Annotated in this window: 49 protein-coding genes (2 of these 49 only partly in view); 21 read left to right on the top strand and 28 right to left on the bottom strand. The window is 66.8% G+C overall.

Annotated features, from left to right (window positions below; genetic code table 11):
* A protein-coding gene (locus AC5P53_RS15295; RefSeq protein WP_014647069.1) for an ATP-binding protein crosses the window boundary here: on the top strand, positions 1–818 show its 3' portion. Its footprint begins 403 nt before the window's first position; 818 of the gene's 1,221 nt are visible here — the last part of the coding sequence; its start codon lies off the left edge, out of view; its stop codon occupies positions 816–818.
* Between the two features lie 326 nt (positions 819–1,144).
* Here the strand turns inward: AC5P53_RS15295 and AC5P53_RS15290 are convergent, their stop codons facing one another.
* Both AC5P53_RS15290 and AC5P53_RS15285 read right to left on the bottom strand, forming a co-directional pair.
* Positions 1,145–2,917: an EAL domain-containing protein gene (locus AC5P53_RS15290; protein ID WP_014647070.1), complete on the bottom strand. Its 1,773-nt coding sequence runs from the start codon at positions 2,915–2,917 to the stop codon at positions 1,145–1,147.
* A 4-nt stretch (positions 2,918–2,921) separates the two neighbouring features.
* Positions 2,922–5,024, bottom strand: coding sequence for a PAS domain-containing sensor histidine kinase (locus AC5P53_RS15285; RefSeq protein WP_495227455.1), 2,103 nt, complete (start codon positions 5,022–5,024; stop codon positions 2,922–2,924).
* A 130-nt stretch (positions 5,025–5,154) separates the two neighbouring features.
* Between AC5P53_RS15285 and AC5P53_RS15280 the strand changes: the two genes are divergently transcribed.
* On the top strand, positions 5,155–7,914 hold the full coding sequence (locus AC5P53_RS15280; protein WP_134808847.1) for a bifunctional diguanylate cyclase/phosphodiesterase: 2,760 nt from the start codon (positions 5,155–5,157) through the stop codon (positions 7,912–7,914).
* A gap of 124 nt (positions 7,915–8,038) precedes the next feature.
* On the opposite strand, the gene AC5P53_RS15275 is transcribed toward AC5P53_RS15280, so the two are convergent.
* The 7 genes from AC5P53_RS15275 to AC5P53_RS15245 form a co-directional block, all read right to left on the bottom strand.
* Positions 8,039–8,545: a hypothetical protein gene (locus AC5P53_RS15275; protein WP_241886788.1), complete on the bottom strand. Its 507-nt coding sequence runs from the start codon at positions 8,543–8,545 to the stop codon at positions 8,039–8,041.
* A 67-nt stretch (positions 8,546–8,612) separates the two neighbouring features.
* Complete coding sequence (locus AC5P53_RS15270; RefSeq protein WP_241886789.1) at positions 8,613–8,828, bottom strand: hypothetical protein; 216 nt, start codon at positions 8,826–8,828, stop codon at positions 8,613–8,615.
* Between the two features lie 98 nt (positions 8,829–8,926).
* Positions 8,927–10,117 carry a methyl-accepting chemotaxis protein gene (locus AC5P53_RS15265; protein ID WP_014647075.1) on the bottom strand — a complete coding sequence of 397 codons (1,191 nt, stop codon included), beginning with the start codon at positions 10,115–10,117 and terminating at the stop codon, positions 8,927–8,929.
* Positions 10,118–10,335: 218 nt separating this feature from the next.
* Positions 10,336–10,950, bottom strand: coding sequence for a high frequency lysogenization protein HflD (hflD, locus tag AC5P53_RS15260; RefSeq protein ID WP_049439883.1), 615 nt, complete (start codon positions 10,948–10,950; stop codon positions 10,336–10,338).
* A complete protein-coding gene (mnmA, locus tag AC5P53_RS15255; protein WP_049403980.1) occupies positions 10,947–12,089 on the bottom strand; it encodes a tRNA 2-thiouridine(34) synthase MnmA in 1,143 nt (380 codons plus the stop codon). The genes hflD and mnmA overlap by 4 nt, the downstream gene beginning before the upstream one ends.
* Entirely contained in the window at positions 12,086–12,547 is a 462-nt protein-coding gene (locus tag AC5P53_RS15250; RefSeq protein WP_014647078.1) for an NUDIX hydrolase, read from the bottom strand. Before AC5P53_RS15250 ends, mnmA begins: the two co-directional genes overlap by 4 nt.
* Before the next feature lies 1 nt (position 12,548).
* A complete protein-coding gene (locus AC5P53_RS15245; protein WP_014647079.1) occupies positions 12,549–13,022 on the bottom strand; it encodes a hypothetical protein in 474 nt (157 codons plus the stop codon).
* Between the two features lie 112 nt (positions 13,023–13,134).
* On the opposite strand from AC5P53_RS15245, the gene clpS reads away from it, so the two are divergent.
* Positions 13,135–13,461, top strand: a complete 327-nt coding sequence (gene clpS / locus AC5P53_RS15240) for an ATP-dependent Clp protease adapter ClpS (RefSeq protein WP_006444529.1) — start codon at positions 13,135–13,137, stop codon at positions 13,459–13,461.
* 161 nt (positions 13,462–13,622) lie between these two features.
* Here clpS and AC5P53_RS15235 read toward each other — a convergent pair whose 3' ends face one another.
* Positions 13,623–14,435: an APH(6) family putative aminoglycoside O-phosphotransferase gene (locus AC5P53_RS15235; RefSeq protein WP_241886790.1), complete on the bottom strand. Its 813-nt coding sequence runs from the start codon at positions 14,433–14,435 to the stop codon at positions 13,623–13,625.
* A 138-nt stretch (positions 14,436–14,573) separates the two neighbouring features.
* On the opposite strand from AC5P53_RS15235, the gene clpA reads away from it, so the two are divergent.
* A complete protein-coding gene (clpA, locus tag AC5P53_RS15230; protein ID WP_032961881.1) occupies positions 14,574–16,859 on the top strand; it encodes an ATP-dependent Clp protease ATP-binding subunit ClpA in 2,286 nt (761 codons plus the stop codon).
* 72 nt (positions 16,860–16,931) lie between these two features.
* On the opposite strand, the gene AC5P53_RS15225 is transcribed toward clpA, so the two are convergent.
* Positions 16,932–17,306 (bottom strand): hypothetical protein, encoded by a 375-nt coding sequence (locus AC5P53_RS15225; protein ID WP_229767389.1) that lies wholly within the window; start codon positions 17,304–17,306, stop codon positions 16,932–16,934.
* Here AC5P53_RS15225 and AC5P53_RS15220 point away from each other — a divergent pair.
* Entirely contained in the window at positions 17,299–17,460 is a 162-nt protein-coding gene (locus AC5P53_RS15220) for a hypothetical protein (protein ID WP_153643327.1), read from the top strand. The two genes, AC5P53_RS15225 and AC5P53_RS15220, sit on opposite strands and share 8 nt — an antisense overlap.
* Before the next feature lie 55 nt (positions 17,461–17,515).
* On the opposite strand, the gene infA is transcribed toward AC5P53_RS15220, so the two are convergent.
* Together infA and aat are read right to left on the bottom strand one after the other, a co-directional pair.
* Positions 17,516–17,734 (bottom strand): translation initiation factor IF-1, encoded by a 219-nt coding sequence (infA, locus tag AC5P53_RS15215; protein WP_005409596.1) that lies wholly within the window; start codon positions 17,732–17,734, stop codon positions 17,516–17,518.
* An 86-nt stretch (positions 17,735–17,820) separates the two neighbouring features.
* Entirely contained in the window at positions 17,821–18,561 is a 741-nt protein-coding gene (aat, locus tag AC5P53_RS15210) for a leucyl/phenylalanyl-tRNA--protein transferase (RefSeq protein ID WP_014647084.1), read from the bottom strand.
* A gap of 72 nt (positions 18,562–18,633) precedes the next feature.
* On the opposite strand from aat, the gene AC5P53_RS15205 reads away from it, so the two are divergent.
* Positions 18,634–19,902: a hypothetical protein gene (locus AC5P53_RS15205; RefSeq protein WP_049439875.1), complete on the top strand. Its 1,269-nt coding sequence runs from the start codon at positions 18,634–18,636 to the stop codon at positions 19,900–19,902.
* A 90-nt stretch (positions 19,903–19,992) separates the two neighbouring features.
* Here the strand turns inward: AC5P53_RS15205 and AC5P53_RS15200 are convergent, their stop codons facing one another.
* Complete coding sequence (locus AC5P53_RS15200; RefSeq protein WP_495227454.1) at positions 19,993–21,117, bottom strand: GNAT family N-acetyltransferase; 1,125 nt, start codon at positions 21,115–21,117, stop codon at positions 19,993–19,995.
* 193 nt (positions 21,118–21,310) lie between these two features.
* Between AC5P53_RS15200 and AC5P53_RS15195 the strand changes: the two genes are divergently transcribed.
* The gene (locus AC5P53_RS15195) at positions 21,311–22,843 is read left to right on the top strand and encodes an N-acetylmuramoyl-L-alanine amidase family protein (RefSeq protein WP_241886793.1); all 1,533 of its coding nucleotides are present in this window, start codon (positions 21,311–21,313) and stop codon (positions 22,841–22,843) included.
* A 78-nt stretch (positions 22,844–22,921) separates the two neighbouring features.
* On the opposite strand, the gene trxB is transcribed toward AC5P53_RS15195, so the two are convergent.
* Positions 22,922–23,893: a thioredoxin-disulfide reductase gene (gene trxB / locus AC5P53_RS15190; RefSeq protein ID WP_014647087.1), complete on the bottom strand. Its 972-nt coding sequence runs from the start codon at positions 23,891–23,893 to the stop codon at positions 22,922–22,924.
* A gap of 233 nt (positions 23,894–24,126) precedes the next feature.
* Here trxB and AC5P53_RS15185 point away from each other — a divergent pair, with 233 nt between their 5' ends.
* The 3 genes from AC5P53_RS15185 (at position 24,127) to lolA (ending at position 29,214) form a co-directional block, all read left to right on the top strand.
* Positions 24,127–26,487 carry a DNA translocase FtsK gene (locus AC5P53_RS15185; protein ID WP_014647088.1) on the top strand — a complete coding sequence of 787 codons (2,361 nt, stop codon included), beginning with the start codon at positions 24,127–24,129 and terminating at the stop codon, positions 26,485–26,487.
* A 39-nt stretch (positions 26,488–26,526) separates the two neighbouring features.
* The gene (locus AC5P53_RS15180) at positions 26,527–28,464 is read left to right on the top strand and encodes a DUF3857 domain-containing protein (protein ID WP_241886794.1); all 1,938 of its coding nucleotides are present in this window, start codon (positions 26,527–26,529) and stop codon (positions 28,462–28,464) included.
* Between the two features lie 111 nt (positions 28,465–28,575).
* Positions 28,576–29,214: an outer membrane lipoprotein periplasmic chaperone LolA gene (gene lolA / locus AC5P53_RS15175; protein WP_005413289.1), complete on the top strand. Its 639-nt coding sequence runs from the start codon at positions 28,576–28,578 to the stop codon at positions 29,212–29,214.
* A 311-nt stretch (positions 29,215–29,525) separates the two neighbouring features.
* Here lolA and AC5P53_RS15170 read toward each other — a convergent pair whose 3' ends face one another.
* Positions 29,526–30,698, bottom strand: coding sequence for a hypothetical protein (locus AC5P53_RS15170; protein WP_227864393.1), 1,173 nt, complete (start codon positions 30,696–30,698; stop codon positions 29,526–29,528).
* Between the two features lie 449 nt (positions 30,699–31,147).
* Here AC5P53_RS15170 and AC5P53_RS15165 point away from each other — a divergent pair, with 449 nt between their 5' ends.
* A complete protein-coding gene (locus AC5P53_RS15165; RefSeq protein ID WP_229653762.1) occupies positions 31,148–32,425 on the top strand; it encodes a replication-associated recombination protein A in 1,278 nt (425 codons plus the stop codon).
* A 225-nt stretch (positions 32,426–32,650) separates the two neighbouring features.
* Entirely contained in the window at positions 32,651–33,022 is a 372-nt protein-coding gene (locus AC5P53_RS15160) for a DUF805 domain-containing protein (protein WP_014647091.1), read from the top strand.
* A gap of 74 nt (positions 33,023–33,096) precedes the next feature.
* Here the strand turns inward: AC5P53_RS15160 and AC5P53_RS15155 are convergent, their stop codons facing one another.
* Complete coding sequence (locus AC5P53_RS15155; RefSeq protein WP_014647092.1) at positions 33,097–33,471, bottom strand: hypothetical protein; 375 nt, start codon at positions 33,469–33,471, stop codon at positions 33,097–33,099.
* Between the two features lie 281 nt (positions 33,472–33,752).
* On the opposite strand from AC5P53_RS15155, the gene AC5P53_RS15150 reads away from it, so the two are divergent.
* The 9 genes from AC5P53_RS15150 (at position 33,753) to AC5P53_RS15110 (ending at position 43,865) form a co-directional block, all read left to right on the top strand.
* Positions 33,753–34,781 carry an alpha/beta hydrolase gene (locus AC5P53_RS15150; RefSeq protein WP_032961047.1) on the top strand — a complete coding sequence of 343 codons (1,029 nt, stop codon included), beginning with the start codon at positions 33,753–33,755 and terminating at the stop codon, positions 34,779–34,781.
* A gap of 122 nt (positions 34,782–34,903) precedes the next feature.
* On the top strand, positions 34,904–36,280 hold the full coding sequence (locus AC5P53_RS15145) for a YncE family protein (protein WP_241886796.1): 1,377 nt from the start codon (positions 34,904–34,906) through the stop codon (positions 36,278–36,280).
* A 51-nt stretch (positions 36,281–36,331) separates the two neighbouring features.
* Positions 36,332–37,378: a heme/hemin ABC transporter substrate-binding protein gene (locus tag AC5P53_RS15140; RefSeq protein ID WP_032961051.1), complete on the top strand. Its 1,047-nt coding sequence runs from the start codon at positions 36,332–36,334 to the stop codon at positions 37,376–37,378.
* Positions 37,375–38,418, top strand: a complete 1,044-nt coding sequence (locus AC5P53_RS15135) for an iron ABC transporter permease (protein ID WP_241886797.1) — start codon at positions 37,375–37,377, stop codon at positions 38,416–38,418. Before AC5P53_RS15140 ends, AC5P53_RS15135 begins: the two co-directional genes overlap by 4 nt.
* A complete protein-coding gene (locus AC5P53_RS15130) occupies positions 38,415–39,176 on the top strand; it encodes a heme ABC transporter ATP-binding protein (protein WP_241886798.1) in 762 nt (253 codons plus the stop codon). The genes AC5P53_RS15135 and AC5P53_RS15130 overlap by 4 nt, the downstream gene beginning before the upstream one ends.
* Before the next feature lie 63 nt (positions 39,177–39,239).
* Positions 39,240–39,989: a hypothetical protein gene (locus AC5P53_RS15125; protein WP_495227453.1), complete on the top strand. Its 750-nt coding sequence runs from the start codon at positions 39,240–39,242 to the stop codon at positions 39,987–39,989.
* 448 nt (positions 39,990–40,437) lie between these two features.
* Positions 40,438–42,474 (top strand): elongation factor G, encoded by a 2,037-nt coding sequence (gene fusA, locus AC5P53_RS15120; protein ID WP_241886800.1) that lies wholly within the window; start codon positions 40,438–40,440, stop codon positions 42,472–42,474.
* Between the two features lie 252 nt (positions 42,475–42,726).
* Positions 42,727–42,999 (top strand): hypothetical protein, encoded by a 273-nt coding sequence (locus AC5P53_RS15115; RefSeq protein ID WP_005409616.1) that lies wholly within the window; start codon positions 42,727–42,729, stop codon positions 42,997–42,999.
* A 110-nt stretch (positions 43,000–43,109) separates the two neighbouring features.
* Positions 43,110–43,865, top strand: a complete 756-nt coding sequence (locus tag AC5P53_RS15110) for a SapC family protein (protein ID WP_032961063.1) — start codon at positions 43,110–43,112, stop codon at positions 43,863–43,865.
* Here the strand turns inward: AC5P53_RS15110 and AC5P53_RS15105 are convergent, their stop codons facing one another.
* From AC5P53_RS15105 to AC5P53_RS15055, 11 genes are all read right to left on the bottom strand, one after another.
* Positions 43,866–46,193 (bottom strand): ATP-binding protein, encoded by a 2,328-nt coding sequence (locus tag AC5P53_RS15105; RefSeq protein ID WP_241886801.1) that lies wholly within the window; start codon positions 46,191–46,193, stop codon positions 43,866–43,868.
* The gene (locus AC5P53_RS15100; protein ID WP_227864399.1) at positions 46,190–46,840 is read right to left on the bottom strand and encodes a response regulator transcription factor; all 651 of its coding nucleotides are present in this window, start codon (positions 46,838–46,840) and stop codon (positions 46,190–46,192) included. Before AC5P53_RS15100 ends, AC5P53_RS15105 begins: the two co-directional genes overlap by 4 nt.
* 242 nt (positions 46,841–47,082) lie before the next feature.
* Positions 47,083–50,562, bottom strand: coding sequence for a DEAD/DEAH box helicase (locus AC5P53_RS15095; RefSeq protein WP_495227452.1), 3,480 nt, complete (start codon positions 50,560–50,562; stop codon positions 47,083–47,085).
* Positions 50,563–50,868: 306 nt separating this feature from the next.
* Positions 50,869–51,402: a lipocalin family protein gene (locus tag AC5P53_RS15090; RefSeq protein ID WP_111206860.1), complete on the bottom strand. Its 534-nt coding sequence runs from the start codon at positions 51,400–51,402 to the stop codon at positions 50,869–50,871.
* Between the two features lie 8 nt (positions 51,403–51,410).
* Positions 51,411–52,484, bottom strand: a complete 1,074-nt coding sequence (locus AC5P53_RS15085) for an SAM-dependent methyltransferase (RefSeq protein ID WP_100450030.1) — start codon at positions 52,482–52,484, stop codon at positions 51,411–51,413.
* Positions 52,481–53,266, bottom strand: a complete 786-nt coding sequence (locus AC5P53_RS15080) for a DUF1295 domain-containing protein (protein ID WP_241886803.1) — start codon at positions 53,264–53,266, stop codon at positions 52,481–52,483. The genes AC5P53_RS15085 and AC5P53_RS15080 overlap by 4 nt, the downstream gene beginning before the upstream one ends.
* On the bottom strand, positions 53,263–53,808 hold the full coding sequence (locus AC5P53_RS15075) for a DUF2878 domain-containing protein (protein WP_014647125.1): 546 nt from the start codon (positions 53,806–53,808) through the stop codon (positions 53,263–53,265). The genes AC5P53_RS15080 and AC5P53_RS15075 overlap by 4 nt, the downstream gene beginning before the upstream one ends.
* 1 nt (position 53,809) lies before the next feature.
* Complete coding sequence (locus tag AC5P53_RS15070; protein WP_241886804.1) at positions 53,810–55,069, bottom strand: class I SAM-dependent methyltransferase; 1,260 nt, start codon at positions 55,067–55,069, stop codon at positions 53,810–53,812.
* Complete coding sequence (locus AC5P53_RS15065) at positions 55,066–55,833, bottom strand: DUF1365 domain-containing protein (protein ID WP_014647127.1); 768 nt, start codon at positions 55,831–55,833, stop codon at positions 55,066–55,068. The genes AC5P53_RS15070 and AC5P53_RS15065 overlap by 4 nt, the downstream gene beginning before the upstream one ends.
* Positions 55,830–57,107: an NAD(P)/FAD-dependent oxidoreductase gene (locus AC5P53_RS15060; RefSeq protein ID WP_049439856.1), complete on the bottom strand. Its 1,278-nt coding sequence runs from the start codon at positions 57,105–57,107 to the stop codon at positions 55,830–55,832. Before AC5P53_RS15060 ends, AC5P53_RS15065 begins: the two co-directional genes overlap by 4 nt.
* Position 57,108: 1 nt before the next feature.
* Positions 57,109–57,459 carry the end of an acyl-CoA desaturase gene (locus AC5P53_RS15055; RefSeq protein ID WP_049439853.1) on the bottom strand. It continues 600 nt past the right edge of the window, so 351 of the gene's 951 nt are visible here — the last part of the coding sequence; its start codon lies beyond the right edge, outside the window; its stop codon occupies positions 57,109–57,111.

The following is a 57,459-nucleotide window of genomic DNA, read 5'->3' as shown; positions in this document are numbered from 1 at the left end:
ACCTGCGCCTCAATGGCACCCAGGAAAAGCTGCTGCAGTCGGAGAAGATGGCCTCGATCGGCCAGCTCGCCGCCGGCGTCGCGCACGAGATCAACAACCCGATCGGTTACGTGCACTCCAACCTGGGCAGCCTGCAGGAGTACCTGCGCAGCCTGTTCACCGTGATCGAAGCCTACGAGCGCGCCCTGCGCGCGCCGGACCCGAAGGCACTGATTCCGGAAATCGATGACATCCGTGACCGCCTGGACATCGACTTCATCAGCCGCGACCTGCCGCAGCTGATGGCGGAATCGCGCGAAGGCATCGAGCGCGTTACCCGCATCGTGCGCGACCTGAAGGACTTCTCGTATTCCGGTCGCGACGAATCGTGGAAGCTGGTCGACCTGCACGCGGGCCTGGAATCGACCATCAACATCATCTGGAACGAACTCAAGTACAAGGTCACCCTGGTACGCGAATTCGGCCAGTTGCCGCTGGTGGAGTGCCTGCCGTCGGAGTTGAACCAGGTCTACATGAACCTGCTGCTCAACGCTGGTCATGCCATCGCCGAGCGCGGCACGATCACCGTGCGCACCGGCGTTGATGGCGATCACGTGTGGGTTGAATTCGAAGACACCGGCGGCGGCATCTCGCCGGAACTGCGCCAGCGCATTTTCGATCCGTTCTTCACCACCAAGCCGGTCGGCAGTGGCACCGGTCTGGGCCTGTCGATCTCCTACAGCATCATCAACAAGCATCACGGCCGCATCGACCTGGACAGCACCCCGGGCGTGGGCTCGCGCTTCCGCGTGGTGCTGCCGGTGAAGCAGCCGCGCTGACCGCTTCCGAAGTGGAACCGGACACCCAGAGCAGCCGGCCAGCGGCCGGCTCTACCGGGGCCCATCGATGGTAGTGCCGGCCGCTGGCCGGCAACCTCATTGAAACCGGACACCCAGGGCAGCCGGCCAGCGGCCGGCTCTACCGGGGCCTATCGATGGTAGTGCCGGCCGCTGGCCGGCAACCTCATTGAAACCGGACACCCAGGGCAGCCAGCCAGCGGCCGGCTCTACCGGGGCCTATCGATGGTAGTGCCGGCCGCTGGCCGGCAACCTCATTGAAGCCGGGCACCCAAGGCAGCCGGCCAGCGGCCGGCTCTACCCGATCATCACCGCAGCGGCCGATCCTCGCCACCATCCCCGGTTTCCACCGGTGCCGGGCCGGCATTGCTACGGCGCTGTTCTTCGTACGTGCGGAATGCCTGGTGGATGTGCTTGCGCAGCTCGTCGTCGTTCCACGGCTTGGTCAGGAAGCGATAGATCGCGCCGCGGTTGATCGCATCGGTCACCGTGTTCAGATCGGTGTAGCCCGACAGCACCAGGCGGATCGTATCCGGGTACAGCATCTTCACCCGGCCCAGGAACTCGGTGCCGCTCATATCACTCATGCGCTGGTCGGACAGGATCACCTGCACGTCGTTGATCGCCAGCAGATCAAAGGCGTCACGCACGTTGCCAGCGGCCAGGATGCGGTAGCCGTCGCGGCGGAACAGGCGCACCAGCGAGCGCAGCACGTTCTCCTCGTCATCCAGCAGCAGCAACGTGCGGTCCGGGCGCGTTTCGGCGAAGGCTTCCGGGCGCAGGTAGCGGCGGCGCAGGGTCATGCCGGCGGCATCGGCCGACATCGGCTCGCCGAACAGGTAGCCCTGGAACACATCGCAGTCGTTGCGGCGCAGGAAGCCCAGCTGGGCCTGCGATTCCACGCCGTTGGCAATCACGGTCATGCCCAGCTGGTGGCCCATGGCAATGATCGCGCGGGCAATGGCTGCTTCGCGATTGCCAGCCGGTGCGCTCTTGATGAAGCTGCGGTCGATCTTCAGCTTGTCCACCGGATAGCGCACCAGCGCGCTGAGGCTGGAATCGCCGGTGCCGAAGTTGTCCAGGCTCAGGCTGATGCCTTCGTTGCGCAGGTTGGCCAGCGTTTCATGGACGAAATTGACGTTGTTGGTCAGCGCGCTCTCGTTGATCTCCAGCGTCAGCATGTGCGCCGGCACGCCCGCGGCCTGCAGCAGGGACATCACCTCGGCGAAGAAGTTCGGCCGCAGCAGCTGCAGGGTGGACACGTTCACCGCGATGGTGAAGTCATCAAAGCCCTGGTCGCGCCACAACCGCGCCTGCTTCAATGCGCCTTCCAGCACCCAGGTGCCGATCTGCACGATGATGCCCAGGCGCTCGGCGGTGCGCATGAAGCGCTCCGGCACCAGCATGCCCAGGGTCGGCGACTGCCAGCGCAGCAGCGCTTCCATGCCGACCACGTGGCCGTCGCGGGCGCTCACCAGCGGCTGGTAACGCAGCTTCAGCTCGCCATTGGGAATGGCATCGACGATCTGGCGCGCGATGATGCTCTCGCTGTGCGCGCTCGGCGGGGTATCCACGGCATGGATGCGCACGGCATTGCCGCCTTCGCGGGCGGCCTGGTACAGCGCATCTTCGGCATGGTCGAGCAGGCGCGAGGCGCTGCTGGCATGTTCCGGGCACAGGCTCACGCCCAGCTTGCCGGTCATGAACAGCGTGTATGGAAGCACCGACAGCGGCAGTTCCATCTGCTGGCGGATCTCTTCAGCGAAGTCCTCCGGCAGCGGCAGGTCCGCGGTGCGGGGCACCGCGATCAGGAACTCGTCGCTGCCATGCCGCCACAGCTTGCCACGCCCGCGCAGGTAGGACTGCAGGCGCTGCGCCACCAGTACCAGCGCCTGATCGCCCACTTCGGCACTCATGTTCTCGTTGACCGATGCGAAGTGGTCGATGTCCACGTGCATCAGCATCAGCGCAATGCCGCCGGAGGCCGCCTCGGCAACCATCGCCTGCAGCTCGGGGTTGCCGGCGCCAAGGCGGTCGGGGGCATCATCGATGCTGACCGGGGGCAGGTTGGGATTCCACATAGGCTCAGTATTCCGGTGAATCGACGGCGGCCATGCTGGTCGCCTGGTAGGGGAGGTGGACGTCGATCAGGGTGCCCTCGCCATGCGCGGATTCGATCCGCACGTGGCCACCGACGCTCTGCGCGCGCTCGCGCATCACGATCAGGCCGAGGCCGCGCGGGCCGTCCGGATCGAAGCCTTCACCATCATCGCGGATCTGCAGGTGCAGGCCACGCTGGCTGACGTCGCGCAGCTGCAGCAGGACCTGGCTGGCGCGCGCATGGCGCAGCGCATTGGTCAGGCTTTCCTGTGCGATGCGGAAGCAGGCTTGTTCGATGCTGTTGTCGGGGCGGTGCGGCAGCGGCTCGATCTCGGCCAGCAGCTCCACCGGCGAAGAGCGGAACAGCACCCGCGCCTGCCAGCTCAGCGCCGCCTCCAGGCCCAGTGCATCCAGCTGCGGCGGGCGCAGCAGGGTGGAGATGTCGCGCAGCTTGGCCACGGTGGTGTCGGCCAGGCTGACGATCTGCGCCAGGTCCTCGCCACGACGCTTCGGATCGTCCTCATCCTGCGCCGCATGCGCCGACAGCTTGATCGCGGTAATGGCCTGGCCGATGTCATCGTGCAGGTCGCGCGAGATCGCGCGACGCTCGTCCTCCTGCAGCGAGAACAGCCGCCCGGCCATCGCCTGCAGCTCGCGATTGCTGGTTTCCAGCGCCCTGCGGGTGCGTTCGGAATCGCTCAGGTCGCGTACGATCAGCAGCTTGCAGTCACGACCGCCGTAGCGCACTTCGCCCACCGCCAGGCCGGCATGGAAGCTGCGGCCGTCCGCACGCTGCATGGCCACCACGCTGCTGTGGCCCGGCCCCAGGTGGGGCTGGCCGGCGCGCAGCTGGCTGCGCCCCCGTGGCAGGTCGGCGGCAGCGACCAGTGCCGACAGCGGCTCGCCCAGCAGGGTGTGGCTGCCGTAGCCGAACAGGCCGGCGGCCCAGGCGTTGGCGTACAGCACGTGCTCGTCGGAGAGGATCACCACGCCGTCGGGCAGTACCCGCACCAGCTCGCGGAACTGTTCCTCGCGCTCGCGCAGCAGGCGCCGCGACTGCTCGCGCTCGGTCACGTCCTGCAGCGTCCCCAGCACGCGGCTGCGGCCGGCTTCGTCGATACCGCTGGCCGCCCGCAGGTGCACCATCAATGCACGGCCGTCCATCGACAGCAGCGGCAGCAGCACGTCCACCTGTACCGGCTCGCCGGAGCACAGTTCGGCCAGCAGCTGTTCGGTCTGGGTGGCGGTGGCCGGGTCGGCCGGCACCAGCAGCTCATCGAAGCGGTGCCAGCGCCGGGCCTCGGGCGGGCGGCGGCCGAGCAGGCGATAGACCTGGTTGGAATAGCGGCCCAGCCCGGTGGACGGGTCCAGTTCCCAGGCGCCGATGCGGGCCAGCTCATGGGCTTCCTCCACCCGGGCCAACGCCTGGTCGCGGCGCAGCTGGGCCAGATCCTCGGCGGTGCGGTCGATGGCGATCAGCAGGCGGGCGTTGTGGCCGTCGTAGCTGATGGCGTTGGAGCGCAGCTCCATCTGCCGCAGCGCGCCATCGCGCAGCTGCAGCTGAGCGCGCAGGATGCACAGCTCCTCGGGCGCCTCGCGGATCGCCTCCAGCTTGGTCTGCAGGGCCTGATCCTGGCCCGGCGGCCACAAGGCGTCGATGGTCTGTTCCAGCAGCTCGTCGCGGTCCCAGCCGAAGGCGCTGCAGGCGGCGGGGTTGGCATCGAGGATCGCCAGCGTGTCCAGGTCGTAGACGAGGATCGGCCCGGGGTTGCCCTCGAACATCTGCCGCAGGCGCAGCTCGGAGGCCTGCTGGCGCGCATGGGTATGCAGCACGTGTTCGGCCAGCGGGCGCAGCAGCAGATAGAGCAGGCCCGCGCTGGCCAGCGCGAAGAACGAGCCCTTCAGGCCCTGCCACAGGGCCGCCTGCTGCGGATCGGGCACCAGCGCCTGCACCACGCTGTCGGTGGAGATCATCCAGGCCAGCGCCATCACCAGGTAGCTCAGCACCACCCGGCGCCGGTCACGGCTCAGCGCCTGCGCCATCCGCGGGTCGGGAACTGGGGCGTTGCCGGTCGGTTCTGCGGGCATGGACGGGGCGGGTGACAGGGGCGCCGGTCATCTTACCCCGCAGCGTGCCGTGACCACTCAATTATCCGCCGCAGGCGCCGTTAACCACTGCGTGCCCCGCTGACGGGCGTGTCATCCGGAGCAAGATCGCGTGGACCAAGGGATCATCGCCAGCCTGCTGCAGCACCCGCTTGCGTCGGCGCTGGTCATCGTCGACCGTGCCGGGCGCCCGCTGGCGGCCAATCCGGCCGCGCGCGAGCATGGCCTGCCGGCCACCGTGGCGGCCTATGCGCCGATGCTGGAAGATCTGCGCCTGATGGCCGCCGATGGTGGCATCGTTGCCTGCACGCTGCCGGGCGGCCCGCGGGGGCACTACGACGGTCACCTGCGTGCGGTGCACGACGGTGCCGGCAACCTGCTGGCGTTCACCCTGAGCATTCCCGAGCCGGTGCCGGTCGATGCGGGCGGGCGCTGGGAGCTGGCACTGGACAGCGCCGGCCACAGCCTGTGGGACTGGGACATCCCCAGTGACCGGGTGGCGCGCACGCCGGCGCTGGGCGACGAGACCGCCACTGAATTGCTGTCTCGCGTGCACGGCGAGGACATCGCCCAGGTGCGCGCCGCGCTCGACGAGCACCTGCGCGGGCACAGCGAGCAGTACAGCGCACAGTTCCGTTTCCGCCAGGCCGATGGCCAGTGGCGTTGGGTGCTCGATCGCGGCCGCGTGGTCGCTCGCACCGCCGATGGCCAGCCCCTGCGCATGGTCGGCACGCATACCGATATCGAGCAGCAGAAGCAGCTCGAATCGCTGCTGCAGGAACAGCAGCTGCACCTGAGCGAGGCCCAGCGCATCGCCAGCATGGGCAGCTGGTCGTTTGATCCCAACAGCGGGCATTTCTGGTGGTCGCCGGAACTGCGTTCGCTGCTGGCCCTGGAGCAGGGCGCCGTTCCGGGCCAGCGGCGTTGGCTGAAGCAGCTGCATCCACGCTCCCGCGGCGCGCTGCGCGCGGCATGGCGGCGGTTGTGGCGCGATGGCCGCGCTGCCAACCTCGAGCTGGAGCTGACCCGCGGCCATGAGCCTTCGCAGCACCTGCGGCTATGGATGCAGCCGCTGCTGGACATGGACGGGCAACCCAAGCGCCTGCTCGGCCAGGTACAGAACATCACCGAACAGCACCAGACCGATGCGTTGATCCGCTGGCGCACCGAACTGCTGAACCGGGTCTCCGCGCTGGGCCGCATCGGCGGCTGCGAGATCGAAGTGCAGACCCGCAGCATGCAATGGACCGAGGAGTGCTACCGCATCCATGGCCTGCGCAAGGAACCGATCACCCTCGACCAGGCGCTGGCGCTGTACACGGAGGACTCGCGCAACGCGTTCGAGGCGGCGCTCGCCCGTATCGCCAACGGCGGCCTGCCCGAGCAGCTGGACCTGTGCTTCTACCGCCAGTCCGGCCTGCGCGTCTGGGTGCAGGTGCTGATCGAACTGGACCGCCGTGACGGCCTGCCGCCGCGGTTCGTTGTCCTGTTCCGTGACATCACCCGCGAGCGCGAAGCCAACGAACGCATCGAACTGCTGGCCCACTACGACCTGCTGACCGGCCTGCCCAATCGCGTACTGCTCGGCGAACAGACCGCCGAAGCCATCGAGGAAGCACGCGACCGCGGTACCTCGCTGGCCATGCTGTTCATCGACCTGGACGGCTTCAAGACCATCAACGACAGCTTCGGCCACGCCACCGGCGATGCGCTGCTGAAGGCCGCAGCCACCCGCCTGCACCAGAACCTGCGCAACAACGACCTGTTCGGCCGCTTCAGTGGCGATGAGTTCATCGTGGTGCTGCGCGACCTGGCCGAGCCGGAAGATGCCGGTCATGTCGCCCGCAAGCTGATTGCCTCGCTGGCTGAGCCGCTGCGCCGTGGCGAGACCACGTTGAAAGTCGGCGCCAGCGTCGGCATCGCGATGCTGGGCGATGCGCAGACCGATTTCGACTCACTGCTGCGCGCGGCCGACGCCGCGATGTATGCGGCCAAGGAAGCCGGGCGCAACACCTACCAGTACTACAGCCAGGACGCCCTGGCCCGCATCCAGCGCCGGCTGGACGTCGAGCATGCCCTGCATGGGGCGATCGAGCGCGACGAGTTCAGCCTGGCCTACCAGCCGCTGCTGCACGCCCACCACGGCGAGCCACCGGCGATCGAGGCACTGTTGCGCTGGCACCGCCCCGGCATCGGCTACTGCAGCCCGGCCGAGTTCATTCCCATTGCCGAAAAGTGCGGCGAGATCGTGCGCATCGGCGACTGGGTGCTGAACGAGGCCTGCCGCCAGGCGACCGCCTGGGACCGTGCCGGACTGCACTTTGATCGCATCGCGGTCAACGTGTCGGCGGTGCAGCTGCGTGATCGCGGCTTCGCCGAGCGCGTGATCGAGATCTGCCATGCCCATGGCTGGCCGCCGCAACGGCTGGAACTGGAGCTGACCGAGTCGGCGCTGATCCGTGATACCGACATCCTGCGCCATTGCTTCGACGTGCTGGAACGGCACGGCGTGCCGCTGGCGGTGGATGACTTCGGCACCGGCTTCTCCAACCTCAATTACCTCAATCGCTTCCCGGTGGGGCGCCTGAAGATCGACCGCAGTTTCGTGCAGGGCATGCTGCATGATTCGGGCACGGCCGAAGTCACCCAGGCCATCGTCCACCTGGGCCACGCGCTGGGCATGAAGGTGGTGGCCGAAGGCGTGGAAACCCACCAGGAAGAAGACATGCTGCGCCGCCAGGGCTGCGACGAGATCCAGGGCTACCTGTACTCGCGCCCGCTCAGCCCGCGTGATCTGGCGCAGTGGCTGCGCCAGCAGCGCCCGGCGCCGATGCGCACCGACGCCAGCGGCGAAGCGGTGCTGGTGCGCTGAGGGTCTGCGCTGGCGGATGCCGGCGCGGTGTGGCCTGACTCTGGTGCGCCCAGCTCTGGTGGGTGCCGACCGTTGGCCGGCACGGATGCCCTGGCGCTCGCGATCATCCACGCATGGCGTGGAACTACCTGGGAAACTCCGCCTTCAACTGCATGCGCAGGGCCTCGACGATGGCCGCATAGCGCCGCTTCTGGACCAGATAGCTGGCCAGGAACAGCGGCAGCACCAGCAGCATCGGTGCCACCATCGGGCGCATCGCCACCAGTGGCAACAGCAGCAGCGACAGGATTGCCACGAACCAGCTGCACAGGCCGATCACCCGCACCTCGTGCCGTCGCGCGTTGAGAACGATGCGTCCACGCATCACCGGGAAGTAGCGCAGGCCGAAGCTCGGTGCGAAGCTCTCGCGGAACGCCATGCTGCCATCGGGCAGCGCATGGAAGGCCAGTTGCAGCCATCTGTCCTGCGGCAGGTCACGTTCCAGGCTGCCCAGCGAAAGCCGGGCCTGCATGGCCGGTGACGCCGCGATGCGTTCGTTGAACAGGGTGATGCCCCAGCTGAAATAGCCGGCCACCCAGGCCATCAGAAGGACGGCTTCGATGAGGAGCACTGGGATCAGGGCGATGGCCATCGGTCTTCCATGAATGGGACCGGTGGATCATGCCATGCGGGACGGCCCATCCACGCAGGACGTGGATCTACTTCAGGGCTTCGCCATCCAGGCCCAGGTCCCATGCCAGGCCCAGCAGTTCATCGTCGGCTCGGGAGGGGGTGGGGCGCGCATCGGCCAGCTGCTGCATTTCGAGCAGTTCCTCGCGGGCCACGTCTTCCAGCCGCTGCAGCTGCTCACGCACGCTCGCGTTGCGCGGGCGCTCGGTGTCGGTGAGGGCGGGCAGGGCGCGGATCAGGGTCATGGTGCGCGTACAGGATGCATCCAATGGCAGGTTACAGGCAAAGGCCCCGGACGAACCGGGGCCTTGCGGGCTGCCGGCGAGGGCAGCGGACATCAGGATCAGAACAGCTCGACGGTGCCGGCGCCCATGCTCTGCTGGGCGACGGGCTTGTGCGGCGGGCGTTCCCATTCGCTGCGCAGCTCGCGCAGGCGATTGCCGGTGCGCTGCAGGGCGCTGGCGATCTCTTCGTCGAACACGCCGCCATTGCGGTGCAGCAGTTCCTGCAGGGCCACCGCTTCGCGGTTGATCGCGGTCAGGCGGTCCAGGTGGGTGTGCACACCGCCCAGCGCCTGGGTGGCGATGTCTTCGAACTGCAGGGCACGCACGGCTTCGGCCACGCTGCCATCGATCGCACGGGCGCACTCGGACACTTCGCGCATGCCGTCGCCCAGCGAGGCGTTGATCTGCGCGACGTTGTCGAGCATCGCTGCTGCTTCCTGGCGGGCTTCGCGGGAGCGGTCCATATCGCGCGAGGCCATGTGCGAAACCGTCTCGCGCACCTTGGCGATGGCGTCCTTGGAGCTGTGCGCCAGCTTGCGGATCTGCTCGTTGAAGGTGGTCGAGCGCTCGGACAGGTTGCGCACTTCGTCGGCGACCACGGCGAAGCCACGACCGGCTTCACCGGCGCGCGCCGCTTCGATGGCCGCGTTCAGCGCCAGAAGGTTGGTCTGGTCGGCGATCGACTTGACGTCTTCCAGCAGCGCGAAGATGCCATCCAGGTGCTGCGCCATCTGGTCGATGTGCTGCACGGTGGTGCTGCTCTGGCCGCTCACCTGTTCCAGCGCTTCCACCAGCTGTTCCATGCGATGGCTGGCGTGCTGGGCGAAACGGGCAACGTCGAGGCCGGCATTGCCTTCATCACCGGCGCGGTCGACGATGCGCGACAGGGCCTGGCTCTGCTGGCGCGACTTGCGGTTCATGGCATCGAAGCTGCCGCCCAGGCTGGAGACGGCCTGGCGGATCAGGTCACGGGCGCGTTCCACTTCGCCACGCGAACCGTCGATCTCGTTGCCGACGAAGTTGCGCAGCTCGGTCAGCAGCTGGTCCTGTTCGCGCAGGACACGGGCGTGCTCGGGGGAACGATGTGCCTGTGCGCGGGTGGTCCACCACGCAAAGCCGAGCCAGCTCAGCGTCATCGTGGTCAGGATCGCCCAGCGCAGGGCGGCCGGCCATTCGAAACCGATGGCGAAGGGGAGCAGCAGGGTCAGAGCCAGGGGGGCGGCCAGACGGATGAAAATGCGTGAGTACATGGACGTTCTCGGGAGGTGCACGGAGGATGTATCGGCCGTACCCCCTTTCTCTTTAACGTCGATGTGCCTCGAAGTGCATTCTGAATGCGCCGGTTTTCCGGCGCCTTGGCGGCCTCGGGGTCAGAGCCCTTTCCGTGCCGGAAAGGGATCCGACCCCTTGGGCAGGCGCAACGGGGTCGGATCCCTTTTCCATGGAAAAGGGCTCTGACCCCACACCCTCAGGCCAGCAGGCGGTCCACGGCCTCGATCATCGCCTTGCGGCTGAACAGGAAGTCCCAGTAGCTGCCGCCCAGCTGGCGCCACAACACCGCCGAACGCACCGCGGCCAGCAGCAGGGCACGGATCTCCGCCACCACGCCGGCCTGGCCCAGGTAGTGCGGGTTGCCCTGCACCATCACCCGCGGTTTCAGGTGGCTGATGGTGTCGGCATACAGGCCGCCCAGGTTGGCCAGTACGTCCGGGTGGCCACTGTCGCCCAGTTCGGTGGCCTGGCGCTGGGCGCGCTCGATGCCCGAGGCGACCTTGTTCACGGTCGCCCCATCCTGCACGAAGCGGCGCTCCAGCTGCAGCACCGACAGGGCCAGCTTGGGCAGCATCGGGTCCTGGCCCTGGCTGCGGAAGTAGTTGTGCAGCAGGCGCAGGCCGGACTTCAGTGCATGACGGTCACCGAACACCGCCTGCGGCGAGGACGCATCCACGCGGAACACGCTGTCCACGGCGGTGCGCACGGCGGCGGCGTCGGAATGGCCGGTATCGGCGATGCGGCGCACCTGCTGCAGGGCCTGGGCAATGCCGGCCAAGGCCAGGACGCGGTCGTCGACAGTGAAACTCATGCAGCGATTACCTCAAAAGGGGAGGGGGTGGTGCGCAGGCGTTGTTCCAGCGGCGCATCGGTGGCGGCGATCACCGCGCCGCCCAGGCACACATCACCGTCATACAGCACCAGCGATTGACCGGGGGTAACGGCACGCTGCGGGCGCGCAAAGGTGACCAGCACGCTGCCATCGTCCAGCACCTGGACCGTACACGGCTCGTCGGGCTGGCGGTAGCGGGTCTGGGCGGTGCATTCGAAGCGCCGTGCCGGCGGTGAGCCGGCGATCCAGTGCGCGGTTTCCGAACGCAGGCGGTCGGACAGCATCCACTTGCTGTCGCGGTCCTGGTCCACGTACAGCACGTTGCTGGCCACATCCTTGCCAACCACGTACCACGGCGCGGCCGGGCGGCCACGCACGCCGCCGATGTTCAGGCCCTCGCGCTGGCCCAGGGTGAAATAAAACACGCCCGGGTGTTCGGCAATCACGCTGCCGTCGGCCGGGTCGAGGATCTGGCCGGGCTTGGCCGGCAGGTAGCGGCCGAGGAATTCGCGGAAGTCGCGCTCGCCGATGAAACAGATGCCGGTGGAGTCCTTCTTGGCGTGGGTCGGCAGGCCGACGTCGCGCGCGATCCGGCGCAGGTCGCTCTTTTCCAGGTCGCCGATCGGGAACAGGGTGGCTGCCAGCTGTTCCTGGCCCAGTTGATGCAGGAAGTAGCTCTGGTCCTTGGATCGATCGGCGCCGCGCAGCAGCAGCCACTGGTGGCCGCGCTGGGTCACCCGTGCGTAATGGCCGGTGGCGATGCGCTCGGCGCCCAGCTCGCGGGCGGCGTCCAGGAAATGCTTGAACTTCACTTCACGGTTGCACAGCACGTCCGGGTTCGGGGTGCGGCCGGCCGCGTACTCGGCCAGGAAGTGCTCGAACACGCCCTGCCAGTACTCGCTGGAGAAGTCGCGGAAGTGGAACGGGATGCCCAGCAGGCCGCACACGGCCACCGCGTCGCGACGGTCATCCTCGGCACGGCAATCACCGCTGCCATCGTCGGCCCAGTTCTGCATGAACAGGCCGGCCACGGCCTCGCCCTGCTGTACCAGGCGCCAGGCGGCGACCGAGGAATCGACGCCGCCGGAGACGCCCACCATCACACGCGGAGTGCTCATGCGACCTCCCGGACCAGCGAAAGCGGGTGGCGCTGGCCACCCAGGTAATCCGCCACCACCTGCCACACCAGCGGGCTGCGCTGGCGCTCGCCGGCGGCCTGCAGCTCGGCCGGGGTCAGCCACAGCGCGCGGTCGATGCCGGTGTCCAGCGGCTGCGCCGGATCGTGCGAAACCGGGCGCGCCGCGTAGCAGAAGCGCAGGAAGGCCGTGCCGTCGCCGGCAGTCCACTGGTAGCAGCCAATGAAGTGGGTCAGCTGCACCGTCCAGCCGGTTTCCTCGCGGGTCTCGCGCAGGGCGGCCTCGGCCAGGCTTTCGCCCGGCTCGAGGTGGCCGGCCGGCTGGTTCAGCACCTGGCGGCCGTCAATGGTCTCCTCGACCAGCAGCACGCGGCCGCCGTCGATCACCACGGTGGCAACGGTGGCGTGCGGTGCCCAGCGCGGGTCCGGCGTGGCGTTCAACTCAGAACTCGTCCTTCTTGGTCAGTTCCAGCTCCATCGCGTCGGCGGTGCGGATGGCCGCATCGATGGCGTCGCTGAGCTGGTCGGCGGTGGCATCGGCGTCGATCTTCACCACGAACATGGCAGTGGTGTCCTGCTTTACCCAGCCGCCCATCTTGGCGTCCTGCGAATCTTCCAGCAGGCGGTTGGCCACGGCCACCGGGAACTGCTTGGTCTTAGCGCTGTAGGCCGGCGACCAGATCTCGCGGATGTTGTGGCTGCCGAAGTCTTCCACCGCCGAGCGCACGTAGACCATCTGGGTGCGGTCACCCTCGACGTCGAAGACCATGCGGTAGTCGCCATCCTCGTCGACCTCGTAGGTGTAACCCAGCTTGTCCAGGTGGCGGGCCACGGACTTGTCGGCCTGGGGCGCGGCGGTGGCAGCACCGGCAGCGGCCAGGGTGATCAGCAGGGCGGGCAGAAGGGTCCTTTTCATGAAGATCCTGTGAAGCAGTGTTGAAAGAAGCTGCAATTGTGACGTTGGGCGTGCGTGCCGTCCAATCTGCGGCGGGCCGACGCAGGCGCGGTGCAACCTCTATAATGGATGGATGCCCCATGAGTCCTCCCCCGATTCCCATCACGAGCACGGCGTTGCCGTGGAGCCCGCGCGCCCGGAAGTGGCGCCGCCGCCGTTCTACCAGGTGATGCTGCTCAACGACGACTACACCCCGATGGATTTCGTGGTGGATGTACTGCAGCAGTTCTTCAGCATGGACCTGGACAAGGCCACGCAGGTGATGCTGCACGTCCATACCCGCGGCCGCGGGGTCTGCGGCGTGTTCACCCGCGAGGTCGCCGAGACCAAGGTTGCCCAGGTCAACGAGTATTCGCGGATGAACCAGCACCCGCTGCTGTGCACGATGGAAAAGGCCTGACCGGCTGCCGATCCTCGTCCGGGTACATCGACTCCGGACACGGCGTGCCCACCAAGGTGGGCACCTACCAAGGCAGAAACCTGTAGAGCCGAGCCCATGCTCGGCTGCTTTTCGTCCCGGCGCAATGATCCCGGATGGAGTGCGCCCACCACGCGCGGAGGTCACGCCTCCGCCAACGCCTCCAGCGCCATGCGTGCCACTGCCTCGTCGACCTCGGCGGGGTCGCCGTCGCCCCGGAACCACACCGCTGACAGCCCCGCGCTGGCCGCGATCCAGCGCAGCAGGCGCGTGCGTTCCAGCCCAGCCAGCGCGCTGACCTGTTCCAGCCGGGCGGCAAACCGCTCGGGCCGGGTGGCCACATGGATGCCCGGGCCACAGAGGTCCGGGTTGCTGAACATTGTCGTGTAGTCGAACGCGCGGTCGCCCAGCAGCCGCTTCGGGTCGATCGCCAGCCAGCCACGCGCGCCGAAATCCAGCACGTTGTCGTGGTGCAGGTCGCCGTGCAGCGGCCGGATCTCGTGTTCTTCCCGCAACACCCGCTCCGCCAGTGATCTGCACTGTTCCAGCAGTGGCGGCAGCGCGGCCCTTGGCTGCAGCAGGTCGGCGAACCATGTACGCAGGCAGACCAGTTCCGCTGGCGGCGCGCTCCGTGGCCGGTGCAGCTGCCGCAGGACCTGGCACAGGATCGTGGTACAGGCATCATCGTCGCCCTCGATCGAACGTTGCCGCAGCGAATCGCCGTCTGCACGCTCGATCAGGATCGCCGGCCCCTCGTGGGCCAGCAGGCGGGCGGCACCATCGCCGTCCCACCAGCGCAGCAGGCGATGGCCGTTCTGCTCCTCGGTTTCGCTGCTGACCTTCAGCATCGCCGGTTCGCCGTCGGCGGTCAGCACCGGCCAGAGCTGGGCGTGGGGCGTCTCGATGGCCGCGCCATCACGCCGCAATCGCCAGCGGCTCAGGTAGGGTTCGCTCATGCTGGGTGGGCTGTCCTGGAGTGAATGAAGATCAAGCGATCTGCACTGCTAACGCCATCTGAACGCAGCAATCCGCTAGGGTGATGGAAATCGCGTAGTCAGGCCGCATATTGTCCCCATCTGCCGCCGGAGTAATCCATGTTCAGCAAAGACCTCGAACACACCATCGGCCAGTGCTACAAGCGCGCCCGTGAGGCCCGGCATGAATTCATGACGGTCGAACACCTGCTGTTGGCACTGCTCGACAACCCGTCCGCCCAGGCCGTACTGAAGGCCTGTGGTGCCGACGCCGAACGCCTGCGCCAGGAGCTGGAGCAGGCCATCGAGGCTTCCGTGTCCCGCCTGGCCGAAGATGACGGCCGTGATACCCAGCCGACCCTGGGCTTCCAGCGCGTGCTGCAGCGGGCCGTGTACCACGTGCAGTCCTCGGGCAAGAAGGAGGTCACCGGCGCCAACGTGCTGGTCGCCATCTTCGGCGAAAAGGACTCCCATGCCGTCTATTACCTCAACCAGCAGGACGTGACCCGTCTGGACGTGGTCAATTACCTGTCCCATGGCATCGCCAAGCTGGGCGAGGAAGGCGAGCAGCCGTCCTCCTCCTCCGAGGGCGAAGGCCGCATCGAAGGCGGGGAGGGCGAGCCGAAGGGTGATGCCCTGACCGAGTTCGCCAGCAACCTCAACGAACAGGCGCGGTCGGGCCGCATCGATCCGCTGGTCGGCCGTGCCGACGAGATCGAGCGCACCATCCAGGTCCTGTGCCGCCGCCGCAAGAACAACCCGCTGTACGTGGGCGAGGCCGGCGTGGGCAAGACCGCGATTGCCGAGGGCCTGGCCCGCCGCATCGTCGAGGGCTCGGTGCCCGACGTGCTGGCCGACGCGGTGATCTACTCACTCGACCTGGGCGCGCTGGTGGCCGGCACCAAGTACCGCGGCGACTTCGAGAAGCGCCTGAAGAGCGTGCTGACCGCACTGAAGAAGGTCCCCAATGCGGTGCTGTTCATCGACGAGATCCATACCATCATCGGTGCCGGTTCGGCCTCGGGTGGCACCATGGATGCGTCCAACCTGATCAAGCCGGCGCTGGCCTCCGGCGAGCTGCGCTGCATCGGCTCGACCACCTTCCAGGAGTACCGCGGCATCTTCGAGAAGGACCGGGCGCTGGCCCGCCGCTTCCAGAAGATCGACATCGTCGAGCCGACCGTGGGCGAGACCTACGAGATCCTGCAGGGCCTGAAGTCCAAGTACGAGCTGCACCACGGCGTGACCTATTCGGACGAAGCGCTGCAGGCGGCGGTGGATCTGTCGGTGAAGCACATCGGCGACCGCCTGCTTCCGGACAAGGCCATCGACGTGATCGACGAGGCCGGTGCCCGCCAGCGGCTGCTGCCGGAAGGCCAGCGCAAGGAGCTGATCGACGTCGAGGAAGTGGAGGCGATCGTGGCCAAGATGGCGCGCATCCCGACCAAGCAGGTCAGTGCCACCGACAAGGACGTGCTGCAGCACCTGGAGCGCAACCTGAAGATGGTGATCTTCGGCCAGGACCCGGCCATCGAGACGCTGTCCTCGGCGATCAAGCTGGCCCGCTCGGGCCTGGGCAATCCGGAAAAGCCGATCGGCAACTTCCTGTTCGCCGGCCCGACCGGTGTCGGCAAGACCGAGGTGACCAAGCAGCTGGCGCTGCAGCTGGGCATCGAGCTGGTCCGCTTCGACATGTCCGAGTACATGGAGCCGCATTCGATCAGCCGCCTGATCGGTGCCCCTCCGGGCTATGTCGGCTTCGACCAGGGCGGCCTGCTGACCGAAAAGATCGTCAAGACGCCGCACTGCGTGCTGCTGCTGGACGAAATCGAAAAGGCGCACCCGGATATCTTCAACATCCTGTTGCAGGTGATGGACCGCGGCGTGCTGACCGATACCAACGGGCGTGAGGCCAACTTCAAGAACGTGGTGCTGGTGATGACCACCAATGCCGGCGCGGCGCAGGCCTCGCGGCGCTCGATCGGCTTCACCAAGCAGGACCATGCCACCGACGCGATGGAGACCATCCGCCGCAGCTTCACCCCGGAATTCCGCAACCGCCTCGATGCGGTTGTGCAGTTCCAGGCGCTGGGCTTCGAGCACATCCTGCGCGTGGTCGACAAGTTCCTGATCGAGTTGGAGATGCTGCTGCAGGACAAGCACGTCAGCCTGTCGGCCACGCCGACCGCGCGCGACTGGCTGGCCCACCACGGCTTCGACCCGCTGATGGGTGCGCGCCCGATGGCCCGCGTGATCCAGGACAAGATCAAGCGTCCTCTGGCCGACGAGCTGCTGTTCGGCAAGCTGGTCAACGGCGGCAAGGTGAACATCGATGTCCGCGACGACGAGCTGGTCGTCGAGACCCAGGCCGAGCCGGAGCGCCTGCTGCCGGTCACGGTGGAGTGAGCTGACGCCGGGCCTGGCCCGGCGGACCTGAAATGACAAGGGCGGCTTCGGCCGCCCTTGTCATATGCGCCATCAACGGCCGCGCTGGCGGGCCTTCTTCTGGAAGGTGGCTTCGTCGATCGGTTCGATCTGCGCCACCCGGCAGTGGTCGGCATCGGTGCGCAGCTGGCTGCGGCCGGCGCTGCACAGCAGGCCCTGCTGGCCTTCGGTGATGAAGCTCAGTTTCCGCGAGTAGCCGGCAGTGGAGCAGTCGTTCTGGAAGTGCACGACATAGTGGTCCTGGCCATTGCGCAGCAGGATGTTTCGCGAAACGCCGGCGCGCACGATCTGCTGGTCGCTGCCCAGCTGGATGCAGTCACTGGCCGTGGAAGGGGGCTCGGCGGCGCGCACAGGCGATGCGCTGGCGGACGCGGCAACGGCGACGAGCAGGGCGGTCAACGTGAGCATGTTCATGGCGGGGCAGGGGAATGGCGATCCGGACTGGATCGGGTCCCACGATGCCGCCACGGATGAAGATGCGAATCTGCCGCAAGCAGGGCTGACCGACGCCACGGTGCGTTCGGTCACGATGACCTCCGGCAGGGCCGGATTGCAGGCATGACAAAAGGCCAGCAACCAGGGCTGGCCTTGTCGCAGTGGCGCAACGCGCCGACCGCTTACTTCATGCGGTAGGTGATACGACCCTTGGTCAGGTCGTACGGGGTCATTTCAACCTTGACCCGGTCACCGGTGAGGATGCGGATGTAGTTCTTGCGCATGCGGCCGGAAATGTGGGCGATGATTTCGTGCCCATTTTCCAGGCGAACGCGGAAAGTGGTGTTCGGCAGCGTCTCGCTGACGGTGCCCTCGAACTCGATGGAATCGTCTTTCGACATGTAGTCCTGTGCGGTTCAGAAAACGGCCACGCTGGGCCTAAGGCGCAGTATTTTACGCGTGACCGGCCCAGCTTGCAAAGTTTGTGTTAACCCCCGGCCAAACGCTGTGCCGGCAGGCGTCCGACCGCCTGCGTCCACGGGCCTTCACGGCCGTCATGGCGCACCGCGTGGCGGACGTGCTGCAGGAACGCCGCGCGCGGCAGGTGCTCGGCGCCCATCCGCAGCAGGTGCGGATTCTCCACCTGGGCATCGATCAGCGCCCAGCCCCAGCCGTGAAGCGTGGATGCCAGCGCGGCCAGGGCGATCTTGGAGCCGCCGCTGGCGCCACTGAACATGCTCTCGCCGAAGAACATCGTCCCGATGGCCACCCCGTAGATGCCGCCGACCAGCGTCTGCCGGTCCCAGACCTCGAAGGAGTGGGCAAAGCCGAGGTCATGCAGCTGGCTGTAGGCCTCGACCATGTCGGGGCTGATCCAGGTGCCGTCCTGGCCGGGCCGCGGTGCCGCCGCACAGGCGCGCATCACCCGGCTGAAGGCGGTGTCGGCGGTGACCTCCCATGTGCTGCCGCGCAACTGGCGGCGGAAGCGGCTGGACAGATGCACGCCATCGGTACGGAACACCATGCGCGGGTCGGGCGACCACCACAGGATCGGCTCGCCCTCGCTGAACCATGGAAAGATGCCGCCCGCATACGCGTTGAGCAGGCGCGCCGGGTGCAGGTCGCCGCCCACGGCGAGCAGGCCGTCGGGCTGGCGCAGGGCGGTCTCGGCCGGCGGGAAGGGGGCGTCCGGCGCGTCGGCCAGGCGCCAGGGCAGCTGGCGGGTCATGCCGGCATTGTATTCGTCGTGGTGATGGATGATGTCTGGCACCATCACGCTTCACCGGCAAGGAGCCTGCGAATGAGCGACCCGATCTCAGCCATCCTCGACCTGCATGACACCCCGCGCACGCGCAACGACAGCCAGGGCATGCTGCTGTCGCTGGCCACCGAGCATCCGCACCAGCTGGGTGAGTTGATGCTGCAGGCCATGGCGCGTCGCTCGCCGGGCTCGGCCTTCCTCGATATGGCGCTGGACCTGCTGCCGGACGAGGCGGTGCCAGCAGTCGCGGCCGAGGCCTGGCGCCGCTATCGCGAGGGCGAGCGAGGTGAACTGCTGGCCAGCGTGATGGAGTTCGCCAGCTACCAGGCGCCGCAGGTGCTGCAGGACGATTGGGAGGCGTTGCTGGTGGTGGCCCATGAGGATGAGGTGCAGTTGGCCTCGCAGGTCTGGCGGGGCTTGCCCGGCGCGATTGCCGCGCACTGGGCGCAGTTGCTGGCCGAGGCCGGGGACGATCGGGAGATGGTGCGCGCGAGGGTGCTGCTGCTCGCTGCTCAGCCCGAAACCTATGCCGTTGCCCGGGGCTACCTCGTCGACTGGGGCCAGCTGGATGCCGACATCTGGGCGCACTGGGCTGGCGTGGCCAACGGTCCGCGGCCGCGTCGCCTGCACGGCGAGAAGCCGCTGCACATCCGCTTCGGCCGTGAGCAGCACCGCGCGCAGTTGGCCGACGAGCCAAGCTGGCGCAAGCGCATCTGGCACCTGCACCCGACCTGGAATGGCGGACAGGTGCAGCACGCCGGCCACATGGGCGGACCGCTGGAAGCGCTGTGTGGCAGCTGCCATGCGCCGCTGCAGCGCCTGCTGCGAACCGATGCTGCCGCGCTGCAGCCGGGCGCGGCGGGTGAGATCACGCTGGGCCTGTGCCTGGACTGCTGCGGTTGGGAAGATCCGCCTGTGCGTTTCTATCGCCACGATGCTGCCGGCCTGCCCAGCTGCCACCCCAGCCAGCGTCTGGAGGTGCCGGCCACGCCGACCGACAGCGGTGATCTGATGCAGGCCGAGGTGGGTCTGGCCGCCATGGACGGTGCGCGCTGGCAGCAACAGGACTGGGGCCAGTCCAACCATCGGCAGAACCTGTCGCGTGTGGGCGGCGCGCCCAGCTGGGTGCAGAGCGCCTGGTATCCGGCATGCATCGACTGTGGCGAGGAGATGCCCTTCGTGATGCAGCTCGATTCGACGCTGCCGACCACGGGTGAGGGCACCCTGCTGTGGGGCAGCGGCGGCATGCTCTATACGTTCTGGTGCGCGACGTGCCGGGTGAGCGGACACTTCTGGCAGTGCACCTGAGCCTGGCGCGCGCCATTGCTCTGGCAGACGCCAACGTTGTCCCCGCCCAATGCACTGGTGGGTGCCAACCTTGGTTGGCACGCCTTCCCGCTACGGCTCTACGCGGAACGGCCCATGCCCCTGCAGCTCCTGCTGGTAGCGCCGCACATCGCGCCGTTCCTGCCGGCACCAGTCCTGCAACGCCTCGGCGAACTCCGGATCGGCTACCCAGTGCCGGCTGCGCACCAGTGTAGGCAGGAAGCCGCGCGCCAGCTTGTGCTCGCCCTGTGCGCCGGGTTCGAAACGGCTCAGGCCTTCGCGCAGGCAGTACTCGATGCCCTGGTAGTAACAGGCTTCGAAGTGCAGGCCGGGCAGGGCGGCGCCGCCCCAGTAGCGGCCGTACAGCGTGTCACCGCCGCGCAGGCACAGCGCGCCGGCAATCGGCTGGCCTTCCTGCTCGGCCAGGAACAGCACCAGCCCGCGTCCCAATGAAATGGCCAGATGGCGCAGGAAGGGCTCGGTCAGCGCCGGGGCATTGCCGTATTCCAGGAAGGTCTGCAGGTAGAAGCGGTACATCGCCTGCAGGTCGGCGCGACTGGCCTCGTCGCCGTGCACCACGCGGAAGCTGATGCCCTGGCGGGTGACCTTGGCCCGTTCCTGGCGGATGTTCTTGCGGTGCTTGTGGTTCATCGCGCCGAGGAGCTGGTCGAATGTCGCCCAGTCACCCGGGTTCTGCCACTGGAACTGCACGTCCTCGCGCAGCAGCCAGTCATCGCCGAACAGCGCTTCGTCCGCTGCGGTGTGGAAGTTGATATGGGCCGATGACACCTCCAGTGCCGGCAGTGCATCGCGCAACGCCGACAGCAGCGTAGTGCGCTCTGAATCGTGACGGGCCAGCAGGCGCGGCCCGGTGACCGGCGAGTACGGCACCGCGCCCAGCCACTTCGGGTAGTAGTCGCGGCCATGGCGGGCATAGGCATTGGCCCAGGCGTGATCGAACACGAATTCGCCGTGGGAGTTGGTCTTCAGGTAGCCCGGAATTGCGCCGATCAGGCGCTCGCCCTCCCACAGCGTGAAGTGCCGGGGTTGCCAGCCCCAGTCCTCGCGCAGGCAGCCGTGCTCTTCCAGGCCTGAGAGGAAGGCGTGGCTGATAAACGGATTCTGGCCGTCGTGCAGGGCATCCCAGTTGGTGGCGGGAATGGACTGAAGGGAGTGGAGGAAGCGGGTGGAGGGCATGGTTGGCAAGGATAGGCCAGGTGGATCGCGAACGGTGTTGGCGGAGCTGGGTTGGTTTGTTTCGGTTGGAGGTGAGGAAAATTTGAATTCTCCATCCGTGTGCGCTGTGTTGCGGAATCGCCGTCGCGCGGCTGGGCAGGGTGGCGGGACGCCGCATGAGCGGCGTGTGTCCCACCACATGGAGGAATCAACAATGAAGGGATTGAAGCTTGCAACTGCCGCGGTCGCGTGCGGCCTGATCTTTGTGCCGCCCGTGTTGGCTTCTGGAGATCAGCCGGCGAAAGTGCTTGAGGATGCAGGTGCTCACGCGGAGGCGGTTGCGCTGTTGGAGCGTGAAGCTTCGAACCAGCTGACGCGTCATTTGCAGGAGAGGGGTGAACTGCGACAAATCAGCGTCAGCATCCGTCTGGATGTGAAGGCAAGATCGATGGTGATCAGCTTTGGGCCTGGATACCTTCCCGGCCCGGATCGCGGTTATGACGAGCTCTTCCTGATTCCGATGGCGTCTACGTTGAGGTACTACGCCGAGAAGTCGGGACTGGATGTGAATGATATTGACTTCCTGTTTGACGGAAAAACCCTTGAGGAATACTACCCCGAGGATCTGGCCGTTCCGCCGAAGACGAACGAGAAGTCGACGCATACATCAGCTTTGGTGTCAGCAAGCCATGGCTACATCAGCTTGCATCCCAGCAGAGAATGGAAGTTTCAGCGCCCAGCGCCTCTCGGCATTCAGGAAGACACGCTGAGTCCACTGTTTGGTGACGAACTGCAAGGATTGATCGAACAACGTAGCGGTTTGACGGTGCACCGGGCACGCAGCCGCTCCACGGAACTCCATCCGGAGTCCGGGAAGCCATGGGAGCACATGTCATCCCGCTACCACCTCAAGGCGCTTTTCCCCGAACGCACCGACATGTGGAATGAGTTTCCGAACAGCCCAGAGTCTGCTCGCGAAAAGGAAGAGGACATACGGGCTCGCCCCAACTACGCAAACCATCTGGGTGTGGATGTGATGCTGAGCCTGCACACCAATGGCAGCGATTCAGCCAGTCTGCGTGGAACCGAGGTCTACTATCATCAGGACAAACCGCAGGACAAGGCGCTGGCGGATAGCATTCTCTGTGGGATGCGTGAAATCATCCGAGCGCAACCGGGCTATCGGGATTTCCCGATTCGCGAGAGTTCGACCTCGGCCAGGCACGGCGAGAACCGCATCGGGAAGATGCCCTCGGTGATCATCGAAACCGCCTACCACTCCAATCCTGACGATGTGGCCGCCTTGCAGGACCCCGTCTTCCGCTCGGCGTCGATGAAAGGGGTGGAGAAGGGCTATCGCCTGTGGGCAACAGGAAAGACGTGTGAGCCGCTGTCCGGGCAGCCGATCGCAGATGTCGACGTTCCATCCGGCGACTCGCGCGAGGTGGACGTGGCGTTTGCGGGCCATCCGCAATTCCCGATCAGCCTGATCACCCGCAATACGCTGTGCCCATCAGGGTGGAACTGCAGCGGACGGACGGTGGTCATCGATTCGCCTGACCAGCCCAGCAGGATGCAACTCAGCTGCGGTCGCGACAGCGTGGGGACGCTCGGCTGGGAGACGCATGTGTTGGATGCGGATGGGGTCAAGTCGCAGCCCGTGCCTCACACCGTTCGTTGTGTTCCCGGTGCGGCCGGCCCTGATCGAAATGGCTTGCCTGAGAATACGGCTGCCGCAGGGATGTAACGAGAAAGGCCGACGCTTTCGCGTCGGCCTTTCTCCTGAGTCGAGCATGGCTCGACTCTACAGAGCATAATCAGCGCTTCAGCTGGCCTTGCCCTGCGCGTCCAGATAGCGCTCGGCGTCCAGAGCGGCCATGCAGCCGAAGCCGGCCGAGGTGATCGCCTGGCGGTAGTGCTGGTCGGCCACGTCGCCGGCGGCGAACACGCCTTCCACCGAGGTCTGGGTAGCGTTGCCGCCCAGGCCCGAACGGATTTCCAGGTAGCCGTTGTTCATCGCCAGCTGGCCGTCGAACAGGGTGGTGTTCGGGTGGTGGCCGATGGCCACGAAGAAGCCGTGGGCATCGATGTCGCGGGTGCCGCCGTCCAGGGTGGACTTCACGCGCACGCCGGTCACGCCGGCGTCGTTGCCCAGCACTTCCTCCACCTGGTGGTGCCAGACGGTCTCGATCTTGCCTTCGGCCACCTTCCTGAACAGCTTGTCCTGCATGATCTTCTCCGCCTTCAGGGTGTCGCGGCGGTGGACCAGGTAGACCTTGCGGGCGATGTTGGACAGGTACAGGGCCTCTTCCACCGCGGTGTTGCCGCCGCCGACCACGACCACGTCCTGGTCGCGGTAGAAGAAGCCGTCACAGGTGGCACAGGCGGACACGCCGCGGCCCTTGAACTCGTCTTCGGTCGGGATGCCCAGGTACTTGGCGGTGGCGCCGGTGGCGATGATCAGCGCGTCGCAGGTGTACTCGTGGCTGTCGCCGATCAGCTTGAACGGGCGCTGCGACAGGTCGGCGGTGTGGATGTGGTCGAAGATGACCTCGGTCTCGAAGCGCTCGGCGTGGGCCTGCATGCGCGCCATCAGGTCCGGGCCCATCAGGCCGTGGGCGTCACCCGGCCAGTTGTCCACCTCGGTGGTGGTCATCAGCTGGCCGCCCTGCTGCAGGCCAGTGATGACGACCGGCTTCAGGTTGGCACGGGCGGCGTAGACGGCGGCGGTCCAGCCGGCCGGTCCGGAACCGAGGATGACGAGGCGCTGGTGGCGGGAGGGCAGGCTGGTGCTCATGTAGACTCGCGAAAAGGTAGATGGGACAAGGCGCTGGCGATGTTTGCGCAGCATCCGTGGCTGGTCATAGAGTGGCGGCTGGGGCAGGGCGATTCAAGCCGATGAACAGAACGCCGTCATCCAGCGGTGGTTTCGGCCCTGTCCGGGCCCGGTCAGAAGTCGCATAACTGAAAACTGACGCCGTCTCATTTATTATCAATCACTAACAGCGCATTCCAAAGGTATGGTCTAAGGTGGCGAAGCAGGTCCCTGAACGCTCCAAGTCGGACGACAGCAAGGCGTCACGTCGCACGGCCGCGGCGGCGACGACCGACAATCCACGCCGCCAGCGCCTCTGGCGCGACCTGGGCCTGATCGCGATCGCGCCGGCCCTGCTCTATCTGGCGGCGAGTCTTTTCACCTATTCAGCGACGGATCCGGGCTGGTCGCACACCGGCAGCGTGGTCGCGCCGGTGCACAACCTCGGTGGTCGCGCGGGCGCCTGGATCGCCGACGTGCTGCTGCAGTTGTTCGGCTACATCGCCTTCCTGCTGCCGGTGGTGCTCGGTGCGCTGTCGTGGATTGCCATGTTCGGCCTCAAGCGCGAGAGCAAGGGCGAGAACGACCTGGACCCGGCGCTGCGCCTGGTCGGCCTGGTCGGATTCCTTATCGCCGGCACCGGCTTCCTGCATGTACGCCTGTTCAGCGGCGATGTCTCCAGCGCCGGCGGCATTCTCGGCAAGCTGGTTGGCAATTCGCTCACGGTGGGCTTCGGTGCGCTGGGCGCGAACCTGTTCGTGCTGGTGTTGCTGCTGGCCTCGATCACCCTGGCCACCGGGCTGTCCTGGTTCACGGTGATGGAAAAGATCGGCCGCGGCGTGATGTCGCTGGCACCGTTGCTGGCGCGCAAGAAGGAAGAAGTCACCGAGTGGCAGCAGACCCGGGTGATGCGCGAGGAGCGCCAGGAGGTGCGCAAGGCCGATGCCGAGGTCCGCGCCAAGCGCGAGCCGGTGAAGATCGAGCCGCGCCCGGAACCGGTGATCGAGAAGAGTGATCGGGCCAAGCGCGACACGCAGATCCCGATGTTCCGTGGCGTCAACGGCGACGGCTCGGACCTGCCGCCGTTGGCCCTGCTGGACGACCCCAAGCCGCAGCCGGTGGGCTACGACAAGGAAACCCTGGACGCGCTGTCACGGCAGATCGAGTTCAAGCTGAAGGATTTCCGCATCGACGCCCAGGTGGTCGGCGCCAACCCCGGCCCGGTTATCACCCGCTTCGAGATCGAGCCCGCGCCGGGCATCAAGGTCAGCCAGATCAGTTCGCTGGACAAGGACATCGCGCGCGGCCTGTCGGTGAAGTCGGTGCGCGTGGTCGACGTGATTCCGGGCAAGTCGGTGATCGGCCTGGAAATTCCCAACGTCACCCGCGAGATGATCTACCTGTCCGAGCTGTTGCGCTCGAAGGAATACGACAAGTCGGCCAGCGTGCTGACCCTGGCGCTGGGCAAGGACATTGCCGGGCGCTCGACCGTGGCCGATCTGGCGCGCATGCCGCACCTGCTGGTGGCCGGTACCACCGGTTCGGGCAAGTCGGTGGCGGTCAACGCGATGGTGCTGAGCCTGCTGTTCAAGGCCTCGCCGAAAGATCTGCGGATGCTGATGATCGACCCGAAGATGCTCGAGCTGAGCGTCTACCAGGGCATCCCGCACCTGCTGGCGCCGGTGGTCACCGACATGAAGGAGGCTGCCAACGGCCTGCGCTGGTGCGTGGCCGAGATGGAGCGCCGCTACAAGCTGATGAGCGCGGTGGGCGTGCGCAACCTGGCCGGCTTCAACAAGAAGGTGAAGGAAGCGCAGGATGCCGGCCAGCCGCTGATGGACCCGCTGTTCAAGCCGAACCCGGAGCTGGGCGAGGCGCCGCGTCCATTGGAGACGCTGCCGTTCATCGTCATCTTCATCGACGAATTCGCCGACATGATGATGATCGTCGGCAAGAAAGTGGAAGAGCTGATCGCGCGCCTGGCACAGAAAGCGCGTGCGGCGGGCATCCACCTGATCCTGGCCACGCAGCGCCCGTCGGTGGACGTGATCACGGGCTTGATCAAGGCCAACATCCCGACCCGTATCGCCTTCCAGGTCAGCTCCAAGATCGACTCGCGCACCATCCTCGACCAGTCCGGCGCGGAGACCCTGCTGGGCCACGGCGACATGCTGTACCTGCCGCCGGGCACCGCGCTGCCCGAGCGCGTGCATGGTGCGTTCGTGTCCGATGACGAAGTGCACCGCGTGGTCGAGCACCTCAAGGCGATGGGCCCGGCCGACTATATCGACGGGGTGCTGGACGAGGTGCAGACGATGGGCGACGGCGTGGTCGTCGGTGCCACCGGCCTGCCCGAGACCAGTGCGGCCGGCGACGAGTCCGACCCGCTGTATGACGAAGCGCTGCGGGTGGTCACCGAGACCCGCCGCGCCTCGATTTCCGGCGTGCAGCGCCGGCTCAAGATCGGCTACAACCGTGCAGCGCGACTGATCGAGGCCATGGAAGCGGCCGGCGTGGTCAGCCCGCCCGAGCACAACGGCGACCGCACGGTGCTGGCACCGCCGCCGCCGAAGTAAGGCCCGACGTATCCCCCACGACGTCCAAGGAACCGACGCATGCTTCACCCCGTACCAAGCGCGCTGGCGCTGGCAGCCTTCCTGGCTGCCGGCCCGGCACTGGCAGAATCCGCCACCTCCGCGCCCGCCACGGCGCCGCCTTCCACCAGCGGCGATACCGAAGCCAGCAATAATTTCAGCATTGTCCGTTACCGCGCCGACTACCAGGTGCGGCCGGATGCGGGCAATGTGCAGACCGAAACCTACGAAGTCCTGCTCAAGACCAAGGCCTCGGTCGAGCAGTTCAGCCAGGTGCGGCTGAGCTACAGCGAGAAGATGGAAACCCTGGAGGTGCTTGGCGCCTACACCATCACCGCCGACGGCCAGCGCCGCGACGTGCCGGCCGATCGCATCTACACCCAGGAGAGTTACTCCAGCGCCTCGGCGGCGATGTATGCCGACCGCAAGGTGCGGGTGATCGTGTTCCCGAACCTGGCCCCGGGCACGCGCCTGTACTACCAGGTGCGCCGCACCCAGGCCACGCCGTACTTCCCGGGCTATTTCGGCCTGTGGGAGACCTTCAACGTCTTCACCGAGTACGAAGACGCCGAGGTCACCCTGACTGCGCCGGCCAACCTGCCGATGTTCGTCGACAGCCGCGGCGTGCAGGGCAGCGATCGCCCGACGGTGAAGAACGGCCAGGCGCAGTGGCGCTGGCGCTACCAGCGGCGCGAAGCCATGCCGGCACAGAACTGGTCGGCGGCGGGCTGGGAGTTCGGCCCGAACATCATGGCCAGCACCTATCGTGACTGGTCGCAGATGGGACGCGCCTACCAACTCAAGGCCGGCCCGGCGGCCGACGTGACCCCGGCGCTGCAGGCGCTGGCTGATGAAATCACCGCTGGCATCAGCGACCGGCGCGAGCAGGCCGATGCGCTGTACCGCTGGGTGGCGCAGAACATCCGCTATGTGGCGGTGTACCTGGGCAATGGCGGCCTGGAGCCGAACAGCGCGCAGAGCATCCTCGACAACCACTACGGTGACTGCAAGGACCATGTGACGATCCTGGAGGCGCTGCTGGCGGCCAAGGGCATCGCCAGCTCGCCGGTGCTGATCGGTGCCGGCGGCGGCCCCACGCTGCCGAAGATTCCGGTGCTGGGCCGCTTCAACCACGCCATCACCTACATCCCCGAGTTCGATCTGTATCTGGATTCGACCACCGCGTGGGCGCGCTTCGGGCAGCTGCCGGAAGGCGACCTCGGCGCACCGGTGATGCGTACCCGCGACGCCTCGTTGGCGCGCACCCCGGCCAACACGCCGGAGCGCAACGCCACCTCGATGGAAGTGCGTTTCACCTTCGACGCCAACGGCAACCTGCGCGGCGAGACCATTCCGAAGCTGGGCGAGAACGCCGAGATCGGCATGCGCGCCCAGTTCTCCCAGCTCAACGCGCAGAACCGTGCGCGCGCCGAGGAGCAGATCATGGCCGCGTCCGGTTTCGACGGGCGAGGGCAGCTGCAGATCCAGGGCGTGCCGGTCGACCTGACCCGGCCGTTCGGCTATCGCATGGCCTTCCAGGCCGAGGACTACGCCGACTTCAGCGTGGCCGGCGGCATGGCCGTGCCGGATCCGCCGGGCGGCGAGTCGGTGCGTGGCCTGTACGCCACCGCTTCTGCGCCGGCCAACGAGACGCCGTTCTACTGCAATGCCAGCCTGCGCGAGGAAACCTATCGCCTGCAGTTCCCTGCCAATGCGCCGATCATCGCCATCCCGGCCAACCAGCGTTTCACCAACGCCGCTGGCGAGTACCGCGTGGACTGGAGCCGCGAGGGGCAGGACGTGATCGTGCGCCATCGCTTGCAGCAGAACGCGGTGCGAGGCCCGGAGGCGCTGTGCCAGCCGCAGGACTACACCGCGTTCCGCGCGTTGTATCGCGAAGTGCGGCGTGGCTTCCGTGGCCAGGTGCTGTACGGCAAGCTGCCGGGCTCGGGCGGCTGAATCGCCGATGGACGTTCAGGGCGGCATAATGTCGCCCTGATCGCCCATTCATCTTTCCCCGGGCACACTGGCAACCACCTTTCCTGGCGCCCGCGCCCACAGGATTCCCGCATGAACTTCCGCTTCCGTCGTTTCCTTGCCACCACCACCCTGGCCGTGGCCTGCGCCGCCGCCGGCAGCGCCTGGGCAGGCGCCCGCGATGACCTGAAGACCTTCACCAGTGGCCTGAAGGGCCTGGATGGCCAGTTCAGCCAGCAGGTGTTCGACAGCCGCGGCAAGGTGAAGGAATCGACCAGTGGCCGCGTGGCCCTGTCGGCGCCGCGCCTGTTTCGCTGGGAATACGTGCGCCCGCACGAGCAGTTGATCGTGGCCGACGGCAAGAAGGTCTGGATGTACGAACCGGACCTGGAGCAGGCCACCGTGCGCGAGCAGGGCAAGGAAGAGCAGAACAGTCCGCTGACCGCGCTGATCAACCCGGCACTGCTGGAACAGCAGTACGACGTCAGTGAAGAGGCTGCGCAGCGCGACGGCCTGCAGTGGCTGTCGCTGTCGCCGAAGCGCGAGACCGAAGCCAGCTTCCAGTACGCCGCGCTGGGCTTCAATGCCCAGGGCCTGGCCAAGATGGAAATCACCGACGCCGTCGGCCAGCGGACCGTGATCAGCTTCAGTGGCTGGAAGCGCAACCCGGGCTTTGCCGCCGGTACCTTCAGCTTCACCCCGCCGAAGGGCACCGACGTCATCGGTAATTGACCTGTGGGCGGAGGCGATTTGGTGGGTGTCAACCTTGGTTGACATGCCTTTGATCTGCCGGCCAGCGGCCGGCACTACCGATCCTGTGGCCTGATCTGCCGGGCATGGCCTGGCCCTGCCTGCTCTGGTGGGTGCCAACCGGGACCGCCTTGGTGGGTGTCAACCTTGGTTGACATGTTTTGATCTGCCGGCCAGCGGCCGGCACTACCGACCCTTGCGGCCTGATCCGTCGGGCAGGGTTCGGCGCTGCCGCAATCCGACCTGACCCGCTCTGGTGGGTGCCAACCTTGGTTGGCAAGCGCTCGGCCAGCTCATCCGTTGTCCGGGTGAACGATCACCTGCCACGCGGTGCCATCAAATCGAACCAGGTCCCAGGGCGTCAGCACCCACAGCACGCTACCGACGGAACTGATATCAACAATCGTTGCATCTCTCAGTTCTTCGGGGATGCCTTCCAGCAACGGTTCAACTACGCCGGTTTCTAGACTGTAGACGTAGAGGCCGCCATTCTCAGAGCCGATGTAAACCTGTTGCTTGTACTGGCACACAGAGTTGAAGTTGATGCCTTCGCCGACCTCGTGTTGGAGGCACTCGAATCCAGTGGAGATGTCGCCCGTAACGATGGTGCCGTGCATTCCTACAAGGACGAGGCGGCCCTGGTCGGTCCTGCAAGCATGAAGCAGCTCGGCAGTAGTGACTTGTTCGGGAACGGTCCAGCTCGAGCCATCCCAGTGCGCAATCAAGCCTTGGGAGCCGATTGCGTAGAGGTCAGCAAAGCCCGTTCCGCAGAGGTCGTTCACGCTGCCCACGCGGAACTCAGCGAGTAGCTGGTTGAATCGCTCATCCTCCCGGACATGGGTCATGTGGGCGCGCCAATCGGCGAATCTCCGGCGAAGCTCTGCGTCGCGTTCCATCGGATCTCGAGGAAGTGCGGGAGCATCGCCCAGTTCGAGCAGGTGGCCGAAATCTTCGAGCCAACTGTCGAAGTCATCCAGATCCGACTCGTCTTCGTCCTCCTCGCAGAAGGCAGTCGCGAATTGGGTTGGAAGCTGCCGCCATCCGCCGTCGCCCCGATGATAGATCTGTCCTCTTGGGCCCGCGCAGAAAAGGGCGTCGCCCAGCAGTCGCAAACGGGTAAGACCTCCGGGGAAGTCGGCGCCTTCCGCCGAGACGTACTCGATCGTGGCCCCAGCACGGGAGTAATCTTCCAGCTGCCCATAGAAATCAAGGGCAAGCACACGACGGGGGCGACCGCCTTCTTCCTCTGGGACAAGCTCTGTGGACATGACCTGGAAGTCCTGCAGGTCATGGTAGAACCACTCCTCTTTGGGGGTGCGGCCAAAGACGAACATGCGGGTGGGTGGGCCGGGATCCGGGTCGTAGTATTCATGCCCAGGGCCAAGGGCTGCAGCCAGATAGTAGATGTCCGCATCGACCGCGCAGCCAGCAATGAACTCAAAGACATTGGATTCGGGATCGCGCACGAATGGGTCCTGAATGGTTGAGTTCCAAATTCTCGGTTACTGATGAGGACACAAGGGCCCCGCGAAAGCATGCTCCATGTGAATCAGCGGCTTACCGGTGGATTGGCTGCGCCGGCTTCGGTTCATTTCCGACACATCGCGGGGCTGCCGGCCAGCGGCCGGCACTACCACCCGTGCGGCCTGATCGCCGGCATGGCCCGGCGCTTTCTGCTCTGGTGGGTTTCAACCGGGACCGCCTTGGTGGGTGTCAACCGTTGGTTGGCACGCTTGGGATCTGCCGGCCAGCGGCCGGCACTACCAGACATCGCGTCCCGCCGCCGGGCACGGCCCGGCGCTACCGTTGGGCGGCGCGGTACAATGACCGGGTGGCAAGACATCGTTCAACTTCCTTCCCTGGTCCCGATCTGCTGAGCGTCGATCGGGAACACCTGCGCCCGCTGGCCGAGCGCATGCGGCCGCGCACTCTCGACGAAATGGTTGGGCAGAAGCGCCTGCTGGCGCCGGACAGCGCGCTGCGTCGCGCGGTTGAATCCGGTCGCGTGCATTCAATGATCCTGTGGGGGCCGCCGGGCTGCGGCAAGACCACGCTGGCGCTGCTGCTGGCCGAGTACGCCGATGCGGAATTCCGTGCCATCTCTGCCGTGCTGTCCGGGCTGCCGGAGGTGCGCCAGGTGCTGGCCGAGGCCGCGCAACGCTTCGCGGAGGGCCGGCGCACCGTGCTGTTCGTGGATGAGGTGCATCGCTTCAACAAGGCGCAGCAGGACGCCTTCCTGCCGCACATCGAGCGCGGCACGATCCTGTTCGTCGGTGCCACCACCGAGAATCCGTCGTTCGAGTTGAATTCCGCATTGCTGTCGCGTTGCCGCGTGCATGTCCTGGAAGGCGTTTCGCCCACCGACATCGTCGAGGCGCTGGAACGTGCGCTGGGTGATCGCGAGCGCGGCCTGGGCGAAGAGGGTATCGAGGTCGCCCCCGAACTGCTTCTGGAAATCGCCACCGCTGCCGATGGTGATGTGCGCCGTGCGCTGACCCTGTTGGAAATCGCCGCGGAACTGGCGGGCGGGGAGGGAGGGCGCATCACGCCGCAGACCCTGACCCAGGTGCTGGCCGATCGCACCCGTCGCTTCGACAAGGGCGGCGAGCAGTTCTACGACCAGATCTCGGCGCTGCACAAGTCGGTACGCAGCTCCAACCCGGATGCCGCGCTGTACTGGCTGACCCGCATGCTCGATGGTGGCTGCGACCCGTCCTACCTGGCGCGCCGGCTGACCCGCATGGCCATCGAGGATATCGGCCTGGCCGATCCGCGCGCGCAGAGCATGGCGCTGGAAGCCTGGGACATCTACGAGCGGCTGGGCAGCCCGGAAGGCGAGCTGGCGTTCGCCCAGCTGGTGCTTTACCTGGCCAGCACCGCCAAGTCGAACGCCGGCTATGCCGCCTTCAACCAGGCCAAGGCCGACGTGCGCGAGAGTGGTACCGAAGAAGTGCCGCTGCACCTGCGCAATGCACCGACCAAGCTGATGAAGGAGCTCGGCTACGGCGCCGAGTACCAGTACGACCATGACGCCGAGGGTGGCATCGCGCTGGACCAGACGGGTTTCCCGGATGCGATGGGCGAACGGGTGTACTACAACCCGGTGCCGCGTGGCCTGGAAATCAAGCTGAAGGAAAAGCTGGACCGGCTGCGTGCCGAGCGCGAAGCGGCGAGGGCGGCAAAGGGTCGCTGACCCGGTTTATGTAGCGTCGAGCCGCGCTCGACTCCGCTCTGGACCGGGCCAGCAGCGCCTGCGGCAACGGCAGCCGAGCATGGGCTCGGCTCTACAGGGCCAATGGCAGCCGAGCATGGGCTCGGCTCTACAGGGCCAATGGCAGCCGAGCATGGCTCGGCTCCACATTGTTCCCGGCGCCGGTCTTTGGCACACTGCGCGGCCACTTTTTCAAGGATTGATGCCGTGCAGGAAATGATTCTGCCGTTGAAGCGCTACGCCCAGTTCGAGGGGCGTGCCAACCGTCGTGAGTACTGGATGTTCCAGCTGTTCATGCTGATCGTCTCCGCCGTCCTGATGGTGCCGCTCGTTGCCGGGCTGGTGATGCAGTCCGACGTCCTGGGCATCGCGTCGATCATCCTGTTTGTCGTGTTCTGGCTGGCCACGTTCGTGCCGGTCATCGCCGTCACCGTGCGCCGCCTGCACGACTGCAACCAGTCGGGCTGGATGTACCTGCTGGCCTTCGTTCCGTTCGGCGGCCTGGTGATCTTCGTATTCGCGCTGCTGCCGGGCACGCCGCAGGAAAATGCTTATGGTCCGGTGCCTTCGGGGCCGTGACATTTCGCGAGTCGGGCATGGCTCGACTCCACAAGAGGCAAAGAAAAGAAGCCGGCATTTCGCCGGCTTCGTCTTTACTTGATGGTGCAGTCGCCGAAGGACAGGTAGTCCGTGCCGGAACTGAACTGCAGCGTGCAGCTGGCGGTGAACGTCGCGCCTTCTTCCAGTGCGCCCAGCTTGGCCGCCTGCTGTTCGTCGTCGCTGGTCAGCCGGGCCAGGACATTGCCCTGGTCGTCGCCGGCCTCGATCAGCGGCTCGCCCGCCAGGTTGCTGGAAACGCTCAGGGCTACGGCAGTGAATGTCACCGTCTGGTTGAGTTGGTCCATGCCCAGTGACGAATTGCCGGCTTCTTCAAAGGCCTGGTAGAGCGTTGGCAGGTCCTGTGCGGCATGGGCGGCCAGCGGCGCAAGCAGGCCGAGGGAGAGGGCGATCAGGGTGGTGTGCTTCAAGGGAGTCTCACAATCATGGGATCCAATCCCATGCCGGTTGTGTGCAGATGAACGCGACCCGGATGGCGGCAAGTGCCCGCCATCCATGGCTGCGCTGGAAGCGGGGCGATCCAATGCCCCGATGGGCGGCAAAATAGGGGAATTGCTGCCCCTTGCGCAACCCGGGCATGCGCGCGCGTGATACACAGTGTGACGTTTGATCGATGTGATAATCATTCGCGTTTAAGGTAGACTGCGGTCCCTTGTGAACCGGCGGCCCTGGGCCGCTTCTGCCGCCGCTGATGAAGCACTTTGTTCCGCCTTCGCGCCGTGGTCCGCTGGCCCGCGGCTTGGCCGCCTTGATGATGGGTCTGCTCCTGGTCACCCCATATGCCCATGCACAGCAGCGCAACCCGCTGCAGAAGATCGGCCGCACCGTGCTCGACGAGCCGGCGGCCAGCTATCGCTTCGAGCATTTCGTGGTGGACAGCCCGGACCAGCAGCGCCGTTGGCGGGTGAACCTGGCGATCCCGGCCAAGGCCGGCAAGGTGCCCTCTCCGGTGCTGTACGCGCTGGACGGCAACGCCGTCGCGATGGTCCTGGATCAGCCGTTGCTGGCCGAGCTGGCCGCGCGCAAGGCGCCGCCGGTGCTGGTGCTGATCGGCTACGACAACGACCTGCGCATCGATTCCAAGGCGCGCACCCGCGACTACACCGCATGGATCGACCGTGCCGACGATGAGAGCGGTACGACCCAGGCGGTCGGCGGTGGTGCTGCGGCCTTCCTGGATGTGATCGAACGCCGCATCAAGCCGGAAGTCGAGCGTCGCGCACGCATCGATACGCAGCAGCAAGCGCTGTGGGGCCACTCGCTGGGTGGATTGTTCGTGCTCAATGCGCTGTACACGCGTCCGGCCGCCTTCCAGTCCTATCTGGCCGCCAGCCCGTCGCTGTGGTGGAGCCAGGGTGCGGCGCTGGGGGATCCGGAACAACAGTTCGTGCAGAACGTGCACGGCCAACCGGCAAGGCTCTGGCTGATGCTGGGCGGTGCCGAGCGTGTCGGTGATCGCGGCAAGCGCGACATGAACAATCCGCGCGTGGTCGCGCACCTGCGCCGCATCGGTGGCGCCACCCCGGATGCGGCGATGCAGCTGTCCGAGCGCTTGGGCAAGGTGCCGGGCCTGAGCGTGCAGTACCGCGAGTTCCCCGGCCTTGGCCACGGCCCGATGCTGCCGGCGTCCTTCCATGCGGCGCTGCATGAGCTGTACGGCGTGACCGATCGCAGCGCCGGCGATGGCGCGCCCAATGGCGGTGACAACGCCGCCGAATGAATCCCTTCGCACGCGCTGCCGTGCGACTCCACTACCCAGGCGAGGCTGCCGACGTGCAGCGGCCCAGGCAACCGATGACCCCCGCGCCACGTGGCGCGACCTACGTGTGCAAGGAGCCTGCCATGTCGTTCCGTCCGTCTCTCCGTCTTACCTCTCTCGCTGCCGGCCTGCTGCTGGCAGTGACCGCCACCGCGCAGCCGGTGTTCGACCAGCCGGCCAACGCCACCTTCAAGGGTGAGGTCGTCTCACGCGGTGAGAACGTGGTTCCCGGCAGCACCGCCGACGTGGTCGGCCGTGGTTTCGTGCCGGGCCAGAAGGTCAGCCTGCTGCGTGGCGACAGCGTGCTCAACGCACAGCCGGTGGTGGTCGATGCCGATGGCAACTTCAAGACCCAGCTGAGCATTCCGGCCGACGCGGTGCCGGGCACCCACCCGGTGGTGGTGCGCGCCAGCCAGCCGGCTGCGGCCACGGTGCTGAAGCTGCGCGTGTCGCCGCAGTTGCCGCTGTCCGGCCAGGCGCAGTTCGCCACCCGGTCCAGCAAGCTGGTGCCGGGCCTGTACCAGTCCGCCTACAGTGCCGCCAGCAACGCAGTGTTCGTGACCTCGGCGGTGGGTCGCCCGCCGGTGACCCAGTCGCAGCTGCTGAAGCTGGACCCGACGTCGCTGAAGGTGACCAAGGCGATCACCCCGGCGCAGGTGCCGGGCAGCACCAATGGTGCGGTGTACGCGGTCTACGGCGTGGGCGTGGATGACACCAACGGCAATGTCTGGGTGACCAACACCCGCCAGAACTCGATCGCGGTCTACCGGCAGAAGGACCTGTCGCTGGTCCACCAGTTCCCGGCCGACACTGTGCCGCACGCGCGCGACGTGGTGGTCGATGGCACCCGCGGCAAGGTGTTCGCCTCGGCAACGGGCGAGGACCACCTGTCGGTGTTCGACGCCAGGACCTTCAAGGAGCTGCCGGCAGTGACGCTGGAATCCGGCGTGGACGACGGCACGTTCACCCCGATGAGCCTGGTGCTGGACGAGAAGGGCGGCAAGCTGTTCACCGTCAGCATCGGCACCCCGGAAGCGGCGGTGATCGATGTGGCCAGCGGCAAGGTCGAGAAGGTCATCGATCTGGGCAATTCGATCAGTGCCTCGGGCGTGGCCTTCGATGCGGCACGCAACCGCCTTTACGTCGCCTCGCAGGGCACCGACAACCTGCTGATCGTCGACGTGGCTGCCGGCAAGGTGCTGCATGACGTGCCGGTCGGCGCCGGTGCGCTGAACGTCGCCTTCGATGATGCCTCCGGCCTGGCCTATGTCAGCAACCGTGGCGCTGGCACGGTCACCGTGGTGAATGGCGACGGCAAGGTGGTCGCCAATCTTGATGGCGGCACGCTGCCGAACCACGTCCGCGCCGATGGCAAGGGCAACGTGTTCGCGGTGAACAAGTCGCGCGGCGCTGAGGACCCGAAGGGTGACCGCATCACCCGCATCACCCCGAAGCAGTAAGTCACACGGTGGGGCGGCGTGCGCGCCGCCCTGCCAGCAAGGAGAACGAGCATGAACATCGCGTCCCGTCTGCGCCTGTGTGCGCTTCCGTTGGCTGTTTCGCTGGTACTGGCCGCCTGTGGCGGCGCGTCGACACCGCCTGATGGCCAGAAGGCCGCCGAGCCGCCCGCCGCACCGGCCGCTGCCGAAACCGCGTTGCCGGCAGGCTGGCAGCGCGTGGCCGGTGCCGAGCTGCCGGCCGTGCATGACCAGAAGGCGATGCTGCCGGCCAAGGTGCATTCCGATGACGGCGCCGATATCGAGGTGACCGATACCAGCCGGATCATTGCCGGTGGCGACGACGTCATCGCGGTGATCGAAGCACTGGGGCTGGGCACGCAGGTATTCGCCGCGCCGACCAACACCACCACCCAGGCCGGCCTGGCCGCGCCGCACCAGTTCCTGTTCAACCGCACCACCGGCGTGGAGGGCGTGCTGAGCCTGCAGGGCTCGCTGTTCCTCGGCAACAGCCTGCGCCGCCACACCGAGCTGGCCAAAAAGCTGCGCGAAGTCGGTGAGCCGGCGGTGGTCATCGATGATCTGCAGCCGGCCCCGGACAAGGTGCGCAAGGTCGCCGCCGCACTAGGGCTGGCCGAAGCGGGGCAAACATTGGCCACGCAGGTGCAGCGCCAGCTCGACGAGGCTGCAGCGATTGGCAAGGGCCTGGGCCATGCGCCACGACTGATCCACGTATCGGCCACCGGCGCTGGCGGCTCGCCCACTGTTGCCGGTGCCGACAGCGCGTCAGCGCAGCTGATCGCGCTGGCCGGCGGCATCAACATCGGCACCGAGGCCGGGGTGAAGAACTACTCGCAGCTGAGCAACGAGGGGGTGGTCGCCGCGGCACCGGAGGTGATCCTGGTGACCGAGCATGACCTGCGGCTGTTCGGCGGTGCCGAAGGCCTGTGGAAGGCGTACCCGACGCTGAAGCAGACGCCGGCCGGGCAGGCCAATCGGGTCTGGGTGATGCCGGATGTGCAGCTGAAGTACACCAGCGTGGGTTCTGGTGCGGGCGCGCTGGCGCTGGCCAAGGCCCTGGCAGCCTTGCCGAAGGCATGAGTCCGGCGGATCGGCGCCGCCGTCGCGGGCGGACGATGTTGATGGTGGCGTTGCTGGCGCTGCTGGGGGCAGTGCTGGCGTCGTTCGCCGTGGGTCCGTTGCGGTTGCCGCCGCTGGAGGTGATGCAGGCGCTTGCGGTGAAGCTGGGCCTGCTTGACCCAGGGGCAGTCAGCAGCCGTGATCTGGCCGTGGTCTGGCAGCTGCGCATTCCGCGCGCCCTGTTGGGCGCGATGGTCGGTGCGTCGCTGGCGATGGCCGGTGCCAGCCTGCAGGGCCTGTTTGGCAATCCGCTGGCCGACCCCGGCATCGTCGGTGTCAGCCAGGGTGCTGCGCTGGGTGCGGTGGCTGCCATTGTTCTCGGCGCTGCCGGTGCGGCCGGCTGGCTGGTGCCGGTGGCAGCCTTCGTCGGCGGCGCGCTGGCGATCGGCGTGACCTATGCGCTGGCCCGGCCCGGCAAAGGCAGTGGGAATGCCACGCTGCTGCTGGTCGGCATCGCGATGGCCGCGTTCTGCTCGGCGCTGATTGGTTTCCTTACTTACATCGCCAGCGAAAGCGAGCTGCAGTCGCTGGTGTTCTGGCAGATGGGCTCGCTGGCGCGCGCCAACTGGGCCGACGTGGTCGCGGTGGTGCCGCTGTTTGCGCTCGGCGTGTTTGCGCTGCAGCGACTGGCCACGCCGCTGGACATGCTGGCGCTGGGTGAGCGCCAGGCGCAGCACCTGGGGCTGGACGTGACCCGTACGCGGCGTCGCCTGGTCGCGTTCAGTGCGCTGCTGGTGGGCGCAGCGGTGGCGTTCGCGGGCTCGATCAGCTTCGTCGGCCTGGTTGTGCCGCACGTGGCGCGACTGCTGGTCGGCCCGGGTCATCGCTGGCTGCTGCCGTTGTCCGGGCTGCTCGGTGCGCTGCTGATCGTGGTGGCCGACACCGCCGCACGCACGCTCGATCCACCTGCGGAGATTCCGCTGGGCCTGTTCTCGGCCGCGCTGGGTGCGCCGTTCTTCCTCTGGCTGGTGCTGCAGCAGCGCCGCAAGGCGGCGCCATGAACGTGCTGCTGAAGCTGCACGAGGTGGTGGTGCGCCGCCAGCAGCGCGAGATCCTGCATGGCATCTCGCTGGCGTTCGAGCCGGGCACGGTGACCGCGCTGGTTGGCCCGAACGGCGCGGGCAAGTCTACGTTGCTGGCGGTGGCGGCCGGTGACCTGCGCGCCGATGCGGGTGAGGTGAGCCTGCTGGGCAAGCCGTTGGCCAGTTACAAGGCGGGGCCGCTGGCACGCGAGCGCGCGGTGATGCCGCAGGAACATGGCGTGCGCTTCGCCTTCAGCGTGGAAGAAGTGGTGGCGATGGGACGGTTGCCGCATCCGCCGGATCCGCGTGTGGACGATGCACGGGTGGAAGCTGCCATCGATGCCGCCGAACTGCAGGCGCTACGCCTGCGCGAAGTGCAGCAGCTGTCCGGTGGCGAGTCCGCCCGCACCACGTTCGCGCGCGTGCTGGCGCAGGACACGCCGCTGCTGTTGCTTGATGAACCGACCGCGGCGCTGGATCTTCGCCACCAGGAGCGTACGTTGCGCAGTGTGCGTGCCTGTGCCGAAGCCGGTGCGTGCGTGATCGTGGTGCTGCACGATCTGAACCTGGCCGCCGGCTATGCCGACCGCATCGTGCTGCTGGAGCAGGGCAGGGTGGCGGCCGATGGCACGCCGCTGCAGGTGCTCACCGAAGACAACCTGCAGCGGGTCTATCAGCAGGATGTGGTGGTGCTGGAGCATCCGCGGCGCGGGGTGCCGTTGGTGGTGGTGACGTAGTCCGGATCTGCTGTCGTCGCCGCGTATCATGTCTGACCGGTATTCCCTCAATGGACTGATGCAATGATCTGTAGCATTTCGCGCGGCACGCTGCTGGCCGTGTTGGTTGGCTTCGCAGGCGCTGCGACTGCGGCTTCCACCTCTCCGGTTTCGCTGACCGATGCGGCGGAGAATGCCTCGCTGATCGAGATACGGCATTCCGCTGGCGCGGGTTCCCCTGTTGCGTCCATCCGGACGCATTACTTCGCCAGCGAGGAAATGTCCGTGAGTTGGGATGACCAGCGGGTGCTGGTGCTTTGCAAGGAGGCGGCATACCTGCAGATTCCCCCTGCCAAGCTCAAGGCCGCCGCGTTGAGCACCGAGCAGCGGCAGATGATCGTCTACCAGGCGCTGATGTCCGGCCTGGGTGCTGTCGCGGGCGTGGTCGGGCCGGCGGGCGAGGTGGTGGCTGTGGCGGATGACGGAAGCGAGACCCGCAGCATTGGTGAAAGCCATTGGGCGTACGGTATCGAGCGCTACGACGTCACCACCCAGCGCATGCCGGGCGGCGCGCTGCGTGTGCATTCCCGCAAGACCGAGACCGTGAACACGACGCCCCCGGCGAGCCCGGACGACACGTTCAGCACCGAGGATGACCAGGCGGCACGCCTGTCCGAACTGGCGCCGGTGGGGAGCTGGACCGAGGTGCTGATCCATGGTGGCCCGCGGCTGCCGCACATTGACCCGGCGACGTCGCTGAAGGGGTGGATTCCGATGGGGGATGACCAGGCGGCGACCGTGGCCGAGGCGCGCACGCTGCACGGCTGCAAGTAAAGGCTGAGAGGGGTCAGATCCCTTTGTCCAGGGGCAAAGGGATCTGACTCCGATCATTGTCGGCCTCATCGTTCCATTTATGTTTGCAATATTCACTTGCGCGCCAGATTGGCAGGTCTAGAATGCGCCCCATGAACCGGATGCCGCTCCTGAAGTTTTTCACCCTGACCCGCGCCAACGCGGAACGGGCGTGTCTGCCTGGAGCCCCACGAGGCCGTTGAAGCGGCCATCGCTGGACCTTCGACAGAGCGCCCCCCGGGCGCTCTTTTTGTTTTTGTTAGTCGACTAACAGTCGACTCTACCCAGTCGACGCTACCCAGCCGACGCTACCCAGCACCGCAAAGGAGAACGTGCCATGCACCAGATCGCCGAGACCGAACGCTAGCCGCGCACCCTGTCGCCAACCGGGGTGCGCGGCCCCTGAAGTTGGCCTTGCAGGAACCTCTTTATGAACACCCAGACCCTTTCCCGTCGTCGCAACCTTGGCATCATTGCCCACATCGACGCCGGCAAGACCACGCTGACCGAACGCCTGCTGTGGAAAAGCGGCGAGATCCACCGCGTCGGTGAAGTGCACGACGGCAACGCGACCACCGATTTCTCGGCGATCGAACGCGAACGCGGCATCACCATCGGCGCTGCCGCCGTGCAGGCGCAGTGGGCGCCGCGCGACCTGCCGCCGCATCGGCTGACCCTGATCGACACCCCCGGCCACATCGACTTCGCCATCGAGGTCGAGCGTTCACTGCGCGTGCTCGACGGCGCCGTGGCCGTGTTCTCGGCCGTGGATGGCGTGCAGCCGCAGTCCGAAACCGTGTGGCGCCAGGCGCGTCGCCACCGCGTGCCGCTGATCGCTTTCGTCAACAAGATGGACCGCGTCGGCGCTTCGTTCGAGCGCGTACTGGAGCAGCTGCGGGACAAGCTGCGGGCGCGGCCGTGGGCGCTGGGCGTGCCGTTGGGCAGCGAAAGTGGCTTCAACGGCTGGGTCGATCTGGTCGATGAGCGCGTGCTGCAGTGGCAGGATGGTGCCGCAACCACGGTGACCCCGTGGGAGCAAGCGACGCGGGCCCAGTGGCAAGCCCAGCGCGATGCGCTGGTCGAGGCCGTGGCCGATCACGATGAGCAACTGGCCGATGCCTGGCTGGAAGGTCGCGTGATCGACGCCGGGCAGCTGCGCGCGGCGATCCGCCGGGCGACGCTGGCGGGTGCGGGCGTGCCCGTGCTGGCCGGTGCTGCGTTCAAGGACAAGGGTATCGAGACGCTGCTGGACGCCGTGGTCGATTACCTGCCGTCGCCGCTGGATCGCCCTGCCGTCAGCGCCGAAAGCGATGAGGGCGAGGTCGTGCTGCCGCCGGACCCGGACGGTCCGCTGGCCGGCCTGCTGTTCAAGATCACCCACCAGCAGCACGGCGCGTTGAGCTTCGTGCGGCTGTACTCGGGCACCTTGAAGGTGGGTGATGCGGTGGCCAGTTCGCAGCATCCGCAGGGGCGGCGTGTCAGTCGCCTGGTGCGGGTGCAGGCCGACCAGACCCACGACATCGAACAGGCCGTGGCCGGTGACATCGTTGCAGTGCTGGGCTGGAAGGATGCGGTCAGTGGTGAAACGCTGAGCGGTCGTGCGCAGCCGCTGCGCCTGGAGAACATCCAGGCACAGGCACCGGTGCTGGCGTGGCGGTTGGAGCCGGCGCGTGCGGCCGACCTGATCCGGATGGCACAGGGTTTGGCCAGCCTGGCCCAGGAAGATCCCTCGTTCCGCGTCGAAACCGATCGCGACACGGCGGAGACCCTGGTCTGGGGCATGGGCGAACTGCACCTGGAGGTGATGGTCGAGCGCCTGCGCAGCGAATGGAAGGTCGACGTAGGCGTAGGTGCGCCGCGCGTGGCCTACCAGGAGACGCCGATGCGTGCGATGACCGGCGTCGTCGGGCGGCTGGTCAAGCAGACCGGCGGCCAGGGCCAGTTCGCGCACGTGGTGCTGGATGTATCGCCGCGCGAGGACGACCAGGTCGTATTCAACGACCGCATCGTCGGTGGCGTGGTGCCGCGCAGCTTCATCGCGGCGGTGGAGAAAGGTGTGCGTGCTGCGCTGTCGGAAGGCCCCCAGGGCCATCCGGTGGTCGGCATCGAGGTCAGTCTTGTCGATGGCCAGACCCATGCCAAGGACTCCTCGGAGATGGCGTTCCATCGCGCAGGCGCCGAGGCGATCAAGGCGGCGCTGGCCGAAGGCGGCACGCAGCTGCTGGAGCCGGTGATGGCGGTGACGGTGCATTCGCCGTCAGCGTCGGTGGGTGATGTGGTCGGCGACCTCAACCGCCGCCATGGTCGCATTGCCCGCATCGACGATCAGGATGGTCGCGCCGAGGTCAGTGGCTTCGCACCGCTGGCGCAGCTGGTGGGCTATACCACCTCGCTGCGTTCGCTCAGCCAGGGGCGGGCCAGCAGCGAGGCGCACCTGCATGGCTACGAGCCGGTGCGCGCTGCATGAAGAAGGTGAGGGGAGCCCGTTCGCGGGCTCCCTTTTTTGTGGGTTCGGGTTTCCACATCCATGCGTGGCGTGGATTTACCGGCTGATCGGGTCGCGAGCTCTGCACTAGATCCACGCCATGCGTGGATGGGGCCCTCGCGATGCGTTTTTTTGCATTGCGATGCAACAAAACTGCAGAAAAAGCTGGATTAAAGTGATGCCTCACGATAAATTGCGCACCCCCCGTTGCTCGCCGCCGCCCGCACCCCTCTCATGCGTGATGACAAAGACCCCGGAACCCTGGAGCTGACCCTGCCGCGCAAGCGCGGTCGTCCGCCCAAGTTCGGGTATGCGATGAGCGATGCGCAGCGGGCCGCACGCTATCGTGCGCGCCGGGCAGGGCAGGCCAACCACGCCGATGTGCGCTCCTGCAGCGACATGGTGCTGCTGGACAAGATCCGTGCAGCGGTGAGCGCGCGCGACACCGAACTGGCCGGGTTCCTGGTCCACGTGCTCTGGCAGCGCTACCCCCTGCAGCTGAAATAGTTCGCTGGCGGGGTGGCCGTTGTCATCGAGCTTGTTGATAATGCGGGATTCAGGTTGTTCCCGCTGGCGTGCCCGGGATGGCAGGCGCGCATGATCGAACGGTTCCCAAGATGACCACCACCAGCGACACCACCACCGAAGCGGCGCCGAGCGGCGCTCCCCTGTTCTATACCCGTCCGGTGCCGCTGCAGGCCGATGTGCACGCCGATCTGCGCATCCTGCCGGGCAAGCTCGAGTTCGCCGCCGGCAACAACGCCATTCCGCTGGTGCTGGGCGAGTTCTCGCTGGCGCTGCATCATTTCCCGATCCTGTTCGCCGGCCCCGGTGCGGTTCCGATGGCTGCCGTCGGCGTGTCCGACCAGAACCTGTTCATCAAGGACGGCCTGTGGGAAGACGAGGCCTATATTCCGGCCTACCTGCGCCGCCACCCCTTCATCTTCATCGACACCGGCGCGGAGAATGACTTCCTGCTGGGCATCGACGAAGAAAGCCCGCGCGTGGTCAAGGGCGGCGAGGAAGGCCAGCCGCTGTTCGTTGACGGCAAGGCCACCGAAATGGTGCAGCAGGCGCTGGAGTTCTGCGGCCAGTACACCCGCGAGCACGAACAGACCCTGGCCTTCTCCAAGGCCCTGACCGACAACGGCCTGCTGGTCGAGCGTAACGCCACCGTGCGTACCCCGGATGGCCGCGAGTTCAACCTCAATGGCTTCCTGGTGGTGGACGTCGAGAAGTTCGTTGCGCTGCCGGAAGCCACCGTGGTCGAGTGGCACCGCAGCGGCTGGCTGGCACTGATCCACCAGCACCTGATGTCGCTGGGTCGCTTCAATGACCTGACCCGTCGCCAGGTCGAGCGCCTGGCCGCCTGATCAAGGCATTGGCAGGGTTGCCGCTGGGCGGGAGCCCTGTCCGGCCTTCAGCACGTCCAGCAGGCGCCGCGCATCGGCCCAGTCCGGCGCGGCGTCATGCGCCAGGTCGACCAGCTCCGCCGCGATGGCCGCATGCTCGCATTGGCCCAGCATCTGCAGCGTGCCCTGCAATCGGTGCGCGTGATGGCCCAGTGCCGATGCATCCGCTCGATCAATAACCCGCTCCATGTTGCCGAGCTCATCGTGGATGTCGGCGATGTAGGCCGCGTCCATGTCAATCGTCTGCGCGGCTGCGCCCAGGCCCTCTGGTCGCGCAATGTCGAGCGCAGGCAGCAGCTGGGCGGCGCGCAGCGGCTTGGCCAGCACCGCGTCGAAGCCCGAGCGGTGGCAGCGTGCGCGATGACGCCGTCCGGTGCGGGCAGACAATGCGATCAGGCGAACGGTGCGCCCGGCAGACCCGCGTAGCTCGCGCGCCAGCACGTGACCATCGGCGCCAGGCAACCCAATGTCGATCAGAGCAACGGAGCGGGGCTGTCGTGCCTGTTCGGCCAGGGCACTGGCCGCATCTTTCACGGCGCACACCTCTGCGCCCCAGCGCCGCAGCTGTTCGGCGATCACGTGGCGATTGAGCTCGTGGTCCTCGACCAGCAGCAGGTGCAGTCCGGCCAGTGGCGTATCGCCCACGGGCATGTCCTGGGCATCCACGCCGGTGCCAGCCGGGCACACCGGCAGGCGCAGGATGAAGCGACTGCCACGGCCCAGCACGCTGTGCACGGTGAGGTCGCCGCCCATTGCGCGGGCCAGCTCGCGCGCGATGGAAAGCCCCAGCCCACTTCCGCCACGCCGCTGTCCGCTGCTGCCTTGCTGGAAAGGCTGGAACAGGGTGGCTACCTGCGCCGGCGCGATGCCGATGCCGCTGTCGATCACCTCCAGCAGCAGCGCCCGAGGACGCGCCGCCGGCATCAGTTGCAGGCGCAGCTCGATGCGGCCGGAATCGCTGAACTTCACTGCGTTCGCCAATAGATTGCTGGCAATCTGGCGTAGCGCATCGGCGTCCACCAGGATGTTCGACGGGGATGCGCCCTGGGCATCGAGATGCAGCTGCAGGCCTTTCCGCTGGGCCTGTGGCCGGATCGCCTCCAGAGCCTGCCGGCACAGCTGGGTTGCATCGCAGGGTTGCGCATGCGGCTTGAAAGCGCCGCTCGCAAGGCGCGAAAAATCCAGTGCGCGATTCAACAGGCTGCGCAGGGATTGGCTGGCGCTGCTGGCAGCGGCGAGCAGGTCACGCTCGCCCTTGGGCAATGTCGATTGCCCCAGCAGCTCGATCGAGGTCAGCACGGCCTGCGCCGAGTTGCGCATCTCGTGGCTGATCACGCCGATGGCATGCGCGCTGCTTCGGTCACCGCGCGCCCGCAGGTGGCGCATTGCGAGCCACAGCAGCGGCAGGGCAATCAGCAGTGGGCCCAGCAGCAGCCACCCGCGCGGGGGCGACGCCTGCATCCAGTCCAGTGCATTCCCGGCCGCGGCAGGCAGGGTCTGGCCTGCCCATAGGTGGAGCAGGCCTGCGTGCTCTTCCAGTGTGATCTCCCGCAATGCCTGTTCGATGCGCCCAAGCAGTTGCTGGTCTTCCCGGCGAACCAGCAGGTAAAGGTCGGTGGAGAAACCGCTATCGAACGGCTGCAGGCGCAGGCTGCCATTGAAATGGCGTCGAACCAGGGGGCGCAGCGTGGGCTCCAGGCCAATCGCCACGTCCGCCAGCCCGCTTTCGACTGCCGCCAGTGCTGCATGCCGGTCTGGCAGCTGCCGCAGCCGGACCTGCGGGTGATGCGCGTGCAGCCAGCTGGCGTAGGGCCCGCCTTCAATGACGGCGATGACCCGGCCGTCGAGTTCGCGCATCTCCCGTGGCAGCCACTCGCCGGCGCGTCCGGCCAACAGGGTGGCGCCGCCACGGAATGCGGTGGACGCGGCAAGGCCGGGGCAGGGCAGCGGCTGGTGCCTTGCGCCGCCAAACACCATGACCAGGTCAGCCTCGTGATGGCATACAGCGAGGATTGATGCGGCGGTTGTCGGGTAGGGGTGTTCCAGGAAACGGAATTGGGCGTGCCGCGCCACCAGGTTGGCATAGCCATGGGCGAGCGTTGGCGGTGATGACGGATCGGCCAGGGCCGCGGGCAGGGGGCGCAGGGAGGGAGTCGTGGCGACCCGTACAGTGCTGCCCGGCAGCCAGCGTGGCGAGCGGATATCTTCGGCCGAGGCAGCCGGCAGGAGAAGGAGCGCCAGCAGCCCCGTGGAGAGGAAGCGGCGGCGCAACGGCGGCTGGCGCCTCACGGTGTCTCCAGTCGTTCGCGCAGTGCGTAGATTTCCACGTCGCTGCGCAATCCCAGCTTGCGCAGCACAGCCACCTTCTGCGTGCTGACAGTCTTGATGCTGCGGTGCCGCCGCAATGCGATCTCGGAGACCGTCAAGCCTTCCAACAGCAGGCCGAGTACTTCGCGCTCGTTGCGGCTGAGCTCGCCGCGATCACCGGCCAGCCTGACGTCCGGTGGAACCCGGGTCAGGCCCTGGGAAACACGTACGATGGCGTCGGACAATGCAGCAAGCGGTTCGGCCTTGCTGACGAATCCGTGGAGTCCGGCATCGATCAGGCTGTTGAGGTTGGTGGTGGGGCAGAGCGTGGCGAAGGCCAGCAATGGCGTGCGCGGAAATTCCCGGCGCAGCAGCGCAACCAGCTCGAGGCTACCCAGGTCGTCACGGGCAAGCGTGAGATCGATGATGGCCACATCTACCGGTGTGCGTTGCAGGCTGCAGAGCAGTTCGTTGCTGCAACCGTGGCTGGCGACGATGTCGAAGCGGAGATCGCCTGACAGGTGCAGGGCGGTGCCGCGACGGACGACTTCGTGATCGTCCAGGAGCGCCAGGCGAAGCCGACGCGGTGCAGGAAATCCATTCATGCGCGGGAGGTGGTCGGCGCCCATGGGCGTGGCCGCCATTCTGGCGCCGCTGTCGCGTCGAACATCGAATTCGTTGCGTTTTTACGACTATTCCTAAAGATCGATGGATGCAGTTGATCGGCCGGGGCTTACGCATTCGTGACGTAAATGGATGGGGTGCTGCAGGCGTCCCGTCGCGGCTGCCGGAACCATTAATGTGACGCGTCACGCCGGCGTGACCCTGCGCCCCTGACCTGACTGGTTGACGCCGTCAGGGCAGGGCAGGGCTATCGAGTCTGCACGCGGGGGATCGACATGCGACCCAGGAACTGCGCCGGGGTGATGCGGGGCAACTGTTTGGCATGGGCGTCTGAGAAGTGGCGCAGGCCGCCCCAGAGTGCGGTGTCTCCGATCAGGAAGCAGCGGTGCTGGGCACGGGTGACGGCGACGTTGAGCAGATTGGGCTTGCTGGAGGCCCAGTGCGCCGCGCCCACCGTGTCCGTGTCGCAGCCCAGGACCATCCAGACAATGCTTTCCTCCTTGCCCTGGAAGGTGTGCACGGTGCCGACGCGCTCCCTGCACCACGTGCGCAGTTCGGTGGTGCGTGGCGCCTGCGTGCCGGGTGGGGCATCCGGGCCAAGCCAGGCGTCCTGGCTCCGCAGTCGCTCGAGCAGGGCATTCTTGATGCGCTTGAAGGGCGAAATGATGTAGACCGGGGGAAGGCTTCCGGTGCTGTGATAGAGCGCGGCCAACGCCTGCTGCACCAGGTCGATCTGGCACGGCACGACCTGCTTGTCGCTGGTGCGGCCGGGGGCGTGTACCCAGGCGCTGCTGCCGATGTCCAGGCTGTCGGCGGGTGGCCGCGCCGCACTGGGTTCCCAGGGGTTGGAGAAGATCATCTTCCCCTCGTAGGCAATCGTGTTGGCAATTGAGAACATCGGTTCGACGCAGCGACGATGCACGCGCAGCGGACTGCCGATCCAGAGCGGCGAGCCGCCGGACTCCATGCGGGCACCGAGCGGGTTGGCCTCGTCGGCCAGTACCTGTACGGAGGTCTTGTCGGGCGAGACGTTCACGCCTGCGGGCAGTGCGCTGGTTCGGCCCAGCGCCTGCAGCAGCTTGACCGGCACGGTGAACACCGGCTCGATCTGCAGCGGATCACCCACCACGACCGCGCGCCTGGAGCGCAGCAGTGCACCGACTGCCGCCTGCGGCACGGCCTGGCCAGCTTCATCGATGAACAGCCAGCCGATCGAGTCCGGCCCCAGGTGGCGGAACTGGCGTGCGACCGAGGCGAACGTGCTGGAGACAACCGGCACGATCATGAACAGGCTCTGCCAGATGGCCAGCGCATCGCGTGGCTCCTGCAGCCGCTTGCCACTCAGCAGGTGGCACAGTGCAATGACGTTCTGGGCGAAGCCGCCGCCCTTCTGCACCACTTCGTGCAGCCAGGCCTGGTGAAGCTGCAGTGCCGCCACGAAGAGATTGGCGCGCTGCTCGTTGAGCTGCTCGCTGTTCCAGACTCCCTTGATCTGCCAGTCCTGATCTTCCAGTTCGGCCGCGTCGGCGGGATGGGACGCGGTGCCGAATTCGGCTTTCAGTTGTTCGAGCTGTTGCGTCATTCCAGCCCATTGCTGCGCCCGTGCCTGCGCGGCGGCCGATGCCTCGGCCAGGGTGCTCGCGGTTTGGCCCAGGTGCTGTTGCGCCGTATCACATTGCGTCCCGAGTTCGAGCCCGCGCTGGGTCCATCGGTGCTGATGATCTGCGTTCTGCACCATTGCGGCCGCATGGCTGTGCGCGCGCTGCCGGTCAAAGATGCGGGCCCACCAGCCAGGCTTCTCTTCCCTGAGCAGGGTGCGTTGCGCCTTGAGCAGGGCGAGCTGTTCATCGGATCTGCTGCGCTGGCCCTCGAGTGCACGGCACTGCTGTGCAGCTTCCTCATGCGCGCGCTGTGCATCGCGAAGCTGAGAAGTCGTTTGCCGGCAGAAGCTCTCCTCATCGTTGCCGCTGATCTCACGGCTGAGCGAGGCGAGCCGATCCAGCTTTTCGACCAGGCCATTGACGATCGCATCGGCCTTGCCGAACGCCTGCCTGGCCTGCTGGAAGCTCATCGCTGCTGGGTTGTCCCGCCACTCCCAGAGCGACTGGTGGCGGGCGCGGTCGTAGCCCTGCGGTGCGGGGGTTTTGCCATCTTTTGGGGCGCTCCTGCTGATGGCCCGCACAAGTGCCTCGCGGTTGGCCTTCCTGCCCAGCGCGCAGCTGATCAGCCCCCAGGCATCGCTGTCTGCCGCCGGTCGTTCATAGGCGCCCCTGCCGTTCCATTCGAGCAGGTTGCGGGCCAGTGGCCGCAGGTAGCCGAAGGTCACGTCCCCTGTGCTGTTGCGCCAGCGCGATCCTCCGGGCTTGCCCAGTGACCGGCTCTTCGGCAGGTCACGCGAAATATTCTCCACGGCGGCATTGTTCGACGATGCGACCACCATCTCGAAGTCGGCCAGGTCGGCCTTCAGTGGCGAGACCCTGCACGGCTTCTCACCTTCGAAGTTCACTTCGCGGGCTGGGCCGAGCGCAGCGGCTGGCGTCGCGTACTGTGACAATGCACGTGCACGCCGCACGATGTTCTCAGCGAAGACCTCACGCAACAGCGTGGTCTTCCCGGTTCCGGGCGGGCCATTGACCGAGAAGATGCCTGAATCGCGCACCTGCTCGAAGATGCTGTTCACAGCGAACTGCTGCATCAGGCTCATCGTGTGTGCAGGATCGCCGGGCCAGTGGCCCCGATTGATGTGGCGCGGGCGCAGCCGGTCGGCAATCAGCGCATGGCCTTCTGGGGTGTAAAGGTCTTCGCGTCGGCTTTCAGGCAATGGGCTCAGATAGGCGCGTAGGGGCGCACTGGCCTTGCCCTGGTCGAGTGCGCCGATGGCCCGCGCGATATCCTCGACGAAGAAACTGTTGAGGATGCTGATCTCCGCGTCCTCTTCGGGCTGGGCCTCGTCGTCCTCGGCGTCGTCCGCTTCCGCCGTTGGCTCGTTGTCCGGCCCTGGGGGTGTGGCTTTTGCTGCCCGTCCCGGCTTCGGCTTGTCTTCAACGCTTTTCGCCCGGATGACCAGCAGCGGAGCGGACGCGTCGCCCGCGGAAGGGTCATGACCCGACCAGTTGCACAGGATGTCGAGCAGGCGCAACAGGTCGTCGGGGCTGCAGGGCGTTGGGCCCTCACCCTGTCCGGCGGGGGTGGCAGCGGCGCTGCGGAACGTTGCTACGTCGCGCTTGAGTGCTTCAAGGCTTGCCTGGAAGGCGTCGAAGTCCAGGCCCTGCAAGCCACGCCTGGAGATCGTGCCCAGTGCCCACGGAACGGTCGATACCGAGATTTCACCCAGCTGCAGCACGCCCTCGGCGCTTGCCCGCAGGCTGGCCGCGCAGGTCAGGCCTTCCAGTTCGGCCCGTTCGTCCTGTTCCAGCGACTCGTCTCCGCTTGGCGTCTCAGCCAGTACCCGCTGGGTGATATCGGCCAGCTGGGCTTTGTCGAATATGCCGAGGTAGACATCGAATCCGCTCAGCCTGCGACCAAATGGCAGGGGCGGGGACCACAGATCCTTCGGGTCCAATCGCTCGAGCTGATCCCTGGACAGCTGCCGTACGCTCCAGTCCGCGTCCTTCGACTCAAGGACCTGGCCCTGCAGATCGTAGGGTATGAAGAACTCAACCCTGTGCCAGAAGCTGAGGATCGCGCGATGACTGGCCTGCAACGTGTTGCGTCGTTCTTCCCTCAACTGCCTGTTCCTTCCATTGTGAAATCGGCCACGACCGGAATGCACCCTTCGTCGGCCATTGTGGCCGGCGCGCACAGCCCTGCATTGGCCATTAGCGGCCGCCGCGGTCGAGTCTTGAGTGTTCGCGACCCCAGCGCCAGCTACTGCAGGCAGGGCAGGTGCGGCGTCGCTGTACGCACGGGTCCGGCAGCGGCTGCGCGCGTGCCGGATGAACAGTGCGGCAGCGGTGATGAATGCGACATCCGGCGCAAGCAGATGTCGACACGCCCTGCCGTCAGCAGGTGCTGCGTGGGGATGACCGATGGCTCAGCGCACCGACTGCGGCACGCGCCTCAGCTTTGCGGTGTCGTAACCCATGGCCGCGATGCGCTGCACGGCCTGCTGGTAGTCGCTCTCGGACACCTGTGGCGTGCGTGCCATGTACCACACGTAGTCGCGCTTGCTGCGCGCGACGATGGTCTGGCCGTAGTCATCGCGCAGCCAGGCAATCACATACTCGGCCTGGATCGGCCAGATGAACTGCATGCCCCAGATGGCGCCGTTGCCGTCCTTCTCGACCCGTCCAACAGGGTGCATCGACTTCTGGGGGGCGTCGAAGCTGCCCTTGCGATAGGTGAAGGTGGTCTGGATGCGCCCGTCGGGCTTCAATGCGTAGCTCTCCACCGCGTCGAAAGCTTTGCGCTCCGGCCATGAGGGGATGTGGGCGATCACATACCAGTCGCCCATGAAGCGTGGCACGTCCACTGAGGGCGGGCGGGGCAGGGGACGGGTATCGGTGGAACTGCAGCCGGAACCAAACAGGCTCAATGCCAGCAGGGGAAGCAGCGAGCGCATGCGCATGTCACACCTCAACGGGGGCGGAACAGATAGTGGGCGACCAGCCACTGCTGGCCGTCGTCGTAGCCGAACAGCTCGGCGCATGCCATCCAGAACATGCGCCAGCGCTGCCACCAGATCTTCGCGGCGGCCTGGCCGTAGGTCGCGACCAGCACCGGCATCACCGCCTCGCGTGCTGCATCCTGGTTGGCCAGCCAGTGGTCGGCCGTGCGCTGGTAGTGGGTGCCGTCCAGCAACCAGCGCTGGTCAAGCCGCAGGTCGCGCTGGAAATGCAGCAGCGTGTCGGCCGCCGGCATCAGGCCACCAGTGAAGAAATGGCGGCCCATCCAGTTGTCGCCGCCCTCGGTCTCGAACGGGTACATCAGCGTGCGGTGGGCGAAGATGTGCACGAACAGCGCGCCGTCGGGCTTCAGCCACTGGCTGATGCGCGCCAGCAGGCGCTCGTAGTTGCGCACATGCTCGAACATTTCCACCGAGACGCAGCGGTCGAAGCGTGCGGTTGGCAGCTCGAGCTGGTTGACGTCGCGGGTGATCACCTCGACGTTGTGCAGCCCCCGGGCCTGGCACTGCGCCATGATGTGCTGGCGCTGGCTGTGCGAATTGGACACGGCGGTGATCGCGGCGGTGGGATAGCGCTCGGCCATCCACAGGGTCAGCGAACCCCAGCCGCAGCCCAGTTCGAGGATCTGCTGGCCATCGGCCAGTCCGGCGCGCTGGCCGTACAGCTCCAGCATGGCGTCCTCCGCCTGGTCCAGCGTTTCGCGCCCGGTGGGGTAGTAGCAGCTGCTGTACTTCAGGCGCCTGCCCAGGCAGGCCTGGAAGAAGGCCGCCGGAACCTCATAGTGCTGGCGGTTGGCCGCGTCGGTATGCAGCGCGAGCGGGCTGTCGGCCAGCTCGGCGATGCGACGGCCGAAGCGTGCGGACTGTGCTTCGATACCGCCCAGCATTTCCTCGTGCAGGCGTTGCGCGCACAGGCGACGGATGCCGGCGCGCAGCGCGGCATCGGGAACCAGGCCGCGTTCGGCCCAGGCGATCAGCCCGGTTTCCGCGTCGTCGGCCGGGGTCAGTGACGGAATCGCGCTCATGCGGAATGCTCCTTGGAAGGACGAGGGAACCAGGGGAAGAACATCGGCGTGCTGCGCTGGTAGGCGCGGTAATCGTCGCCGCGGCTGCGCAGCGCCTGCTTTTCGGTGAATGGAATGCCGCTCAGGTAGCGCAGGAACACATACATCAGCAGCGGGCCGGACCACGCCAGCCACCACAGCGGCGAGCCGACCGCGAGCAGGACATAGCTGAACCAGTGCAGCCACTCGAAGAAGTAGTTCGGGTGGCGGGAGTAACGCCAGAGCCCGTCGCGGCAGGTGCGACCCTGGTTTGCCGGATTCGCGCGGAACCGGGCCAGCTGATGGTCGGCCAGGCTCTCGCCGCCGACGCTCAGCAGCCAGACGAGTGCGGCGGCCACGACCCACAACGTCATGCTGGTCTGTGGATTGGCAGCCACCGCGACGAAGGGCAGGGCGAACAGCACGACCAGCAGTGCCTGGGCCATGAAAAAGCCGAAGATCTTGGCTTGATGCCCTTGCCAGTACTCGCGCAGATAACGGTAGCGACCGTCTTCCTGTTCATGGCGGACCCGATGCCACAGGTGCAGTGCCAGTCGGCTGCCCCACAGGCCACCGAGCACGCCCAGTGCAATGCGTGGCGCCGCCGCACCATCGCCGAGCCACGCCAGCAACAGGGCCGAAGCACCCACGCCCTTGGCCCAGAGCACATCGACCACGCCGATGTTGCGGTGGCGCCGCTGCCAGGCCCAGCCCCAGCTCATCACCAGCACGGCATACAGCAGTACCCACACCAGATTGATCATGACGGCGCTCCGGCCAAGGGCGGTGGAATGGTGCGGGAGCCGCGACGAGCGGCCATGCACAGCAGCGAAAGCGCGATGCTCCAGCCCACCCCCAGTACCAGCAGGCCCTGCCACAGCGGCGTAGTGAATCGAACCGCATCGAAACCGCGCGCTGCGGAGAGATAGGCCAGCGGGGCCAGCAGCAGGCCGAACGCGGCTGGCAGGGCAGGGTGGCGAAGCAGGAAGCGCATCGAAGTGGTCAGCGTCATCGCAAACGCGGCCCACAACGCCATGATCCAAAGGGGTGGCGTCCAGCCCAGCGGGGCCGCGGCGTAGCGTACGGTGCCGCTGGCGGCGGCACTGGCGTCGACCAGCCACGCGCAGGCCAGCGCCAACAGCATCAGCCGAAGATCCAGCCGAGGTTGCGGCGAGGTCAGCAGCTGGCTGCCGATGTAGAGCGACGCTGCCAGCAGCGCCGGCCATTGCCAGCCGCGCCCGGCGCCGGCCACGGCGCACAGCCAGACCAGCTGGTTGCCAAGCAGATTGGCCCAGAACCGGCGCACCTCAGCCGCCTTGACCCGATGCGCCAGCGGGACGATGCCCGGGGCGCGCCAGCAGCAGATGCGAAACGCCGATCGAACGCTCCAGGAAGCCGCCCTCGCAATAGGCCAGGTAGAACTCCCACATCCGGCAGAAGCGCGTATCAAAGCCCTGTGCCTGCACAGCGGGCAGCTGGGCAAGGAAGCGTTGGCGCCAGGCGCGCAGGGTCAGTGCGTAGGAGTGGCCGAAATCCTGCTGGGCGACCAGCTGCAGGTCACTGGATCGGGTCTTGGCCGCCATGATCGCGTTGATCGACGGAATGAAGCTGCCCGGAAACACATAGCGCTTGATGTAGTCGACGCTGCGCCGTGCCTGCTCGTAGCGGTGATCTTCGATGGTGATGGCCTGCAGCAGGGCGACACCATCGGGCTTGAGCAGGCGCTGCAGCGTTGCCATGTAGGTGTCCAGGTATTCGGCGCCGATGGCTTCGATCATCTCGATCGATACCAGCTTGTCGAACTGGCCCTGCAGGTCGCGGTAGTCCTGCATCAACAGCGTGACCTTGTCCTGCAGCCCGGCGACGCGGACGCGCTCTCTGGCCAGTGCATGCTGCTCGGCGGAGATCGTGGTTGTGGTGACGTGGCAGCCGTAGTGCTGCGCCGCGTGCAGCGCAAAACCACCCCAGCCGGTACCGATCTCCACCACGCGGTCGCCCGGCTTGAGCTGCAGCTGTTGGCAGATGCGGTCCAGCTTGCGCCGCGAGGCGGATTCCAGCGACTCGCCCTCTTCGGCGAACAGGGCCGAGGAGTACATCAGGTCCGGTGACAGGAACAGGGCGAAGAAGTCGTTGCCGAGGTCGTAGTGCGCGGCGATGTTGCGGCGGCTGCCTTCGCGGCTGTTGCGGCGCAGGCGGTTCCAGCCGCGCAGCAGCCAGCCTCCCACGCGCGCTGGGCCGTGTTCCATGCTGTCGAGCAGATCGCGGTTGCGCACGAGCAGCCGTATCAGGGCGACCAGGTCGTCACAGCGCCATTCGCCATGGATGTAGCTTTCGCCGGCGCCGACGCTGCCCTGGGCCGCCACCTTGCGATAGAACGCCGGGTCCTCGATGGTGACGGTGACATGCAGCTCACCGCGGGCATCGCCCAACCAGACTTCGCCCAGCGCGTCGCGCACGCACAGGCGGCCGTCGCGCATCGGGGCGAGCTGGGTCAGCAGGCGGCGGCGCAGGAAGGCATCCAATGCGCCGGGGCGCGGCAGCGCGACCGAAGGAATCATCGAATTCATCGCGGTTTCTCGGCAAGGGTAGGGTGGTCGTGTACGGGATTGCGTTTCAGCCACAGCCGCAACGCATGCCAGTGGATGGCGGCCACCACCTGGGTGGTCATCAGTGGATAGCAGGCCAGGACGCGGGCCAGCCCGCGGCCATCCAGGGGGTGTCGTTGCATGACCTGGGTGGCATCAAACTGGCGCGCGCCGTCGCGCCAGACCTGCATGTGCACGCGCAGGTCCTCATCAGGGCAGTTGAACCGCCAGTCGTAATGACAATCCATCGGCATGAAGGGCGAGACATGGAAGCATTTGTCGAACCGCCAGCGCAGCGAGGTGCCTTCCTGCGTGGCCGTTGCGACCGGCAGCACGTAGGCGTGACGTTCCTTCCAGGGTGTGTTGGTGATCTCGGCGACGATGCAGTCCAGCGTGCTGCCATCGGCCCGGTAGCAGTAGTAGAAGCTGACCGGGTTGAACACGTGACCGGCGAAGCGCAGATGGGTGAGCAGGCGGACCGGGCCGGTGGGCCGGTAGCCCAGGGTTGATGCAGCGTGGTCGCGCACTGCATCGGCCAAGGGCCGCGCGGGATCGCCGAAGTAGTCGCTGCGACGGAACTCGGCCAGATTGCGGCGATTGATCGACCACAGCCAGCGCCCGGCGAACACGCTGTCGAGTTCATCCAGGTCGAGCAGCAGCTGTGCGATCGGATAGCGGAACGCATGCGGGTGTGGCAGGTGCCTGCGGTGCGCCACCTGCCCGAAGTAGAGCGCACTGGCGCTCATGCGGCCACCTCGCCGGGAGCCGCCATGACGTGGTGCGGTTCACAGGTGCGCAGTGCATCGACCACGCGGCGGGCGCTGCGGATGCCGTCCTCATGGAAGCCCCAGCCCCAATAGGCGCCTGCGAACCAGGTGTGGCGGCGGCCCTGCAGCTCGGCCCAGCGCTGTTGCGCGCGCACTGCGGCATGGTCGTGCACCGGGTGCGCATAATGCAGGGTGCGCAGCACCTTGCCCGGGTCGATTGCCTCGCTGCGGTTGAGCGTGACCACCAGGGGCGTGCTGCCGGGCAGGCCCTGCAGCTGGTTCATGCAGTAGCTGACCGTGCAGGGCGCGGCAGGGTCGCGGGGCACATGGGCATTCCATGCCGCCCACGCCTTGCGGTTGCGCGGCAGCAATGACGCGTCGGTGTGCAGCACCGCTTCGTTGGCCTGGTAGCGGATGGCGCCGAGCACGTCGCGTTCGATGGGGTCGGCGTCACGCAGCAGCGCCAGGGCCTGGTCGCTGTGGCAGGCCAGGATGACCTCATCGAAGCCTTCCACGCCGGCCGCGCTGTGCACGCGAGCGCCCCACGGCATGCGCTCGACCGACTGTACCGGGCACTCCAGCCGCTCATGCACCCGCCAGCGGGCGCGCAGGGCATCGACATAGCGGGCCGATCCACCGCTCACCACCCGCCACGGTGCACGCCCGGTCATCTGCAGCATCTGGTGGTTGGCCATGAACTGGGCCAGATAGCGCGCCGGGAAGTCCATCACCGTGGCCGTCGGGGACGACCACAGCGCGGAGGCCATCGGCAGCAGGTGCTCGTCGATGAAGGCATCGCCGTAGCGCTGGCTGCGCAGGTACTGCCCCAACGTTGGGCCCTCGTCTTCTGCCAGCAACAGGGGGGCATCGCGGTAGAACCGGCGCAGGTCGGCCAGCATGCCCCAGAACCGCGGCGACACCAGGTTGCGGCGCTGGCAGAACAGGCCATCCAGCGAGGTGGCGTTGTACTCCACGCCGCTGCGCTCGCTGTGCATCGAGAAGCTCATCGTGGTCGGCTGCGAGGCTACGCCCAGTTCGTCGAACAGTGCGGTCAGCAGCGGGTAGTGCTGGGGATTGAACACGATGAAGCCGGTGTCCACCGCCATGCGGACGCCATCCACCTGCACGTCGTGGGTGTGGGTATGGCCGCCCAGATAGTCGTTGGCCTCGAACAGCGTGACGTCGTGTTCGCCGTCCAGCCACCAGGCGCTGGCCAGTCCTGCAATGCCCGAACCGATGATCGCGATGCGCATGTCAGTACCTCGCCTTGGCCAGCACCCATTCGGGAATCGGCTTGAGCCCTTTGACCAGCCCAAGCGCCGCCATCGCGCGCAGTCCATACCAGGTCAGGTCCACTTCCCACCAGCGAAAGCCCTGGCGGACGGTGCCCGGGAAGAAGTGGTGGTTGTTGTGCCAGCCTTCGCCGAAGGTGAGCAGCGCCAGCCAGAGATTGTTGCGGCTGTCATCGCGGGTCTCGAAGCGGCGGCGACCGAAGCGATGGGCCAGCGAATTGATGGTGACCGTGGCGTGGAACAGCACGATCGTGGAGATGAAGAAGCCCCACACCAGCAATTGCGAGCCGGAGGTATGCAAGCCTGGCGCCCA

The organism is Stenotrophomonas sp. YJH_SMC_82 (genome assembly GCF_059368875.1).
Note: the sequence above shows the minus strand (reverse complement) of the source record. Positions and strands in the feature narration are given on the sequence as shown.

Excerpts from the sequence above, each read along its gene's own strand:
- AC5P53_RS15090 (WP_111206860.1), bottom strand. The coding sequence starts at position 51,402 with ATGCGCATGCGCTCGCTGCTTCCCCTGCTGGCATTGAGCCTGTTTGGT.
- AC5P53_RS15080 (WP_241886803.1), bottom strand. The coding sequence starts at position 53,266 with ATGATCAATCTGGTGTGGGTACTGCTGTATGCCGTGCTGGTGATGAGC.
- AC5P53_RS15140 (WP_032961051.1), top strand. The coding sequence starts at position 36,332 with ATGAACATCGCGTCCCGTCTGCGCCTGTGTGCGCTTCCGTTGGCTGTT.
- AC5P53_RS15150 (WP_032961047.1), top strand. The coding sequence starts at position 33,753 with ATGAAGCACTTTGTTCCGCCTTCGCGCCGTGGTCCGCTGGCCCGCGGC.
- AC5P53_RS15195 (WP_241886793.1), top strand. The coding sequence starts at position 21,311 with ATGAAGGGATTGAAGCTTGCAACTGCCGCGGTCGCGTGCGGCCTGATC.
- AC5P53_RS15180 (WP_241886794.1), top strand. The coding sequence starts at position 26,527 with ATGCTTCACCCCGTACCAAGCGCGCTGGCGCTGGCAGCCTTCCTGGCT.
- AC5P53_RS15100 (WP_227864399.1), bottom strand. The coding sequence starts at position 46,840 with ATGGGCGCCGACCACCTCCCGCGCATGAATGGATTTCCTGCACCGCGT.
- AC5P53_RS15200 (WP_495227454.1), bottom strand. The coding sequence starts at position 21,117 with ATGCCCTCCACCCGCTTCCTCCACTCCCTTCAGTCCATTCCCGCCACC.
- AC5P53_RS15165 (WP_229653762.1), top strand. The coding sequence starts at position 31,148 with ATGCGGCCGCGCACTCTCGACGAAATGGTTGGGCAGAAGCGCCTGCTG.
- AC5P53_RS15085 (WP_100450030.1), bottom strand. The coding sequence starts at position 52,484 with ATGAGCGCGATTCCGTCACTGACCCCGGCCGACGACGCGGAAACCGGG.
- clpA (WP_032961881.1), top strand. The coding sequence starts at position 14,574 with ATGTTCAGCAAAGACCTCGAACACACCATCGGCCAGTGCTACAAGCGC.
- AC5P53_RS15265 (WP_014647075.1), bottom strand. The coding sequence starts at position 10,117 with ATGTACTCACGCATTTTCATCCGTCTGGCCGCCCCCCTGGCTCTGACC.
- AC5P53_RS15285 (WP_495227455.1), bottom strand. The coding sequence starts at position 5,024 with ATGCCCGCAGAACCGACCGGCAACGCCCCAGTTCCCGACCCGCGGATG.
- AC5P53_RS15065 (WP_014647127.1), bottom strand. The coding sequence starts at position 55,833 with ATGAGCGCCAGTGCGCTCTACTTCGGGCAGGTGGCGCACCGCAGGCAC.
- AC5P53_RS15125 (WP_495227453.1), top strand. The coding sequence starts at position 39,240 with ATGATCTGTAGCATTTCGCGCGGCACGCTGCTGGCCGTGTTGGTTGGC.
- AC5P53_RS15275 (WP_241886788.1), bottom strand. The coding sequence starts at position 8,545 with ATGGCCATCGCCCTGATCCCAGTGCTCCTCATCGAAGCCGTCCTTCTG.
- infA (WP_005409596.1), bottom strand. The coding sequence starts at position 17,734 with ATGTCGAAAGACGATTCCATCGAGTTCGAGGGCACCGTCAGCGAGACG.
- clpS (WP_006444529.1), top strand. The coding sequence starts at position 13,135 with ATGCCCCATGAGTCCTCCCCCGATTCCCATCACGAGCACGGCGTTGCC.
- AC5P53_RS15130 (WP_241886798.1), top strand. The coding sequence starts at position 38,415 with ATGAACGTGCTGCTGAAGCTGCACGAGGTGGTGGTGCGCCGCCAGCAG.
- AC5P53_RS15110 (WP_032961063.1), top strand. The coding sequence starts at position 43,110 with ATGACCACCACCAGCGACACCACCACCGAAGCGGCGCCGAGCGGCGCT.
- AC5P53_RS15290 (WP_014647070.1), bottom strand. The coding sequence starts at position 2,917 with ATGTGGAATCCCAACCTGCCCCCGGTCAGCATCGATGATGCCCCCGAC.
- AC5P53_RS15235 (WP_241886790.1), bottom strand. The coding sequence starts at position 14,435 with ATGAGCGAACCCTACCTGAGCCGCTGGCGATTGCGGCGTGATGGCGCG.
- hflD (WP_049439883.1), bottom strand. The coding sequence starts at position 10,950 with ATGAGTTTCACTGTCGACGACCGCGTCCTGGCCTTGGCCGGCATTGCC.
- aat (WP_014647084.1), bottom strand. The coding sequence starts at position 18,561 with ATGACCCGCCAGCTGCCCTGGCGCCTGGCCGACGCGCCGGACGCCCCC.
- fusA (WP_241886800.1), top strand. The coding sequence starts at position 40,438 with ATGAACACCCAGACCCTTTCCCGTCGTCGCAACCTTGGCATCATTGCC.
- AC5P53_RS15245 (WP_014647079.1), bottom strand. The coding sequence starts at position 13,022 with ATGAAAAGGACCCTTCTGCCCGCCCTGCTGATCACCCTGGCCGCTGCC.
- AC5P53_RS15135 (WP_241886797.1), top strand. The coding sequence starts at position 37,375 with ATGAGTCCGGCGGATCGGCGCCGCCGTCGCGGGCGGACGATGTTGATG.
- mnmA (WP_049403980.1), bottom strand. The coding sequence starts at position 12,089 with ATGAGCACTCCGCGTGTGATGGTGGGCGTCTCCGGCGGCGTCGATTCC.
- AC5P53_RS15225 (WP_229767389.1), bottom strand. The coding sequence starts at position 17,306 with ATGCTCACGTTGACCGCCCTGCTCGTCGCCGTTGCCGCGTCCGCCAGC.
- AC5P53_RS15070 (WP_241886804.1), bottom strand. The coding sequence starts at position 55,069 with ATGAATTCGATGATTCCTTCGGTCGCGCTGCCGCGCCCCGGCGCATTG.
- AC5P53_RS15270 (WP_241886789.1), bottom strand. The coding sequence starts at position 8,828 with ATGACCCTGATCCGCGCCCTGCCCGCCCTCACCGACACCGAGCGCCCG.
- trxB (WP_014647087.1), bottom strand. The coding sequence starts at position 23,893 with ATGAGCACCAGCCTGCCCTCCCGCCACCAGCGCCTCGTCATCCTCGGT.
- AC5P53_RS15115 (WP_005409616.1), top strand. The coding sequence starts at position 42,727 with ATGCGTGATGACAAAGACCCCGGAACCCTGGAGCTGACCCTGCCGCGC.
- AC5P53_RS15145 (WP_241886796.1), top strand. The coding sequence starts at position 34,904 with ATGTCGTTCCGTCCGTCTCTCCGTCTTACCTCTCTCGCTGCCGGCCTG.
- lolA (WP_005413289.1), top strand. The coding sequence starts at position 28,576 with ATGAACTTCCGCTTCCGTCGTTTCCTTGCCACCACCACCCTGGCCGTG.
- AC5P53_RS15060 (WP_049439856.1), bottom strand. The coding sequence starts at position 57,107 with ATGCGCATCGCGATCATCGGTTCGGGCATTGCAGGACTGGCCAGCGCC.
- AC5P53_RS15205 (WP_049439875.1), top strand. The coding sequence starts at position 18,634 with ATGAGCGACCCGATCTCAGCCATCCTCGACCTGCATGACACCCCGCGC.